The organism is Neobacillus sp. NPDC093127, assembly GCF_044754175.1.
Taxonomy (GTDB): Bacteria; Bacillota; Bacilli; order Bacillales; family Cytobacillaceae; genus Neobacillus.
Genome location: NZ_JBIVOP010000003.1, coordinates 68,439 through 126,109, shown reverse-complemented (window position 1 = coordinate 126,109; position 57,671 = coordinate 68,439). Strand labels below are relative to the sequence as shown.

General features: G+C 42.8%; 44 protein-coding genes, 1 pseudogene and 1 other annotated feature (2 of these 46 cut by a window edge). Of the genes and pseudogenes, 32 read left to right on the top strand and 13 right to left on the bottom strand.

Annotated features, from left to right (window positions below):
* The 6 genes from ACIQCO_RS05990 to ACIQCO_RS05965 form a co-directional block, all read left to right on the top strand.
* A protein-coding gene (locus tag ACIQCO_RS05990; protein WP_400426745.1) for an HMA2 domain-containing protein crosses the window boundary here: on the top strand, window positions 1-31 show its 3' end. The gene continues 284 nt to the left of window position 1, outside the view; 31 of the gene's 315 nt are visible here — the last part of the coding sequence; its start codon lies off the left edge, out of view; its stop codon occupies window positions 29-31.
* Complete coding sequence (locus ACIQCO_RS05985; RefSeq protein ID WP_400426744.1) at window positions 28-567, top strand: HMA2 domain-containing protein; 540 nt, start codon at window positions 28-30, stop codon at window positions 565-567. Before ACIQCO_RS05990 ends, ACIQCO_RS05985 begins: the two co-directional genes overlap by 4 nt.
* Window positions 557-2,671 (top strand): heavy metal translocating P-type ATPase, encoded by a 2,115-nt coding sequence (locus ACIQCO_RS05980; protein WP_400426743.1) that lies wholly within the window; start codon window positions 557-559, stop codon window positions 2,669-2,671. The genes ACIQCO_RS05985 and ACIQCO_RS05980 overlap by 11 nt, the downstream gene beginning before the upstream one ends.
* Entirely contained in the window at window positions 2,661-3,239 is a 579-nt protein-coding gene (locus ACIQCO_RS05975) for an HMA2 domain-containing protein (protein ID WP_400426742.1), read from the top strand. The genes ACIQCO_RS05980 and ACIQCO_RS05975 overlap by 11 nt, the downstream gene beginning before the upstream one ends.
* Before the next feature lie 23 nt (window positions 3,240-3,262).
* Window positions 3,263-3,496: a hypothetical protein gene (locus ACIQCO_RS05970; RefSeq protein WP_400426740.1), complete on the top strand. Its 234-nt coding sequence runs from the start codon at window positions 3,263-3,265 to the stop codon at window positions 3,494-3,496.
* A gap of 175 nt (window positions 3,497-3,671) precedes the next feature.
* Window positions 3,672-3,971, top strand: coding sequence for a hypothetical protein (locus tag ACIQCO_RS05965; protein ID WP_400426739.1), 300 nt, complete (start codon window positions 3,672-3,674; stop codon window positions 3,969-3,971).
* Between the two features lie 304 nt (window positions 3,972-4,275).
* Here the strand turns inward: ACIQCO_RS05965 and ACIQCO_RS05960 are convergent, their stop codons facing one another.
* Window positions 4,276-4,428 (bottom strand): hypothetical protein, encoded by a 153-nt coding sequence (locus ACIQCO_RS05960; RefSeq protein ID WP_400426738.1) that lies wholly within the window; start codon window positions 4,426-4,428, stop codon window positions 4,276-4,278.
* A gap of 201 nt (window positions 4,429-4,629) precedes the next feature.
* Window positions 4,630-4,906, top strand: a binding site (T-box leader).
* A 282-nt stretch (window positions 4,907-5,188) separates the two neighbouring features.
* On the opposite strand from ACIQCO_RS05960, the gene ACIQCO_RS05955 reads away from it, so the two are divergent.
* The 6 genes from ACIQCO_RS05955 (at window position 5,189) to ACIQCO_RS05930 (ending at window position 10,373) form a co-directional block, all read left to right on the top strand.
* Window positions 5,189-6,046, top strand: a complete 858-nt coding sequence (locus ACIQCO_RS05955; RefSeq protein ID WP_400426737.1) for an SAM hydrolase/SAM-dependent halogenase family protein — start codon at window positions 5,189-5,191, stop codon at window positions 6,044-6,046.
* Between the two features lie 34 nt (window positions 6,047-6,080).
* Window positions 6,081-6,638 (top strand): ECF-type riboflavin transporter substrate-binding protein, encoded by a 558-nt coding sequence (locus ACIQCO_RS05950; protein WP_400426735.1) that lies wholly within the window; start codon window positions 6,081-6,083, stop codon window positions 6,636-6,638.
* 44 nt (window positions 6,639-6,682) lie between these two features.
* Window positions 6,683-8,413: an ABC transporter ATP-binding protein gene (locus tag ACIQCO_RS05945; protein WP_400426733.1), complete on the top strand. Its 1,731-nt coding sequence runs from the start codon at window positions 6,683-6,685 to the stop codon at window positions 8,411-8,413.
* The gene (locus ACIQCO_RS05940) at window positions 8,385-9,212 is read left to right on the top strand and encodes an energy-coupling factor transporter transmembrane component T family protein (protein WP_400426731.1); all 828 of its coding nucleotides are present in this window, start codon (window positions 8,385-8,387) and stop codon (window positions 9,210-9,212) included. The genes ACIQCO_RS05945 and ACIQCO_RS05940 overlap by 29 nt, the downstream gene beginning before the upstream one ends.
* A gap of 296 nt (window positions 9,213-9,508) precedes the next feature.
* Window positions 9,509-9,793: an AbrB/MazE/SpoVT family DNA-binding domain-containing protein gene (locus tag ACIQCO_RS05935; protein ID WP_400426730.1), complete on the top strand. Its 285-nt coding sequence runs from the start codon at window positions 9,509-9,511 to the stop codon at window positions 9,791-9,793.
* A 127-nt stretch (window positions 9,794-9,920) separates the two neighbouring features.
* Window positions 9,921-10,373, top strand: coding sequence for a VanZ family protein (locus tag ACIQCO_RS05930; protein ID WP_400426729.1), 453 nt, complete (start codon window positions 9,921-9,923; stop codon window positions 10,371-10,373).
* 82 nt (window positions 10,374-10,455) lie between these two features.
* On the opposite strand, the gene ACIQCO_RS05925 is transcribed toward ACIQCO_RS05930, so the two are convergent.
* Entirely contained in the window at window positions 10,456-10,947 is a 492-nt protein-coding gene (locus ACIQCO_RS05925) for a glutathione peroxidase (RefSeq protein WP_400426727.1), read from the bottom strand.
* 549 nt (window positions 10,948-11,496) lie between these two features.
* On the opposite strand from ACIQCO_RS05925, the gene ACIQCO_RS05920 reads away from it, so the two are divergent.
* Entirely contained in the window at window positions 11,497-15,810 is a 4,314-nt protein-coding gene (locus tag ACIQCO_RS05920) for a S8 family serine peptidase (RefSeq protein ID WP_400426725.1), read from the top strand.
* 56 nt (window positions 15,811-15,866) lie between these two features.
* Here the strand turns inward: ACIQCO_RS05920 and ACIQCO_RS05915 are convergent, their stop codons facing one another.
* The 3 genes from ACIQCO_RS05915 to ACIQCO_RS05905 form a co-directional block, all read right to left on the bottom strand.
* Window positions 15,867-16,403, bottom strand: a complete 537-nt coding sequence (locus ACIQCO_RS05915; protein WP_400426723.1) for a hypothetical protein — start codon at window positions 16,401-16,403, stop codon at window positions 15,867-15,869.
* A complete protein-coding gene (locus ACIQCO_RS05910) occupies window positions 16,403-16,873 on the bottom strand; it encodes a hypothetical protein (RefSeq protein ID WP_400426721.1) in 471 nt (156 codons plus the stop codon). Before ACIQCO_RS05910 ends, ACIQCO_RS05915 begins: the two co-directional genes overlap by 1 nt.
* A 372-nt stretch (window positions 16,874-17,245) precedes the next feature.
* Window positions 17,246-18,229 (bottom strand): LCP family protein, encoded by a 984-nt coding sequence (locus ACIQCO_RS05905; protein WP_400426719.1) that lies wholly within the window; start codon window positions 18,227-18,229, stop codon window positions 17,246-17,248.
* A gap of 302 nt (window positions 18,230-18,531) precedes the next feature.
* Here ACIQCO_RS05905 and ACIQCO_RS05900 point away from each other — a divergent pair, with 302 nt between their 5' ends.
* Window positions 18,532-19,248 (top strand): polysaccharide deacetylase family protein, encoded by a 717-nt coding sequence (locus ACIQCO_RS05900; RefSeq protein WP_400426717.1) that lies wholly within the window; start codon window positions 18,532-18,534, stop codon window positions 19,246-19,248.
* A 169-nt stretch (window positions 19,249-19,417) separates the two neighbouring features.
* On the opposite strand, the gene ACIQCO_RS05895 is transcribed toward ACIQCO_RS05900, so the two are convergent.
* Both ACIQCO_RS05895 and glcD read right to left on the bottom strand, forming a co-directional pair.
* Window positions 19,418-20,746, bottom strand: coding sequence for a (Fe-S)-binding protein (locus ACIQCO_RS05895; RefSeq protein WP_400426715.1), 1,329 nt, complete (start codon window positions 20,744-20,746; stop codon window positions 19,418-19,420).
* On the bottom strand, window positions 20,743-22,155 hold the full coding sequence (glcD, locus tag ACIQCO_RS05890; RefSeq protein ID WP_400426713.1) for a glycolate oxidase subunit GlcD: 1,413 nt from the start codon (window positions 22,153-22,155) through the stop codon (window positions 20,743-20,745). The genes ACIQCO_RS05895 and glcD overlap by 4 nt, the downstream gene beginning before the upstream one ends.
* A gap of 267 nt (window positions 22,156-22,422) precedes the next feature.
* Between glcD and ACIQCO_RS05885 the strand changes: the two genes are divergently transcribed.
* From ACIQCO_RS05885 to ACIQCO_RS05855, 7 genes and pseudogenes are all read left to right on the top strand, one after another.
* Window positions 22,423-23,286 carry an HAD family hydrolase gene (locus ACIQCO_RS05885; protein ID WP_400426711.1) on the top strand — a complete coding sequence of 288 codons (864 nt, stop codon included), beginning with the start codon at window positions 22,423-22,425 and terminating at the stop codon, window positions 23,284-23,286.
* 174 nt (window positions 23,287-23,460) lie between these two features.
* Window positions 23,461-24,369: an N-acetylmuramic acid 6-phosphate etherase gene (murQ, locus tag ACIQCO_RS05880; RefSeq protein ID WP_400426709.1), complete on the top strand. Its 909-nt coding sequence runs from the start codon at window positions 23,461-23,463 to the stop codon at window positions 24,367-24,369.
* 24 nt (window positions 24,370-24,393) lie between these two features.
* Window positions 24,394-25,248, top strand: a complete 855-nt coding sequence (locus ACIQCO_RS05875) for a MurR/RpiR family transcriptional regulator (protein WP_400426707.1) — start codon at window positions 24,394-24,396, stop codon at window positions 25,246-25,248.
* 78 nt (window positions 25,249-25,326) lie between these two features.
* The gene (locus tag ACIQCO_RS05870) at window positions 25,327-26,688 is read left to right on the top strand and encodes a PTS transporter subunit EIIC (RefSeq protein ID WP_400426974.1); all 1,362 of its coding nucleotides are present in this window, start codon (window positions 25,327-25,329) and stop codon (window positions 26,686-26,688) included.
* Window positions 26,685-27,686 carry a MupG family TIM beta-alpha barrel fold protein gene (locus ACIQCO_RS05865; RefSeq protein ID WP_400426705.1) on the top strand — a complete coding sequence of 334 codons (1,002 nt, stop codon included), beginning with the start codon at window positions 26,685-26,687 and terminating at the stop codon, window positions 27,684-27,686. The genes ACIQCO_RS05870 and ACIQCO_RS05865 overlap by 4 nt, the downstream gene beginning before the upstream one ends.
* A 489-nt stretch (window positions 27,687-28,175) precedes the next feature.
* The gene (locus ACIQCO_RS05860) at window positions 28,176-32,495 is read left to right on the top strand and encodes a beta strand repeat-containing protein (RefSeq protein WP_400426703.1); all 4,320 of its coding nucleotides are present in this window, start codon (window positions 28,176-28,178) and stop codon (window positions 32,493-32,495) included.
* Window positions 32,496-32,654: 159 nt separating this feature from the next.
* Window positions 32,655-32,759, top strand: a pseudogene (locus ACIQCO_RS05855) (phosphonate ABC transporter, permease protein PhnE); the annotation flags it as partial.
* A 283-nt stretch (window positions 32,760-33,042) separates the two neighbouring features.
* On the opposite strand, the gene ACIQCO_RS05850 reads toward ACIQCO_RS05855, so the two are convergent.
* Window positions 33,043-33,546 carry a DUF4188 domain-containing protein gene (locus ACIQCO_RS05850; protein WP_400426701.1) on the bottom strand — a complete coding sequence of 168 codons (504 nt, stop codon included), beginning with the start codon at window positions 33,544-33,546 and terminating at the stop codon, window positions 33,043-33,045.
* Window positions 33,547-33,548: 2 nt separating this feature from the next.
* Window positions 33,549-34,103: a PadR family transcriptional regulator gene (locus ACIQCO_RS05845; protein WP_400426699.1), complete on the bottom strand. Its 555-nt coding sequence runs from the start codon at window positions 34,101-34,103 to the stop codon at window positions 33,549-33,551.
* A gap of 527 nt (window positions 34,104-34,630) precedes the next feature.
* On the opposite strand from ACIQCO_RS05845, the gene ACIQCO_RS05840 reads away from it, so the two are divergent.
* From ACIQCO_RS05840 to ACIQCO_RS05830, 3 genes are all read left to right on the top strand, one after another.
* The gene (locus tag ACIQCO_RS05840) at window positions 34,631-40,195 is read left to right on the top strand and encodes a metallophosphoesterase (RefSeq protein ID WP_400426698.1); all 5,565 of its coding nucleotides are present in this window, start codon (window positions 34,631-34,633) and stop codon (window positions 40,193-40,195) included.
* 203 nt (window positions 40,196-40,398) lie between these two features.
* Entirely contained in the window at window positions 40,399-42,609 is a 2,211-nt protein-coding gene (locus tag ACIQCO_RS05835) for a sulfatase-like hydrolase/transferase (RefSeq protein WP_400426696.1), read from the top strand.
* Between the two features lie 25 nt (window positions 42,610-42,634).
* On the top strand, window positions 42,635-43,876 hold the full coding sequence (locus ACIQCO_RS05830) for an anaerobic sulfatase maturase (RefSeq protein ID WP_400426695.1): 1,242 nt from the start codon (window positions 42,635-42,637) through the stop codon (window positions 43,874-43,876).
* Window positions 43,877-43,947: 71 nt separating this feature from the next.
* Here the strand turns inward: ACIQCO_RS05830 and ACIQCO_RS05825 are convergent, their stop codons facing one another.
* Window positions 43,948-44,955, bottom strand: coding sequence for a DUF3231 family protein (locus tag ACIQCO_RS05825; protein WP_400426694.1), 1,008 nt, complete (start codon window positions 44,953-44,955; stop codon window positions 43,948-43,950).
* Between the two features lie 201 nt (window positions 44,956-45,156).
* Here ACIQCO_RS05825 and ACIQCO_RS05820 point away from each other — a divergent pair, with 201 nt between their 5' ends.
* The 8 genes from ACIQCO_RS05820 to ACIQCO_RS05785 all read left to right on the top strand — a co-directional run bounded on the left by ACIQCO_RS05820 (window position 45,157) and on the right by ACIQCO_RS05785 (window position 53,517).
* On the top strand, window positions 45,157-45,825 hold the full coding sequence (locus tag ACIQCO_RS05820) for a YdeI/OmpD-associated family protein (protein WP_400426693.1): 669 nt from the start codon (window positions 45,157-45,159) through the stop codon (window positions 45,823-45,825).
* A gap of 88 nt (window positions 45,826-45,913) precedes the next feature.
* Window positions 45,914-47,050, top strand: a complete 1,137-nt coding sequence (locus ACIQCO_RS05815; RefSeq protein WP_400426692.1) for a hypothetical protein — start codon at window positions 45,914-45,916, stop codon at window positions 47,048-47,050.
* Window positions 47,051-47,141: 91 nt separating this feature from the next.
* Window positions 47,142-47,774, top strand: coding sequence for a hypothetical protein (locus ACIQCO_RS05810; protein ID WP_400426691.1), 633 nt, complete (start codon window positions 47,142-47,144; stop codon window positions 47,772-47,774).
* Window positions 47,771-48,433, top strand: coding sequence for a response regulator transcription factor (locus ACIQCO_RS05805; protein WP_400426690.1), 663 nt, complete (start codon window positions 47,771-47,773; stop codon window positions 48,431-48,433). The genes ACIQCO_RS05810 and ACIQCO_RS05805 overlap by 4 nt, the downstream gene beginning before the upstream one ends.
* Window positions 48,423-49,811 carry a sensor histidine kinase gene (locus tag ACIQCO_RS05800; protein ID WP_400426689.1) on the top strand — a complete coding sequence of 463 codons (1,389 nt, stop codon included), beginning with the start codon at window positions 48,423-48,425 and terminating at the stop codon, window positions 49,809-49,811. The genes ACIQCO_RS05805 and ACIQCO_RS05800 overlap by 11 nt, the downstream gene beginning before the upstream one ends.
* A 325-nt stretch (window positions 49,812-50,136) precedes the next feature.
* Window positions 50,137-50,748 (top strand): hypothetical protein, encoded by a 612-nt coding sequence (locus ACIQCO_RS05795; RefSeq protein ID WP_400426688.1) that lies wholly within the window; start codon window positions 50,137-50,139, stop codon window positions 50,746-50,748.
* Between the two features lies 1 nt (window position 50,749).
* Window positions 50,750-51,385, top strand: a complete 636-nt coding sequence (locus tag ACIQCO_RS05790) for a PspA/IM30 family protein (protein WP_400426687.1) — start codon at window positions 50,750-50,752, stop codon at window positions 51,383-51,385.
* A 140-nt stretch (window positions 51,386-51,525) separates the two neighbouring features.
* Window positions 51,526-53,517: a S9 family peptidase gene (locus ACIQCO_RS05785; RefSeq protein WP_400426685.1), complete on the top strand. Its 1,992-nt coding sequence runs from the start codon at window positions 51,526-51,528 to the stop codon at window positions 53,515-53,517.
* A gap of 52 nt (window positions 53,518-53,569) precedes the next feature.
* Here the strand turns inward: ACIQCO_RS05785 and ACIQCO_RS05780 are convergent, their stop codons facing one another.
* From ACIQCO_RS05780 to ACIQCO_RS05770, 3 genes are all read right to left on the bottom strand, one after another.
* Complete coding sequence (locus ACIQCO_RS05780; RefSeq protein WP_400426684.1) at window positions 53,570-54,982, bottom strand: glycoside hydrolase family 18 protein; 1,413 nt, start codon at window positions 54,980-54,982, stop codon at window positions 53,570-53,572.
* A 201-nt stretch (window positions 54,983-55,183) separates the two neighbouring features.
* On the bottom strand, window positions 55,184-56,668 hold the full coding sequence (locus tag ACIQCO_RS05775) for an N-acetylmuramoyl-L-alanine amidase (RefSeq protein WP_400426682.1): 1,485 nt from the start codon (window positions 56,666-56,668) through the stop codon (window positions 55,184-55,186).
* A gap of 466 nt (window positions 56,669-57,134) precedes the next feature.
* A protein-coding gene (locus tag ACIQCO_RS05770; protein ID WP_400426680.1) for an aminotransferase crosses the window boundary here: on the bottom strand, window positions 57,135-57,671 show its 3' end. It continues 675 nt past the right edge of the window; the window shows 537 of its 1,212 coding nt (coding positions 676-1,212); its start codon lies off the right edge, out of view — the gene reads right to left on this strand; the stop codon is at window positions 57,135-57,137.

The following is a 57,671-nucleotide window of genomic DNA, read 5'->3' as shown; positions in this document are numbered from 1 at the left end:
AAGTGTGTCTATAGAAGGAGAGAAGCAATGATAACTTCATTAGTAGGTTTAGGAGCTTCACTACTCGCTCCTAAATTATTATCCTCCGTAACTGATCAAAAAATCGAAGTCGTTCACGCAATGCCTGGAAGAATTAGATTAAAATGTGAACGCTGGAAAGATGGTATTGTGGCACACCATCTCGAGCAGACGTTTAGCCAACTGACCATTGTTAAATCAGTGAGCGGATCTCCGATTACCGGAAGTCTGTTAATTGAATTTAATGTAGCGACACTTTCCCCAGAACAATTTGACGAACTCCTTAGACTTGCTGTTGACACCTCAGTGAACGCTTACCCATACGTTGAAGCACAACTTATGAAAACAATGAAGAAAACCGTGTCCATTACGGATGGTCTCATTAAGAAGAGAACTTCTGGAAAGGCGGATGTTGATTCGTTACTTTCCTTATTTTTATTAATCTATGGGGCTACTAAAATTCCAGTGAATCCCGCTTTTTCGAGTAGTTTACTGTACTGGGCATACACGATTATCACGAAAGAGAAAGGATCGAATAATGGTACATAATCTGGCGTTAATCCATTCGATTCCCGGAAGAACAAGATTAAGCTTAGGCGTTACCTATGCAAATGGGAAGGAAATTGAAGCATTGTTTCGCTCTTTACCATATGTGTACTCGGCTTCCTATACAAATGAAACCGGATCATTGCTTCTCTATCATGATGATTGCATGACATGGCACGATCTTTTTTTATTACTAGGACAACTTTTTCCACGGCCAGAGGCAGTTGGAAAAAAGGAACCAGCAAAAGCAAAAATCCCGTTTATTGAAATTCTCGTCTGTTTTAGCGCTTTTATGTATGAAACGTGGAAAGCAGCTTCCATCCCTTCTCAAGGAATGAGAAACCTGACAAAAGCATCTTCTCTTGCCGTCCTGCTTTCTTCTTACCATATTTTTAAAAATGGATTCTTATCGGTGATGACGACAGGAAAGCCGAATGCTGACACGCTAACATCTGCTGCGTTACTTGCATCGATCGTAAAAGGGAATCCAAAATCAGCACTTATTATTTATTTAATGTCGACGATAAGTGAATGGTTAACCGATTTTACCGCCTATAAAACAAGAAATTATGTCAGAGATATGTTAAGTGTCAAGGCAGACTATGTTTGGAAAGTCAATCAAGCTGGAAAAGAAGTGAAGGTTTCGATTGATGAAATTAGCGCCGGTGATCAGATAGTTGTTTTTCAAGGGGAAAAAGTAGTCGTGGATGGAACGATTCTGGAAGGAACGGCAGTTGTGGATGAATCATCGATAACGGGTGAATATATCCCACGGGAGCTGACAATAGGGGATAAGGTCTTTGCAGGGTCTATTGTAGTGGAAGGGAGCATTAACATTCGCGTCGAAAAGGCCGGAGATGATACCGCCATATCAAGAATGATTCACCTTATTGAAGAAGCGCAAACGAAACAAGCTCCGATCCAATCTGTCGCCAACCGTTTGTCGGAAAAATTAGTTCCTGTTTCGTTTGTGCTCGCCGGATTAATCTTTGTTGTCACAAGGGATTGGAATAAAGTATTGAACATGTTAGTCATTGATTATGTATGCGGTCTAAAGCTTTCAACCGCAACCGCCATCTCATCGTCCATTGGTTTAGCGGCGAAAAATGGAATTTTAATCAAAGGCGGTCAAACCATCGAAAAGCTAGCCCAAATTGACACGGTTATTTTAGATAAGACGGGAACCATTACCGAGGGCAGGCCGATTGTAACAAAGATTATTACAGCAGAGAGCATGTCAGAAAATCAGGTGTTGAGTATAGCCGCGTCGGCTGAAGAACATTCCTCGCATCCGATTGCTGAAGCAATCTGTAATAAAGCGAAGGAACGTAATCTCGACGTACCTGAACATCAAGAAATTGACATGACTGTTGGGAAGGGAATTAAGGCAATCATCAATGAAAAATTAGTCCTCGTTGGCAGCAAATTATTTTTATCGGATTGGAATATCCCGCTTGAGCCATTAAAGAAGCTGAACAGCGAGATTAACCCGGAAGAAAATATGGTCTATGTCGCTTATGATCAGCATTTAATCGGCATTATTATTTTACAAGACAAAATCAGAGAAGGAATGAAGCGAAGCATTAATCAGATGAGGCGACATGGTGTGGATGAATTCATTATGTTAACGGGAGACCGTTATCATCCAGCGAAAAAGATCGTTGATGAGCTGGGAATGGATGCCTTTATTGCGGAGGCACTTCCTGAAGATAAAGCAAATTTTGTCATGAATTATAAACAAAAAACAGATGCGTTAATGATGGTTGGCGATGGTGTCAATGATGCTCCGGCTCTTGCCTATGCGAACGTTGGGATCACGCTCGGAACGAAACGAACAGATATCGCCGTCGAAACAGCTGATGTCATTGTGACGACTGATGATCCATTAGCATTGGCAGAAGTCATTAAAATGGCGCAAAAAACGATGAAACTCATTTATCAAAATATTGTCGTGACGATCTTAGTCAATAGCGGGGCGATTTTATTAGGAACACTTGGGATGATCTCACCTGTCCTTGGTGCAGCGATTCATAATGCGGCCACCATTGCTGTTGTCTTGAACAGTGGAAAAATAATTTTTTTAGGGGGAAAAGCGAGTGGAAATTAATTATCGGATCGCTCACAGTATTCCCGGCAGGCTGCGGGTCATTATTCCTGCCCTCAAAAACAACACTGCTTATATAACGATTGAACGGATGTTTTCTAGTTTAAAAGGAATCAACAAGGTTCGAATTGAACCGATTATTCAATCGATGGTCATTGAATATGAGCCTGATGTAGTAGGAAGAAACATGATTCTTCGCTATATATCGTTATTTTTTAGACAGTCGCGGTTTGATTCACTAGACCGTTTTACGTTCCAAGCCGGACCTGACTTAAGGAGAGACGTTTTTCGTTCCCTATGTACAGGGTTCCTTATTTTGACTGCGTATTTACGAAAAGGTTTCAGTCCTAGACCTGATATCTTGGTATATGCAGCTGTTATTTCGACAGCCTACATGGTACTCACGCATGGGGAAAATAAATTTAGACACCCTGACGTGATAACAGGCATTGCGAGCATGTTCTCGTTAGGGATAAGCAATATTTTACAAGTGGCTATGATTACTTGGGCAGTGAATGCGCTTGAAATTTTCCATGATATGAGAAGAAGTCAAAAACTTCTTTACATATAAAATAATACTTAGGGGGAAACAAAATGGCTTTAAATCGTGATTTCTTAATGGGATTTCTTTCAGGAACAGTAGTTGGCGCGGTAGGATACCGTTTGTACGAACAAAACAGCGGTCAGCTTAAAAGCTTGGTCCAAAGTAATGTGCCAACACTAAGCTTTCAATCACCTAGAAATGAACTAACAGTGGAAGAACTAGTTAGCCAAAAGGAAAGATTAGAAGATTTAATTGCAGAAAAAAAGGCAGTAGTAAGTATATAAAGCGAAGGGACGAGGGGGGGCAAGCTCCTCGTCCCATTTTTTTTAGCCCCAGGTCTCTCATCATTTTTTTTCCAGTGCCACTGCTAAAAGGGAAAATAGTCGAAGTTTGTCCTTATTGCTATGGTTAATTTTTGCGTAAACTAGTATAATTAAGTGAAGAAGGGAGGGATTAGAAGTGGAAAAGAATCAAATAGACAGAATGGAAGAAATGTTAGCTGGTTTGATTTCAATGGCGGGAAATATGAACCAAAAGCTGCAAAGCATGGATCAGGAACAGCAAACAATGCGTCAGGAAATGCAAACAATGCGTCAAGAAATGCAATCTTTTGCTCAGGAACAACATTCAATGAAAACTGATATTACCGATATTAAAAATATTCTGGCTGATATGCAGGCAGACCAGGATCATATCTGGGAAAAGGCAGCAAAAAATGAAAGAGAATTAGCCAAGTTTAAAAGGCATCTTCAGTTATAACCTCGTCCCTGCCACTTCATAGATTTCGGCGATTTTTATCAAATGGGAGTGTTTGTTTTTAGGCACCTTTCCACATAATGTAACGCATCCTTCAACGATATTTTCTCTACTTTATCAAGAATAACCAAACACTTTCAATTTAATAGTTTTATAAAAAAGACCGGTTTCTTCTTGAAATTGGCCTTTTTGTCGATAGGACGGGACAAGGAGCCTGTCCCCTAGTTCCCTTCTTCAGTGAGAGGAATGGGGGTCCTTGTCCATTCTTTGTATGTTTTTACATAATCATTAGCTGAACATATTTCATTTAGATAATAAACCTTATGATTAAGAAGATGAGATCGATCATATACTTAGGTTGTCGTACCATATGAATATAATCATAATTCGGAACTTCGCGAATCTGAGAAATATATTGGGTCGGGTCAACTCTTAAATTTAAATGCATGGCTGTACGCAAAAAAACTCCTCCTTACAACATGTTTTTAAAATTAACGTAGGCACAAAGGTAATGGAAGGCTTGGACAAATCAGCATTAAAATTATTTTTGGATCATTTGGAAGTAGATGAGAGATTATTCTGGAAAAGTTTTAATCATTCTTTCTTGACTATTTTGCTATTCCGGACTATAATTTGATTAAATTTTCAAACAAAATACTGATTTAAAGCGTTGAAGAGGGAAAGTACGATTATGTTATTTTTCACAGAGAGCTTCGTGAGCTGAAAAGAAGCAAAAATACGAATCCGAACAATGGCCTCCGAGCTTCGTGCTGAAACAATCTGTCAAGGTTGGAGTAAGTTCCGACGAGATTTGGTACTCGTTATCCATACCACAGTATAAGGAGCATTATTTGCGCTCACGTACTTGCAGAGGCTGTTTTGCGTGAGCAAACAGTAAATTAAGGTGGTACCACGTGAATCTAAACCACGTCCTTATCTATTTTCTTCAAATAGATAGGGGCGTGGTTTTTTTATTTTTAGGCTGTGTTAAAGGTGAATGTTGATTTCCGTTCCAGGCGCTTCGCTTTCCGCGGGGCGTGCGGTGAGCCTCCTCGGCGAATTCCGCGCCTGCGGGGTCTCACCTGTCCCGCTGCTCCCGCAGGAGTCTCGCGCCTTCCACTCCAATCAACATTGTGGTCAAAATCAACTATGTGCATTAACTTAGCTATTTTTTAAAAAAAATGGTGAAACAATCATTTTACAGGATGGAGGAAAATAGAATGAATAATCATCTCGTGTTACAAACTGATTTTGGGACAAGTGACGGTGCCGTAAGCGCTATGTATGGTGTGGCGATTTCTGTGAATCCAGCCATTCGCATTTTTGATTTAACTCATGACATTCCCCAGTATCATATTTGGGAAGGCTCGTACCGATTATATCAGACGGTTGCCTATTGGCCGGAAGGTACGGTGTTTGTATCGGTTGTTGACCCGGGCGTCGGCTCAGAGCGCAGAAGTATTGTGGCGAAAACGGCTTTAAATCACTATATTATTACCCCGGATAATGGAACGCTTACCCATATTAAGAACAGTATTGGGATTGAGGAAGTGAGAATCATTGATGAAAGCGTCAATCGTTTGCCGCGTTCAGGTGAATCTTATACGTTCCACGGCCGGGATGTCTATGCCTATACCGGGGCGCGACTCGCTTCTAATTTGATTACCTTTGAGGAAGTCGGTCCAGAGGTTCCGGTCGAATCCGTTATCGAACTGCCGAAAGCGGAGCCGAGTATTAGCAATCATATCCTCACAGGGAATATCGATATTCTTGATATTCGCTTCGGTAATTTATGGACCAATATTGACCGCGTCCTTTTCAAAGATTTATCGGCCGAATATGGCGATTCCTTTGAAGTGACGATTGAAAATGACACCCGCCAAGTTTATAAAAATATTATGACCTATGGCCGGACATTTGCCGACATCCATTTAGGCGAGCCCTTGCTGTATGTGAATTCGCTTGATAAAATCGGCGTGGCGATTAACCAGGGGTCGTTTGCCAAGGCGTATCATATTGAAACAGGGGCAGCCTGGAAAATAACGATTCGTAAAATACCGAAAATTATTTACAATTAATCTTAAAGAAAAATATCATTTGGGGGTTGAGGAAGTGAAAAGAAGTCAATTATCTATTAAAACCATCGTGGCAATTGGGATCGGCTCAGCTGTATTCGCAATTTTAGGCAGGTTTGCCGTCATTCCAACAGGGGTTCCAAACACAAATTTCGACACATCCTATGGCTTTTTAGCGTTAATGGCGATTGTATTCGGACCGATTGCCGGTGGGCTGATTGGGTTAATCGGCCATGCCTTAAAGGATGCAATTTTCTACGGAACGCCGTGGTGGAGCTGGGTCGTCGTATCGGGAATTGTTGGTTTCTTAATTGGGCTGGCATCCAAGAAAATCAATATCGAGGCAGGAAGGTTTTCAGTCAAAAATATCATTCTGTTTAACGTGATACAAATCGTCGTTCAAGCAATCGGCTGGTTCGTGATAGCACCATCGCTCGATATTTTCATTTATGCGGAACCAGCGAATAAAGTATACTTGCAAGGACTTGTTGCCGGAGGGTTAAACATGGCGGTAGTTGCTGTCCTGGGCACGCTGCTGCTTAGTATTTATGCAAAAAGCCGCAGCCAAAGCGGCAGCTTGACGAAGGATGTTTAAGTTGACTTTATTGACAGGAACATTGATTTATTAGGAGAAAATTCATGAAAAAACCAGTTATTCAATTTGAAAATTATAGCTTTCAATACCGCAGTCAGACGGCACCAACACTGCATGAGATAAACCTAACCATCTATGAAGGGGAAAAGGTTCTCATTGTCGGTCCCTCAGGGTCGGGAAAAAGCACACTTGGCCATTGTCTCAATGGCCTTGTTCCCTTTTCATATAAAGGGGAAGTGTCAGGTAGTTTGAAAATCAGCGGCGAGATCGCTAAGGAATTAGACATTTTTTCCTTATCGAAAAAAGTCGGTACCGTTCTCCAAGATCCGGATGGTCAATTTATTGGACTTACGGTAGCTGAGGATATCGCGTTTGCGCTCGAAAATGATGGTGCACCGCAAACCCAAATGTTCGCTAAGGTTGCAGAAGTATCGAAAATGGTCGATATGGCCGATTATTTGGACTCCTCGCTGCACCAGCTTTCCGGTGGGCAGAAGCAGAGGGTCTCACTTGCCGGAGTCATGGTCGATGATGTGGAGATTCTGTTATTTGATGAACCGCTGGCCAATTTGGATCCAGCGACAGGAAAATATGCGATTGAGCTTATTGACCGGATCCAAAAAGAAACAAACAAAACTGTCGTAATCATTGAACATCGGCTGGAGGATGTCTTGCACTGCCATGTTGACCGCATCATTGTCGTAGATGATGGCAGGATTATCGCTGACATGACTCCAGATGAACTATTAGCTTCACCCGTTTTGGAACAGTGCTCCATCCGCGAGCCTTTATATGTGAAAGCGGCGAAATACGCCGGCTGTGGGATAACGCCGGAAATGCAGCCTGCTCATATCAAATCCTTTCAAGTGGATAGCTGCAAAGACCTGCTGGCAAACTGGTTTAGTATTGCAGATGCCTCTATCCCTAAGCTGAAATCAGAATCGATTTTGGAATTAAAGGATATTACGTTTGGCTATACACCGGGACGAACAACAATTCAAGGTGTTTCTTTTTCAATCGAAAAAGGGGAAATGGTTAGTATTGTAGGAAAAAATGGTGCCGGAAAGTCGACGCTATCGAAATTAATTTGTGGCTTTGAGAAGCCGAACGCAGGGCGGATTTATTATCGCGGTAAGGATATTAGCGAGGATACGATAAAAGAACGGGCCTCAAGAATCGGCATGGTGATGCAAAACCCGAATCAAATGATTTCAAAACAGATGATTTATGATGAAGTGGCGCTCGGTCTTGTGATTCGCGGTGTACCGGAAGTGGAGATCAAGGAGCGGGTGTTTAGGACATTGAAAATTTGTGGCTTATACCCATTCCGTAACTGGCCGATATCAGCATTAAGCTTTGGCCAGAAAAAGCGGGTCACCATCGCCTCCATTTTGGTATTGGAGCCAGAGATTCTCATTCTGGATGAGCCGACCGCAGGGCAAGATTTCCGCCATTATAGCGAAATCATGGAGTTTTTGGTGGAACTCAACCTCCATGGTGTAACAATCATCATGATTACTCATGATATGCACCTCATGCTCGAATATACGCCAAGGGCGATTGTGATTGCAGGCGGGGAGAAAATTGCCGATGATACGGCTGTCAATGTCCTAGCAGACTCGCAAATTATTAAAAAGGCAAACTTAAAGGAAACATCCCTTTTTGAGTTGGCGATTCGGGCGGGAATAGCCGAACCAAAAGAGTTTGTCCGCAGGTTTATTGCTTATGATCGGGAGGTGCGGCAGTATGGCAGTAGAAATGCTTTCATACATTGAGCGAATATCACCGGTCCATCGGCTTACAGGTGTAACCAAGCTGATTTGTTTTTTGATCTGGTCATCGATCGCGATGCTCACTTATGATACGCGGATTTTGGTCTTCCTTTTCCTACTCAGTATCTGTGTGTTTATCGTTTCTAAGGTAAAACTAAGGGAAGTCGCCTTTGTCCTGCTGTTTATTTTGTTTTTTCTCCTGATTAATAATCTCGCAATCTATGTCTTTTCGCCGCAAGAAGGGGTAAAAATCTATGGGACAAGCCATGTGCTATTTGAAATCGGAGGGCGCTATACGATAACAATCGAGCAGCTTTTTTATCAATTTAATGTCACACTCAAATATTTTACTGTCATTCCTGCGGCGATTTTGTTTATCGTCACAACTAATCCAAGTGAATTTGCGGCCTCATTGAATCGAATTGGCGTCAGCTACCGAATTTCGTATGCTGTTGCGCTTGCGTTACGTTACATTCCTGATATTCAACGGGATTTCCGTACGATTGCACTTTCCCAGCAAGCCCGCGGGATTGATATGTCGCGTAAAGAAAAGCTGCCAAGACGGATTAAAAATGCGGCTTCGATTATTATTCCGCTAATTTTATCAAGTCTCGATAAGATTGAGATCATAAGCAATGCCATGGAACTCCGCGGCTTCGGAAAAAACAAACAGCGGACCTGGTACCGGGCCCGTCCTTTTCAAAAAATCGATATTGTCACCTTAATCCTATTCGTTCTCATGCTAATCGTTTCACTTTATATAACCTTTCATGATGGAAATCGGTTCTATAATCCCTTTTAGGGGCGAGGGGACCTTTCACTTCATAAAAATTGGCGATATTTTTCAAGGCATCAAATAGGAATGTTTGTTTTTGGGTTAGCTTCCACTCAGCGCATGACATCCATCAATTATATTCTCAACAAAATGAACGGGACAAGGAGTCAGGCTTCTTGTCCCATTTTCATTATCATTTGAGACAAGGAGTCTGTCCCCATGGTTTCCCATTGTTCACAAAAATGCCTTTAGTAAAAATTACAAGTAATTGAATTTTATGTTATACTAAAATTAAAATAATAGGAAAGTTGGTAGATAGATTTATGAAAAGTACTGGGATTGTCCGTAAGGTTGATGAGTTAGGCAGGATTGTGATTCCAAAGGAATTAAGAAATACGCTCGATATTCAAATTAAAGATCCATTAGAGATTTTTGTTGAAGATCAGCGCATCATTTTACAAAAATATAGCCCTTCTAATGTTTGTGCAGTTACTGGCGAAGTTACAAGCAAAAATAAACTCTATCCAGGAGATATTATTCTAAGTCCAAAAGGGGCAGAAATTCTGTTTGAGCAATTAAAAGCAAATCTCCATGTAATAGGTTCATAGAGTTAAAAAAGCTAGGTAAAGTGATAAAATAGGAAAGAGGGAAAGGGCGAACGGCTCTTTCTCTCTTTTTTTTATGGTTTGCTGTAGAATATAATCTAAGGTTGATAAATTTGAGGTGGTTTGAATGGTGAAATCAAAGAGATTCTGGGTGTTTGCGTTAATTATTTGGATGGCGGTAATCTTTTTCTTCACCCAGCTGCCATATTTCACAGGGGAGAGTACGTCCAAAGCCATCTTTAAGTTGTTTGCTATGGAACATGATATCACTCATTCAGCTAATGGAGGGTGGGGTCTTATAAAGGTTGTTAATATTATTCTCAGAAAGGCATCACATCTAACAGCATTTGGAATTATTGCCATTTTGTTGTTTCAAGTGTTCAGGAACTTTCGATATCCCTATCTCCTATCATGGTTTCTTACCTTCCTGTATGCGATAACGGATGAATGGCATCAATCGTTTGTACCGGGGAGGACTGCTTCATTTCAAGATGTATTAATTGATGGCCTCGGGGCATTCATCGCCTTGCTGCTAACGTATTTATATTCCTCGCGAAAAAGAAAAACCCGGCAGCTAAGGTAATGTTTGATTTTCCAAAAGTGCCGTTATCCGAAGAAAGAATCCCAGTCACAAAAGTGGCTGGGATTCTTTTGGTTTCTACGACCTAAACATTAGATAACGACAATAATTTTATTAAGTCATCCTCAATTCTGCTTGGTTCCGTAGTTGGTGCATAGCGTTCAACGACCTGGCCGTTCCAATCGATAAGAAATTTGGTGAAATTCCATTTGATGTTTTTACTTAGAAGGCCTCTTTTCTGTTCTTTTAAAAAGGTGAATAAGGGATCAGCGTGGTCGCCATTTACATCGACTTTTGCGAAGATTGGAAAGGTTACACCGTAGTTTCTCTGGCAAAACTGAACTGTTTCTTCTATAGCAGCAAATTCTTGATTGTTGAATTGTGCGCATGGGAAGCCTAGAACCACCAACCCCTGTCCGTTGTATTTCTCATATAACTCTTCAAGTCCCTTAAATTGTGGAGTAAAACCGCATTTGCTGGCGGTGTTTACAATTAGTAACGATTTGCCCGCGTATTCCTTTAATGATTTTTCCTCACCATTGGTCATCCTCACATGAAAATCATAGACCGTTTTCATGGTGTGCCACCTCCTCATTTTCACCTCATTAATTCGGGTTCCATTTTGTGGTAAGTTATCGCTAATCTAATCATAAGCAATTTCTTCAATCAATACAAAACTAATGCTTGATGTCTCTAATGTAGCAGAGACTTCTTTTTTTTCAAAGCCATCACCTTTAGAAAAGTAAAAGTGGGAAAATAAAACTATTTATTCACAAAGTACCAATATTTAACATCCTCAATCAATCATATAGACTAGGAGAAATGAATCTTTTTTTTTAAAAATAGCAATTTAATGCGCTAGAAAGACCAATAACATGGTGCTTTGGAATTATTTATTATAGGAAACAAGCACTGTCGACCTCAATTTGGACTAATTTACCAATTTTCCCAACAACAACTAAACTACCAATTTCTAAGAATTGGAATTTTTAAGACGTAATTCGACACAAACATAAGCTGTAAAGGTCTATTTTTAAAGTAGCACCTAGATATTGACATAGAGTAGGCGCCAGGAAGGAGGGTAGTAGATTAAGTGATGAAGGAAAATACTTAGGGGGGTAAGAGGATGAAAAGAAAGCAACGCCAGTGGTTATCGATTCTGCTGACAGCGATTCTGGTTTTACCGCTAATGATGCAGCCGCAAATGAATGTGAACGCGGCAACAAAAGGGGCCAGTGTTTCAGTGAAAGATGAGCTAACTCCAAAGCAAAAAGTAACGAATAAGTTGTACAAACAATTTGCTGATCAGGATAAAGTCACCTTTCTGATTAAAATGAAAGAGCAGGTCGATGCCGAAAAAGTGGTCAAGACAGTGGAGCAAAAAGCCGCACAGCAAAAGGCAACTCCTGCAAAAGCAAAATCATTGAAGCGAAACACGCTTGTTTCGGAATTAAAAGCAACGGCACAGGAAACTCAGACTGAGGTGTTAGCGTTTCTTCAGGAACAAGTAAAAGCTGGGAAGGCGAAGGATGTACATTCCTACTTTATCGTGAATGCGATTGCGGTAACAGCAACACAAGAGGTAATGGAAAAGGCAGCTGGTTTCGCGGAGGTAGAAAAAATCCTTCCGAACGAAACAAGACAATTATTCGTTCCGGAAAAATCTTCTGCAACAGCTGTCCAAGAACCTGCAGCTGCAACAACAGCGGTTGAATGGAATATTGACCGTGTTGGAGCTCCGGCTGTTTGGGAAATGGGGATTGATGGCAGCGGAGTTGTCATCGGATCAATTGATACCGGGGTTCAATGGAATCACCCGGCATTAAAAGAAAAATATCGCGGCTATAATCCGGCTACAGGTCAAGCGGATAATACGTATAGCTGGTTAGACGCAACTCGTGGTCAAACTACACCATATGATGATCTCGGTCATGGAACACATACAATGGGAACAATGGTTGGTTCAGAGCCGAACGGTTCCAACGCGATTGGTGTTGCGCCGGGTGCAAAGTGGATTGCGGTAAAGGCATTCACGTCTGCTGGAGGCACGGACGCAGATTTGTTAAGAGCGGGTGACTGGATGATTTCCCCAGGAGGAAACCCTGACAAGGCACCAGATGTCATCAATAATTCATGGGGCGGAGGTCCTGGAATTGATGAGTGGTATCGTCCGATGGTTCGGAACTGGAGAGCAGCAGAAATCTTCCCGGAATTCTCTGCAGGAAATACAACGTTAAGTAATCCTGGCGGCCCGGGATCTGTTGCCAATCCGGCTAACTACCCGGAATCCTTCGCAACAGGGGCAACCGATATAAACAACAAACTTGGCAGCTTTTCCTTACTAGGACCATCTCCATATGGAGAAATCAAACCTGAAATTGCGGCACCGGGTGTTAATATTCGTTCTTCCGTCCCTGGCGGCAGCTATGAAGGCGGCTGGAATGGAACATCGATGGCTGGACCGCATGTATCCGCAGCGATTGCCTTACTGAAGCAGGCAAATGCAAGTTTAACGGTGGATGATTTAGAAAGAATTTTACAAACATCAGCGATTCCTTTAACAGACAGCAAATATCCGGAATCACCGAATAACGGTTATGGCTCCGGCTTATTGAATGTCTACGATGCTGTTTCATCTGTTATGACCGGTTTAGGAAAACTGAAAGGCCAGGTAACAAAAGAAGGAGACGACAGTGAAGCACCGGTGTTAACGCATTCCCAACCTGCCACGGTTTTCGCAGGAATGCCGCTAACGTTACAAGCTTCAGCTGCCGACAATATTAGTGTAACAGAAGTATCGTTCCAATATCAAAAGCAAGATGGTTCGTGGACGACCGTTGCCACAAAGCGGGTTGGCGGCGATTATAAAAATGGAACGTACGAAGTGACGATTCCTGGTGCAGAGATTTCCGGCACGGCGTTGGTTTATAAGTGGAAAGCACGTGATTTCGGCGGGAACGAAACCGTGAGTGAGCATACGATTACCGTTCTTCCAGGAATTACTGTCGGCTATGTGCAGGATTTTGAAAGTAATCCAGACGGATGGACTTCCTACGGTACCAATGATTCATGGCAGTGGGGCAAGCCGACAAGCGGTCCTAACAAGGCATTCTCTGGTGAAAAAGTCTATGCGACCAATTTAAGCGGAGCATACGCGAACAGCACAGACGCATCACTGCGGATGCCGCCAATTGATTTACCAGCAGGAAGCAGCTACCTGCAATTCAAGCAATGGTACGAACTTGAAAGAAACTATGATTTCGGCCATGTGTATGTTTCAACAGATGCCGTGAATTGGGTACAAAAGCTGCGTGTTAATGATCTGTCAAATGGCTGGATTAATGGTCAAGTGGATTTAAGTGAATATGCGGGCCAAAGAATTTACATTGCCTTCAATTTAAAAACAGATGGCAGTGTCGCGAAGCTTGGCTGGTATTTGGACGATGTCCGCTTAACCAATTCACCGCTGCCGGCAGCTCAAAATACTGGCTTAGGTGTTGAGCAAATAAAAGAAGAGCCTTCTTCCAATGTCGGAATGAAGGAAAAGGTCAATCCGGATCAGTTCACTCTGATGATGCCTGAGGTGAAAAAGGAAGCAAGTGCTGAAAAGGCCGTCGCTCCAATGCTTTTACCGATGCAGGCACAAGTGACGGTTGTGGAATCCGGCCGTTCTGTCAATACCAATCCGGCAAACGGAAGCTATGAGCTGACACATGCGACAGGAACCTTTACGGTTATCGCTGAATCCTATGGCTATCAATCACAAACAAAAACAGTAACGATTGATCGCGACGGGGAAACGGCAGCAAACTTTACGCTCCAAGAATTGGCGAAGGGATCTGTATCGGGAACGATTAAGAACCAGGCATCAGGAACTCCGGTTGCTGGGGCCACAGTATATGTCGTCGAGGATGCGGCCGTGCAGCCTGTGCAAACAGATGCAAATGGACATTTTACGATTACGGCCTATGAAGGAGATTATACGCTAAAGGTGATAGCACCACGCTTCTATAGCCAAGAAGCAACGATTAAACTAAGAGGGAATATGGTGCAGAATTTCGATATTAAGCCTTTCATCGGTTTCCCGAGTGAAATTGGCTATGATGACGGCACAGCTGAAAACGCACGGGCATTTTACGATGCCGGAAATGGCTGGGCAGTCAAAATGTCATTAGCGAAGGGGCAAAAGAAGGCATTGGTTACCGGCGGTTTGTTCCGCTTCTGGACTTCAGAATGGCCAGTTCCAGGCGGTACGGCCTTCAAAGTAGCCGTCTATGATGCTACAGGTCCTGACGGAGCACCTGGTAAAAAACTTGCTGGTCCAATTGATGCGACCGCACTTCGAAATGGTCAGTGGACGCTGGTAGATTTAAGCAGCCAGGGAATCCTTGTTGAAGGAGATTTCTATTTGGTCTACATCCAAGCAGATATCAATACGAAGTCACCTGGTCTGGCAACAGATGAGAATGGTCCAAATGCAAAGCGGAGCTGGCAGCTTGTTAGCGGCGCTTGGTCACCATCACCAGCGGACGAGGGTAACTATATGATTCGTGCCGTCGTTGATTATGAAGTAACGGCACCATCGATCACTTCTCCGGTTGATGGAACGTTTACAAACGTTGAAATGGTAACCGTGAAGGGTGAAGCCGCACCAACGACCAAGGTTCATATTTTTAATAAAGGCGAAGAAGTGGCTTCCGTTAATACGAAGGATGATGGCAGCTATGCTGTTGATGTGAAACTTAAAAAGGGTGAGAACCAATTAACGGCCAAGGCTTCGACATCGCAAGGGATGACGGATGCATCCGCACCAGTTACAGTAACCCTTGATGCTGAAGCACCGGAGTTAACAATTGACTCACCAACAAATGGAAGTAAAATGAATACGGAAACGGTCACGGTTAAAGGAAAAGTGAAGGATGATCATTTGAATTTCGTCCTTGTTAATGGCACAACTGCTAAAGTTGAAAATGGCACCTATTCGGCTAGAATCATGCTCGATGAAGGAATCAACAACATCAACGTAGTTGCCAAAGATAAAGCAGGGAACACGACAGAAAAATCAGTGAAAGTCGACGTGAAATACACAGCACCACTAATTAAAAATGTAAAACCAGCTGTGGATATGGAATTGAAGAAAGGCGAAAGTGTCAAGATTGAGTTCACAAGTGAACCGGGCTTGAAAACATCCTTCTTCATTCATATGCCGCTAACACAAACGAGCTCAGTTCAAGCGCAAGTGGCGAATGCGACTGAACTTCCGATGATGGAGATGTCACCTGGATATTATGTCGGCTATTACACAGCTACGAAAGACATGAAAGCCGCTGGCGCCGTCATTGAAGTGAAGGCTGTAGATTCCTATGGCAATGAATCAAGACAAACAGCTGACGGAAAATTGTATATTAATGAGAAGATCAAGAAGCCGAAGAAGAATTAAGGAACGTTAGCAACATTAAAAAGGGGCACTTCCACTATTTGTGGCTGTGCTCCTTTTTATTTTGTGATGCCATCGCTAGTCAGAGGGCGCTTGCACTTTTCTTTCATTTTTTCAAATTGGCCTTTGATATAAACAAAGAAGAGCAGATAGATACTCAAGGTGATGAGGTAAACCGGGAAGGAATAGGAAAGTTTCCAGTTTTCGTAGGTGAAAATGTGAAACTTCAAGCTAAGGACTTCTTCTCCCATAGCAATAAATGCCCAAAGCAGGATGTACCAAAATACCCCAACACTGCGAACCCGCCATTTATCATAAAAGTAGACAAAAATATAACCAAAGGGCGGGTAAAGGAACCAGGTGATCAAGTCGAATAATTCATATTTTTCAACGTCATTGATATCGTATAAATCAAGGCTTTGTCCTGCTAAAATATGATCGATTATTTGAGCATACGCCATGCTAAACAGGAGCATAATTAAGGTGACGGAATAAGGAAATCTTCTTGGGAGAATAAAGATACATGTATAGGAAACAATCAAGGAAATGAGAATAAACCATTCATTGCTGTCAAACTTTTCCGGAAACACTAGCATTATTGGTTCAACTCTTTCAGGACTAATTTTCGGAACAAAAGATGAAGGATATAGCTTATCAGCCAGATTGTCAGCCATTGCGCGATATCCAACCGCCAGTTCCAGTCCACATAGTTTACGGCCTTTACATACTTAGTCAATTGCTCAGAGCCAACAATCAGCATAATAGTAAAAAGTGAGAATAAGACTTTTAATGCCTTATGAGGTAAGGAATAAAGCCGGTCGATACTCCAGGCAATCACAAGCGGATATAAAAGAATAAACGTAAGATAAAACGAAAAACGGTCAGCGGGCTTATCAGAGACAATAAACCGCTTTAGGTTCAAGATGGCAATATCCATAAAATTGCTATCCAGATAGACAACAAGAATCATAATCATCGCCAGTTCAAGTGTGTTAAGGTTTTTTGGCTTTACCGCAAAATAAATAGCAGCCAGTAAACTTATCGTAGAAAAAATGACTAAAGACATTTTTTTACTCCTTTAAAAAAACAACCTGTATTTATTTCGATTCTTGAATGATTAGTATTATGTCCAAAGGCTTGAATAAAATTCACGTTAATAGTTCAGACAGCATTACACGTATCTTTTAATAATAAGGCAGTGTCAAAGAATATTGTTGATATTGATCACAATGTTGATCTTCGTTACAGGCGCGAGACTCCTGCGGGAGCAGCGGGACAGGTGAGACCCCGCAGGCGCTTTAGCGCCGAGGAGGCTCACCGCCCGCCCCGCGGAAAGCGAAGCGCCTGGAACGGAAATCAATATTCACTTTTAACACAGCCAATAATAAAAAAACAGACCAATCGGAGGCAGGCTCCAAATGGTCTGTTTTAGTTACTACTAAAAATATTTCGAAGTTAGTTCTTCAATTTTCTCCGGGTCAATGACTAATTGATAGTTATTGGCTTTAAGGATGTCATCGTACATTCTTTTGCCTTCGCCCTCAATTTGATGATATTCCAATTGGGTGTCAGGGTTGAAATTCTTAGCCGCTAATCCCAAGCTTAACATATCTGATGTTGACATATTTGTTGCAATGACAAAATCGGGAACTGATTTCACTAATGAAGGCAGGTTACCAATGCTGCTTGGGCTTAAGGCCTTTTTGGCAAGTCCTTTTAACGCTTCCTCCTGCATTCGCTGGCGGCTATATTCTCCGTCGGCAAGGGAATAGCGCTCATGAACAACCTCGGCTACCATCTTTCCATCGAAGAAATGAGAACCAGCGGTAATCACTTTATTCTTATTTTCGCTGTACCACGGATGGGTTAAGGTTACATCATAGGGTACATTCATATCAATGCCGCCAACAGCATCAACCAAGGCTTGAAAGCCCCAATAATTGGTTTCTACATAATAGTTAATGGGAACGCCTACTAGATCGCTGACCGCACTTACGGCCGCTTCGACTCCAGCTTGTGCGCCTTTTTCGGATTGCATAATATATTGAACACTTGTTAGTTTTGTATAGCCATAGCCATCTAAATGAACACGGGTATCACGGGGGATACTGACGGCTTCGAATTTATGTTGTTTTAAATCGGCATGAATGAGGATCATCGAGTCAGAGTGCCCAATTTTGTCGCCTTTTCGTTGGTCAGAGCCAAGTAACAGCAGGTTAAAGACCGGTTCCTTTATTTCGGTCGTCGCTACTGCAGGGTTTGCCGAATTTGATGTACCTGAACTGACGACTGGCACTGTTTTAAAATGGTTCTTTGGTTGTAACTGATAATATTCATATCCGAAAACAGCCATTCCTATTATAAAAATTCCCAAAACGCTAAAACCGACAATTTTCCATTTGCGTTTACGTTTATTTTTCATTCTGTCCTCCACCCGAAACTGTTTTATTCTGAATTTCGTTGTAATGGATTAATTTTAAGGAAAATAGAGGATGGATGCAACAGATTTTTCTTGGAAAGTCTGCAAAATTTGTGACGAATTACCCATACGGCGATTAACTTGGATAGTGAATTTGTCTCTTCGGATGATCCATTTTTGCACCTAAGGTTCATCCTTGTAAATTAGAAATTGTCCAACTTCCAAACATAGTTATGGGATTTATGGTGCAAAGTAGTAAGACTTACATCTACGTAGGATAATTTGTTAAAGGGGCTTTTATTGTTATGAAATGGGTCTGTTTCGTTATTGTCATTATCTGTTTCTATTTCTATGGACAATCGATTGCGTCTGCAGAGATGATAAAGCGAAATCAGGTGGAGCCAACCGGGCAGGTCGTTTGGGATGTGGCTACCCAGAAAAAGGTGATCGCTTTAACGTTTGACGATGGACCAAGTCCCGTCTTTACCCCACAGGTGCTCGCGGTCTTGGAGAAGTATGGTGCAAACGCCACATTCTTTCAGATTGGCAGCCGCATGGAATGGTATCCGGAGGTAGTCCAGCAAGTGGTGGAGGCCGGCCATGAATTAGGCAATCATTCGATGACACATCCATATGAAAATAAGGTAGGGTTCAAGCAGATGCGTCACGAGATTATTCGCGCTGAGCAGATCATTCAAAAGTACCAGCCCAACCATCCGAAGCTGTTCCGGCCGCCAGGAGGATATTTAGACAATGACTTATTACAGGAGGCAAAAAGCCAAGGGTACAAGGTCGTGCTTTGGTCGTATCATCAGGAATTAAAGGACTGGTCCCAGCCAGGAGCACATGTTATAGCTAATCATGTGATCCGCCATGCAAGAAATGGTGACATTTTACTCCTCCATGATGGCGGCGGCGACCGAAGTCAAACCATACAGGCCTTAAAAATTTTCCTCCCTGCCCTCAAGCAAAAAGGATACCAATTCGTCAGTGTCTCGGAGTTGCTTTCCAATAAGGAATGAGAATTAGCCGGGGGTTTGATCGTGAAAGGAATTCCAAAGATTAAATATCATGAATTATATATCGGCATAATCACTCTATGGGCGAATTTCGATTTTGAAAAAAAAGAACCAAAGAAAACAGCCAATTATTTGTTTTCTTTGGTTCAAATATTTGGTGAGGATACCTCATTCAATCTTGGTTAACAGCCTCAATCAATAAATCTACAATATGCACGCCTCTCATCTTGGCGGAGAGTCCTTCTCGTTCAATCCCCAGCTGCATTTGTAATAGGCAGCCGGGATTGGCGGTGACGATGGTTGCTGCATGGGTCTCTTTCGCCTGCTTCATTTTGTAGTCGAGCATTACCATCGACATTTCCGACTCGACGATATTATATATTCCGGCAGAGCCGCAGCAGCGGTCGGCGTCGACCATTTCTTTATATTTCACACCCTCAATTGCTTGAAGCAGAACCCTTGGCGCAGCCGCCGTTTTCATCACATTGCGCAGGTGGCAGGAATCCTGATAGGTAATCACCTGTGGCGGGAGCTCCATTTTGACCTTTTTATGAAAATCAACAGCGACTAGGACTTCGGAAATATCCTTAATTTTTGCCGCGAATGCCTGTGCCCGGCCCTTCCATTCGGGATCATCCTGCAGCAAGTGATCATAATCGACTAAAAAGGCACCACAGCCGCCGGCATTGGTAATGATAAAGTCGACGTCTAATTCTTCGAAGGCGATAATATTTTTTTTCGCCAGCTCCTTGGCCGTTGGTTTTTCGCCGCTATGTCCATGTAAGGCCCCGCAGCATACCTGGTTTTCAGGAATCACAACCTCACAGCCGGCTAATTGCAGCAGCTTCATCGTGGCATCATTTGTCTTCAGGAACATCGTGTCCATTAAACAGCCGCTGAAAAAAGCAACCCGGTGAACCTGTTCGGCGATTGCCGGCAGATAGTCGGGCCGATTCTTCATCTCTTTCCTCGTCGGCACCTTGGGCAGGATTTTTTCCATGGTGGCTAAACTATCAGGAAGCAAGCCTAAAAAGCCAATTTTCCGCGCTAGCGTTTGAATTCCGGAGCGCTGATAGAAGCCCAGTAAGCCTACCGCTCCGCGCATCCGATTAGGGTGCGGAAATAATCCTTGAAAAACCGTTTTTCTAACGACCCGGGCCGGCAAGGAATGTTGCTTGTTTTGATTGATAATGTCCCTGGCATCCTCTAATAAATGACCATAATTGACGCCGGAGGGGCAGACTGGTTCACAGGCCCTGCAGCCGAGGCAGAGTTCGAGCGAACGCTCAAACTCCGCGTCTGGTTCAATCAACCCATCGACGACCGCCTTCATTAAGGCGATTCTTCCGCGTGGTGACTGCGATTCTTTAAAGCCCGATTCAATATAAGTCGGGCAGGTTGGCAGGCAAAAACCGCAGCGCATGCAGTTTAGCAATTCATCTTCGTCCATCCGCGCTTTAAATTGTTCTTGGATCTTTTCTTGCTCTTTTATTGTTGTCATCTTGTGATCACCACACGTTTCTTGCTGTCCTTGGCAAAAACTTTCCCCGGATTCATGATATTTTGCGGGTCAAATGCTAGTTTAATAGCTTTCATCGCGGCGATTCCCTCTGCTTTCAGCTTCCATTCAAGGTAGGGGGCCTTCATCGCGCCGACTCCATGCTCCCCGGTAATCGTGCCGCCTAAATCAATCGCTTTTTCAAAAATTTCCGCAAAGGCCTGTTCGACTCGTTCCATTTCCTCATGATTCCTTGCATCTGTAGCACAGGTAGGGTGGAGGTTTCCGTCCCCGGCATGGCCGAACGTACAAATCTCGAGCTGATATTTTTCGGCAATTTCATTGATGGCCTGCACCATTTTCGCAATTTCAGACCTTGGAACGGTCGCATCCTCTAAGATGGTCGTCGGTTTTAACCGGGCAATCGCGGATAGCGCGGCGCGCCGAGCGGTCCTTAACGCATCTGCTTCTGCTTCCGACGCGGAGATTTGTATCGAGACCGCCTGTTCCTGCCTGCAAATTTCAGCCATGCTTGTTAAATCACGTTCGACTACTTCTGGAGGGCCATCCTGCTCGATTAAAAGCACGGCCTGCACATTGGTAGGCAGCCCGATTTGCGAAAATTCCTCGACTACCTTTAAGGTTGGCTGGTCAAGAAACTCAAGCGTTGTCGGAATGATTTTATTAGCGATTATCTTGGAGACGGATTGTGCCGCAGCTGACAGGTCTTGATAAAGAGCGAGCATCGTTTTTTTCGTTTCCGGCATTGGGATCAGCTTCAGAGTCGCCTCGGTGATGACACCAAGTGTTCCTTCAGAGCCGACAAACAGGCGGGTTAAATCATAACCGGCAACATCCTTCGCAAGCTTTCCGCCCGTCCGGATGACGTCACCATTCGGCAAAACGACTTCGAGTGCCATCACATAATCACGTGTTACTCCATATTTAAGCCCGCGCAAACCGCCGGAATTTTCATTAATGTTCCCGCCAATCGTCGAGATTTTCATCGAGCTTGGATCGGGCGGATAGAACAGCCCGCGTTTCTCCACGGCATTTATCATATCAAGGGTAATAACCCCAGGCTGGACAGTTACAGTTAAATTCTCCTCATCGATTTCAAGGATGCGATTCATCTGTTTAAAAAGCAGGACAATCCCGCCCTCGGTTGGACAGGTCCCGGCACAAAGATTCGTCCCAGATCCTCGCGGAACAATCGGCACTTGATGTTGATTACAAACCTTTAGGATTTCCGCAACTTCGGTCGTATTCCTCGGGCTAATCACCGCATCCGGCATCGATTGGAAGTTGGGTGTAGCATCATAAGAGTAAACCAACCGTTCCGTTTTCGAATCATCAAAATTAGCCTTTGTCACAATCGCAATCAGCTGTTCTTTTACTTCATTAGCAAGCATTCTAATTCCCCCATCTCATCCTGCAAATAAGATTATTTAATTAAAGTATAGGCTATATTAACTTTTATCGGTGCAAATTGAAAGAATAATAGCAAATTTTCCGATAATAGTAAAAAGACATCGCTATTTTCCAATAATAGTAAAATGGTGCCTGACACCAATTTCCAATAATAGTAAAACGGTGTCAGGCACCGCTAAGGTTTTGAAATAAAATTTCAATAAAATTATAATAAAAATAAAAATAAATTACAAAGGGAGATATATACATTGAGATATTCTTTATTGGCGACGGACTTGGATGGGACTTTGTTGAATGATGAGAAGGAGATTGATGTTGAAACGAGGGAGGCGATTAATGAGTACCGTCAGCGAGGCGGAAAGGTTGTGATTTGCAGCGGGCGTTCCCCGCTTTCCACTCTATGGATTGCCAGTACGATTGGCTTAGCGGGTGAGCCAATCATTGCATACAATGGTGCGATTTTGCTTGATGAGAATGGAGAGGTTAAAGAGCAGGCAGCTTTCCAAGATGAATCCCTATTAAGTTTCTGGGAATTATGCGAGGCGGAAGGTGTTTACGCCCATTTTTATGAAGGCGATACACTTTTGGTCCCTAAGGTCAATAAATGGAATGAAAACTGGATTGAAAACAATATTCCTACCCTTGGGAAATCTGGCGGCGAACTCAAAAGCTGTGAAAGTTTTCGGGAGAAATGCCAGGTCAAGGTCATGGAGGATTTCTACCGATACCTGAAGGAAACGCAGCCGAAGATTACCAAAATCGCTGTATTTGACGATGGCGATAGGCTCAGTGATTTTTCCAAACGGATTGGCGAACAGATCACGGAGATGGAAATTAGCAGTAGTTTTAACTTCCTAAATTTAGAGATTTCTCCTAGCGGTGTGACGAAGGCGTCGGCACTTTTAAGGCTGGCGGAGGAGCTTTCAATCCCTATCGCGCAAACCGCTGCCATTGGCGATAACTATAATGATTCGCTGATGCTCTCCACTGCAGGACTAGGTATTGCGATGGGAAATGCGCCAGAAAAGGTAAAACAGATGGCCGACCAGGTAACTGGTAATAATAATGAGGCAGGAGTTGCGGACGCCATCCGCCGCTATTTACTTGATTAGTGTCCAGTCGATTATTCTGAATATTCACTCTATATAGTTTTGGTGAAATACTTTTCTGAAATATCATTTCATTATTTTCTAAAATATATTGAATTATAATTTCAATAATAATATAATATATATATAGGTAAACGCTTACAGCATAGTAAAGACCAACAGGAGGTCATTGATACGATGGAAGAAAATCTTGAATTATTAACAACCGAATCACGTAATCAACTATCGATAACGATTGATACAGCTTCACCACTGGATATATTGCGGATCATGAATGACCAGGATCAATTGGTGGCATTAGCAGTCAAAGAAGTCTTACCAGAAATAGAGGCAGCCGTTCAATTTGCCTTTGAATCCTTTCAAAAAGGGGGACGTCTGATCTATGTAGGTGCAGGCACAAGCGGCCGATTAGGGGTGCTTGATGCCGTCGAATGTCCGCCTACCTTCAGTACAGACCCGGAAATGGTCCAAGGGATTATCGCTGGAGGAGAAGGGGCATTCTTGAAAGCAGTCGAAGGAGCGGAAGATCAGCCGGAATTTGGTGTTGCTGACCTGAAGGAAGTAGGGCTGACAGAAAATGATACTGTTATTGGCATTGCCGCCAGTGGACGGACACCATACGTGATTGGGGCGCTTCGCTATGCCCGCAGCATTGGTGCGAAAACAGTCGCACTTTCATGCAATAAAGATGCGGCCATTAGCAAGGAAGCCGACCAAAGCATTGAAGTGATTGTCGGTCCGGAGGTTTTAACTGGTTCGACTCGCTTGAAAGCCGGGACAGCACACAAAATGATTTTGAATATGATCTCCACCTCCTCGATGATTCTTTTAGGAAAAGCCTATGAAAATTTAATGGTCGATGTTCATGTAAGCAATGAAAAACTAAAGGAACGGGCGATTGGCATTATTCGAAAAATTACCGGGGTGTCCTATGAAATCGCAGCGGAGACCTTAGAAAAGGCAGATCTGCAAGTGAAAACGGCCATCGTCATGATTAAGGCAGAGACAACGAAACAGGAAGCGGAACAATTGCTAACAAAAGCCAATGGCTATGTAAAAAAAGCTATCCAAAATGAAGAAGAATGATGGGAATGAAAGTGGGTTTATCAGATGGCAGCAGGCGGTCTAAAAATGATCCAAAACATGGTTGAACAGCTTCCGGCTTCCGAGCGGAAAATTGCTGAATTTATTCTTGAAAATCCTCAAAGTGTTTTAAACAGTACGGTCAATGATATCGGGATCCAAGCCAATACAAGCGGCGCAGCCGTGATAAGGCTTTGCAAATCACTTGGCTTAAATGGGTTTCAAGATTTAAAAGTAAGAATTGCCGGTGATTTAGTGAAGCCAGTGGAACAAGGGTATCGTGACATTGAGCCAGGTGAATCCTTTTACACCATCGTTCAGAAGACAACCAGCAATAGTATCCAAAGCATCCGTGATACCGAAGAGATGATCAACTATGATGAATTGGAACGAGCAGTTCACACCTTATTACCTGCGCAAAATGTTCATTTTTTTGGCATTGGCGCATCCAGTATTATCGCCAAGGATGCCCAGCAGAAACTCCTGCGGATTCATAAAAATGCAACCGCTTTTACCGATACGCATCTTGTCGCTACCTTAATCGCAAATGCCAGCAAGGATGATGTGTTGTTTGGGATTTCTCATTCCGGGGAAACACCGGAGGTCATTAAAGTGATGGCGCTGGCGAAAGAGCGCGGCGTTAAAACGATAAGTTTAACTAAATACGGGCAATCGGCCGTCGCTTCGCTGGCAGATATTAAGCTGTTTACCGCTTATTCCGGGGAGGCGCCGTTCCGAAGTGCGGCCACTTCATCAAGGCTGTCGCAGTTATATTTAATCGATATTTTGTTTTTGGCGATGGCGACCGTTCAGTACGAGGAAACAATTCATACGATTGACAAAACAAGAGAAGCCATCCGGTTTATTAAACAAGGGAAATAGACTTTCAGGGAGGTGATGTGAACACCATTCCGTATCTTATTTTTGAAAAAATTAACAACAGAGAGAAGGGGAAGTAACATGGCTGGAGAGAACAAACTATTAGCCGAAAAGATTCTTGAACAATTAGGCGGACCAGCGAATATTGGCAATTACACACATTGTATGACAAGACTTCGCGTGACTCCGAACGATGAGTCGAAGGTCAACAAGGCGGCAATTAAGAAAATTGACGGAGTACTTGGGGTGGTCGAAGAAGAGACACTCCAAATTATTCTCGGTCCTGGAAAAGTTAATAGAGTGACAGAAGAGTTTGGTAAGTTAGTAGATGCAGCCGGCGGGATTGATTTGAAAGCGAAGGCGGCAAGCACAAAGTCTGAAATCAATAAAAAGAATGCGACACCATTTAAGCTGTTTTTACGAAAAATCTCAAGCATTTTCATTCCATTAATTCCAGCACTAGTGGCCTCCGGATTAATTACCGGGATTACAAAAGCAATCATTCAGGCTGGATGGCTGGCAGGGGATTCACAGCTTGCGACCATCTTAACGGTCATTGGCGGCGGATTATTTGGTTACCTTGGAATTTTGGTGGGTATTAATGCGGCGAAGGAATTCGGCGGTTCACCAGCACTTGGGGCACTTGCCGGTATTTTAATTATTAACCCAGCTGTTGCGGGAATTAAATTGTTCGGAGCGGATTTGCTTCCTGGACGCGGCGGTTTGATCGGCGTTCTGTTTGCGGCGATTTTTATAGCACTTGTCGAAAAACGAGTTCGTAAGTTTGTTCCACAATCACTTGATCTATTTATCACACCAACGGTTGCTTTATTGGTTACTGGTATTGTTACTTATCTTGTATTTATGCCGCTTGGTGGATTGGTTTCGGATATTATCACAAAAGGCTTAACCTCTCTCCTTGATATGGGTGGTGTAGTAGCAGGCTTTGTCCTCGGGGCAACCTTCCTGCCGCTCGTCGTTACTGGTTTACATCAGGGCTTAACACCGATTCATCTTGAGCTAATTAATTCAACAGGCATTGACCCGCTTCTCCCTATCTTAGCAATGGGTGGTGCTGGGCAAGTCGGAGCTGCGTTTGCGATTTACTTTAAGACGAAGAAAACTCGCTTAAAAAGAGCGATTGGCGGTGGTCTGCCAGCAGGTATTCTTGGAATTGGCGAGCCGTTAATTTTCGGTGTAACTCTTCCTCTAGGCCGTCCATTCTTAACCGCTTGTCTAGGAGCCGGTGTCGGTGGAGCCTTCCAAGCAGCGTTCAAAATCGCTACGGTCGCAATCGGAGTATCTGGTTTACCGCTTGCGTTCCTAGTGGTAACAGGTCAAGTTCTCCTTTATTTATTAGGGGTATTAATTGCTTATGCAGCCGGTTTCTTGTTTACGTACCTATTCGGTTTCAAAGACGACATGGCTGGTGAATTTGAGTGATTGGCATTTCCTTTTATTTAAATGATCCTCAAGCTGCGGCTCGGATCGAACTTGCCGGGAAAAAAGGTGTGAAGCGAGCGTTTACCTCGCTTCACATTCCTGAAGAGTCCGGGGATTTAGCGGACCGCGCTAGACAGTTGCTGCAAACTGCAAAGGAATCTGGGATCGAGGTTTATGCAGATGTATCGGCGCGGACACCTGCCCATTTAGGATTGGAGAGTTTGGAGGAGTTAAAATCCTTAGGGGTAATCGGGCTGCGCTTAGATGACTTTTTTGAGCATGAAACGATTTTGAGCCTGGCGAAGGATTTCAAGCTTGCGCTCAATGCTAGTATTTTGTTTGAAGAAGATTTACAGGCTCTGATTGCAGGCGGGTTAACGGCAAGTCAGCTGCTCGCCTGGCATAATTTCTATCCGAGGCGTGAAACAGGATTATCTGAATCTTTTTTCCACGCGCAAAATGAGCTTTTTATACGGTATGGGATTCCGGTCAGTGCTTATATTCCAGGTGACGGTGAGAAACGCGGTCCGCTGTTTGAAGGGCTGCCCACTCTCGAGGACCATCGTGAAGTAGATCCATTTATTGCGGCGCTGGAATTGTTCCGGGCCGGTGTCGAAGATGTTTATATCGGCGATCCCGAGGTTAGTGCAGACCTTTTGGAAAAATTAATCGAGTTTGATCGTCATACTCGTATTGCAATCCGCATCGAAGGCTTTCAAACGGGAGAGTTCCAGCTTCGCCCGGATTTTTCCCGTGATGTTCTTCGGCTGATGGATACGAGAAGTACAGATGCGGTCGTCCCTGAGCATACGGGGGCGCGGCCTGTAGGCACGATCACGAAAGACAATGACCGCTACGGGCGCTATCGCGGCGAAGTCCAAATCACCCTTCACGACTTGCCAGCCGATGAGCGTGTCAACGTAATTGGAAGAGTAATAGAAGAAGACCTGCCACTTCTCACCTTCCTCAAACCAGGTCAAAACATTAATCTAATTTAGGGACATGGAGACAGACTCTCCTTGTCTCATTTTTTTCAATTGGGACGCGGTACCAGTCCCCAAAATATGAGTTCCTGTCACCATCCGTAAGCACAGCCACTAAAGTATTTCCTTGCTCGTTGAGATCAGTAAATAATTTCTTAACAACAAAGGCTTGCACAGATTCCGTGCTAGCCTTTGTTGTTGTAATTATCGCGACTCTATATACGATAGGTCAACATCGGTTCATTAACGCATAATATGAAAATATTTGCTCCTTTCTCTCTATAAAAAACTAAGATAACCAATGATATTCACAAGGTATTTTTTTTATTTTCTGAAAATTAACACTGGAATAATCCTTACAAATTAGGTATGATTTTACTAGGCTTTTAGGTGGAAAAGTCGAATTTTGGTTAATGTCAAAAGTACGAAAGGGGTTGTGGAAAATACAGAAAATAATAGTTTGATAGCAAAGAAAGGGGTAATGATTTGGTAAAAAGGTCTTTCATGAAATTCAAACGAAAAATTAGGACCTTACTACTATGTTTTTCACTTATTTTTCCTAGTTTTGTTTCTACCTTTACTCCTGTTGCACATGCCGCTGGAGATTGGACGCCACACTATACAGAAGACCAGCGGTCATTAAGAAATGTTGCCTACGGAGGCGGAAAATGGTTAGCTACTTCACATTACGGTGTTTATACATCATCGGATGGAGATAACTGGAATCAATCCAACTCCCCAATAGCAGGTTATCAAGCTATTTATAGTGAGAATCAATGGATTGGTGTGGGCGATGCTGTAAGCAATATTGCTACCTCCGCAGATGGTATTACTTGGACTACAAGACTTTCCGGAGCCTGTACTTCCTTATTGTCCATTGCTTCCAATGGACAACGGTTGATTGCTGTTGGGACCGATGGGTGTATTGTCACTTCAACTGATAATGGGGTCAACTGGTTACCTATAAAGTCGGGGACAACCGAACACCTTACAAGAGTAGTGTATGGAAATAATAAATTTGTCGCAATGGGAGATAATGGTTTTTATGTTTCCTCGGATGGAATATCTTGGATGAAAACTTCCTACTATACTACAGATATGCTCCTCAGACTTACATACGGAAATGGTTTGTTTGTCGCAGTAGGTTATCCTGGAAAGATTCTAACATCACCTGATGGAGTTACATGGACCCAACGATCCACACCTATTGCTGAAGTTCTATATGGCGTCACATATGGTGCTGGAAAGTTTGTTGCTGTTGGGGACGCCGGTGTGATTAAATCTAGTCCTGATGGCAAGACATGGAGTTATGAGAGAAACCCTGTTTATCCAGGAGAAACCTTTAATAACGTTAATTTTGGAGATGGGAAATTTGTTACGGTTGGATATCGAGGACAAATCCTTACCCAGCAATTTACTCTTAGTACAAATGCTAATCTAAGTAATTTAACGACGAATCAAGGGGTTATGTCACCATCGTTTGCTGCGTCGACTACTAGTTACACGGTAAATGTTCCATACAATACAAACAATATTGGTGTGACTCCTACCACTGCCAATAGCAAAGCTACGGTCACGGTAAACGGGAAAAGCGCTACAAGCGGATTGACTACTACTTTTCCACTTAATGTTGGTCCAAATGTGATTACCATCATAGTAAAAGCACAGGATGGAACCACTCAAAAAACTTATACGATTACAGTTACCCGTAATCTATCCAACAATGCTAATTTAAATAGTTTATTTATTAATAATGGAACACTATCTCCGGCCTTTAACTCGGAGACTACCAGCTACACGGTTAGTGTTCCTTATGACGTGAAAAATATGGCCTTCACTCCTACCGTCGCCGGCGATTTCGCCACTGTGAAAGTGAATGGAATCAGTGTCCTTAGTGGAACAGCCTCTACCCCGATTAACCTGGGCACAGGCGATAACACTATTACCATTGTCGTCACGGCTCAAGATGGTTCGACGAAGACCTACACCGTTGTGGTGAAGAGAGCGAAGTCTAGTAATGCAGATCTTAGTAATTTAACAATTAGTAACGGAACATTATCTCCGGCCTTTAACTCGGGAACGACCAGCTACACGGTTAGTGTTCCTAATGACGTGAAAGATTTGGCCTTCACTCCTACCGTCGCCGGCGATTTCGCCACTGTGACAGTGAACGGAAAGAGTGTCGAAAGTGGATCGTCTTCTACCCCGATTAACCTGGGCACGGGCGATAACACTATCACCATTGTCGTCACGGCTCAAGATGGTTCGACGAAGACCTACACCGTTGTGGTGAAGAGAGCGAAGTCTAGTAATGCGGATCTTAGTAATTTAACAATTAGTAACGGAACGTTATCTCCGGCCTTTAACTCGGGAACGACCAGGTACACGGTTAGTGTTCCTAATGACGTGAAAAATATGGCCTTCACTCCTACCGCCGCCGACGATTTCGCCACTGTGACAGTGAACGGAAAGAGTGTCGAAAGTGGATCGGCTTCTACCCCGATTAACCTGGGCACGGGCGATAACACTATTACCATTGTCGTCACGGCTCAAGATGGTTCGACGAAGACCTACACCGTTGTGGTGAAGAGGGCGAAGTCCAGTAATGCGGATCTTAGTAATTTATTGATTAGTGACGGAACATTATCTCCGACATTTAGTTCGGGAACGACCGGCTACACGGTTAGTGTTAATTATGATGTTAAAGATATGGCCATCACTCCTACCGTCGCCGGCGATTTCGCCACGGTGACCGTGAATGGACTGGGTGTCGAAAGTGGATCGGCCTCTAACCCGATTAACCTGGGCACGGGCGATAACACCATCACCATTGTTGTCACGGCTCAAGATGGTACAACGAAAACTTATACCGTTGTGGTGAAGAGAGCGAAGTCCAGTAATGCGGATCTTAGTAATTTAACGATTAGTAACGGAACATTATCTCCGGCCTTTAACTCGGGAACGACCAGCTACACGGTTAGTGTTCTTAATGACGTGAAAAATATGGCCTTCACTCCTACCGTCGCCGGCGATTTTGCCACTGTGAAAGTGAACGGAATGAGTGTCGAAAGTGGATCGGCTTCTACCCCGATTAACCTGGGCACGGGCGATAACACTATTACCATTGTCGTCACGGCTCAAGATGGTTCGACAAAGACCTACACCGTTGTGGTGAAAAGAGCGAAGTCCAGTAATGCGAATCTTAGTAATTTAACGATTAGTAACGGAACATTATCTCCGGCCTTTAACTCGGGGACTACCAGCTACTCGGTTAGTGTTAATTATGATGTTAAAGATATGGCCATCACTCCTACCGTCGCCGGCGATTTCGCCACTGTGACCGTGAATGGGCGGGGTGTCGAAAGTGAATCGGTTTCTAGCCCGATTAACCTCGACACAGGCGATAACACCATCACCATTGTCGTCACGGCTCAAGATGGTACGACGAAAACTTATACCGTTGTGGTGAAGAGAGCGAAGTCCAGTAATGCGGATCTTAGTAATTTAACGATTAGTAACGGTACATTATCTCCGGCCTTTAACTCGGGAACAGCCAGCTACACGGTTAGTGTTCCTAATGATGTTAAAGATATGGCCTTCACTCCTACCGCCGCTGGCGATTTCGCCACTGTGAAAGTGAATGGAATCAGTGTTCTTAGTGGAACAGCTTCTACCCCAATTAACCTGGGCACAGGCGATAACACTATTACCATTGTCGTCACGGCTCAAGATGGTACGACGAAAACTTATACCGTTGTGGTGAAGAGGGCGAAGTCTAGTAATGCGGATCTTAGTAAGTTAACGATTAGTAACGGAACATTATCTCCGGCCTTTAACTCGGGAACGACCAGCTACACGGTTAATGTTCCTAATGACGTGAAAAATATGGCCTTCACTCCTACCGTCGCCGGCGATTTCGCCACTGTGACAGTGAATGGACGGGGTGTCGAAAGTGGATCGGCTTCTAGCCCGATTAACCTCGACACGGGCGATAACACTATCACGATTGTCATCACGGCTCAAGATGGTACGACGAAAACTTATACCGTCGTGGTGAAGAGAGCGAAGTCTAGTAATGCGGATCTTAGTAATTTAACGATTAGTAACGGAACGTTATCTCCGGACTTTAACTCGGGAACGACCAGCTACACGGTTAGTGTTCCTAATGACGTGAAAAATATGGCATTCATTCCTACCGTCTCTGGCGATTTCGCCAAGGTGACAGTGAATGGACGGGGTGTCGAAAGTGGATCAGCTTCCAACCCGATTAACCTGGGCACAGGCGATAACACTATTACCATTGTCGTCACGGCTCAAGATGGGACAACTAAAACTTACAATATTACAGTGAATCGAGCTAAATCTAGCAACGCTGATTTAAGTAAACTAACTATTGGTAATGTTTCTATTCCGTTTGAACCTGCAAAAACAGACTACAACTTGAATGTTGGAAATGAGACTACTAATTTTGATCTCTCAGTAACACTTGCGGATGATACCGCTACAGTCGAAATCAATGGTGAGCCAGTATTGAACGGAAAAGCTGTAATTCCATTAAAAGTCGGAAAGAATACCATCACGATTCTAGTAACAGCACAAGACGGTACGACAAAAATTTATTCCATCCATGTAACCAGAGCTGCCAACCCTGAAGATAGCCAATCTCATAATGGTTCGAATGGAAAAAAAACAGTAGATAAAGGCAAACAACATAGTCTGCCGAACACGGCATCCTCACAATACGATTTACTTCTTTTAGGTTTTCTTTTAACACTAAGTGGATATACACTGTATTTTGTATCAAGAAAAAGGATAATGAAGTAAATTGCAAAAAAAATGCCGTAACCGACAAATTTAACGGCTTAGTACTCGAAGTTAAAGCGAAGATGAGCGGGGTCCCGATTCCTTCTGCTCTGATTTCACCCAGGATAGCGGCGGAGCGTACATAGTTGTTGACCTTGTATTGTTCCCTAAGCAAACAAGTCTTCTACGGACTGGAATCGTGTAGGGATTATTCTTTTGGGCATTAATGTCATGGTTACGGTGATTGACCTTATCTCTAGTTATTTAAGAAATAAAATCGTATAAAAGTTGCTATAGGGCCGGCTCTGCCGGCCCTATTAATGAGAATTGAATCGAGTCGAAACCATCGACATGATTCTAAAGCAGCTGCTTCGTCAGCCTTCACACAATCAATTGCGACAACGAGCGCAATCATGATGGTTTCCATCTCTTCCAATTGTTTTAGGCGGCAATTGTCGGCGGAAAATTGTGGATTTCGTGACCCGCATCAGCTGAAGAGATTTAGAAGGCGTTACTGATAAATCGCGGTGAACCGTACCACAAGTACAGGCGTTTTTAGGTCCTACAACTACACCCAAGTTTTATTCTTGTTTGCATCGTTACTATTAAGCCGATTACGAGCGGAATTTTGACTTTTAGTAATCGGGATATGTTTTAACGCTTTTCCAAGCCCGTAAAGTGGCATATTTCCATAAATTGATTCATAATTACCGCTATTAATTTTATAAGTTTCATGATAAATTCCCACAGCGTCGTTGTTGCCTACTTTTTTATTGAAGTTTTCCCATGCTTTCAAGTGTTTCTCATTTCTTGCATAAGAAAGAAGGTCTTCAGTTGAACGCCAATATTGAATCATGACCGTCGTTCTAAAGCCAAAATAGCTTTCCATCGATAAAAAGCCTAATGCATCTTTGTTCGTATATAGCTCTTTAATCATCCCCGGCATGGCATTAAATACTGGAAGCCACTTATGCAGTGCTAAGCGCTTGTTCACCCTCATACCAATAATGAAGACGACAATGTCCTCTTGATTTTCAGTTGTATAACGCCCAGAATAGATTTTCTTAGCCATTATTATTCCTCCTGATCTGAAATTTTTTCAAGAGTAAAGGTACACCAGTCAATTGCAGCCTTTGTTACTCTTTTTCCATAATCTAATGTAAACAACCAATACAACGAATCCTCCCCATTATCTTGGTATTTGGAAATGGCCTGTTCAATACTTTCATATGTTTGGTAACGAGCATCTAATTTTTGCTTATAATCTTCGAGGAGGAATACTGTGCTTTCCTTGGATTGATAGCGCCCAAAAAATAATTTAAGCAAAATTTCATTTCGTTCAATGGGAATTTGATCAATTGGTCCTTCCAACCAGTTTTTTAACGTTTCGATTCCTTTTGAAGTGAGGAAATACTCATTTCGATCAGGCTTTCCTTTTTGTGAAGAAATATGGACTTCTGCTAATCCATCTTTGACAATTATTTTTAATGTCGGATATATTTGGCCGTAACTAATTTTCCAAAAGTGATTTAAGCTTCGATCGATTAGCTGCTTAATAGCATAGCCAGACTTGCATTCCGTAGTTAAAATACCAAGAATGGCATATGTTGTATGAGTGTAATGTTCCAAAGTAATCCATCCTAACTAAAAGATATATATCATTTAGATATATTATATGAAATTTATTTGGAAAAAGATACTAAATTAATATTTACCAAGAATATATTTTTATCAAAAAATGTTTATTTTATGGGGAAAAATGTATTTTTAAAGGGTCTGGAAATTTAAAATTTATAACCATTTGTATCTAGGGGAATTGAATTAGAGAAAAATAGATATTTAAAGGGACAATTGGATATGCCTTCTTGTCCTATTTTTATTTTCACTTGTGATTTACCGGAAGTATGCTTTTTGGCTACATTGTTTTAGAAGGAGGTCTCTCAAATTTCAGAGAGACCTCCTTTTTTTGAACGCTCAGCATCGGAATCATACTTTCCAGAAAATACTCAAAGTTAACAATATTTACCTCCAATTAATATAAATACCCATCAAAATTAACATTCTGTTGAGATAATAAAATTTGTATCTTTTATGAGAGGAGTTTAGGAGGAGTACCAGAAAAAATCAATGGCCAAAATGAGAGGAGTTTAATAAGAGTGACCAGAAAAAAAGAATCACTATCAAAACTAATTTCAGTACTTTTAGCAGTGCTTTTAGCTTTCGCTGGACTTGTAACGCCTAAGCCAGCATCAGCAGCAGCACCTGCGGGAATTCCGTCACAAATTGCCATAAGTATAGGCGGAGGGGCGGATTCAGGTAAATCGGCGATGAGTTTTAATTGGGTAACTGATCCAGCGGTGACCAATTCAGAAATTATTTATGGAACGTCACCGAACTTGGATGATGGTGTGAAAAAAAGCGCCACAAAGACTACTCCAGTTGCCTCAGATATTTTTCCAGAGAATAGGCGGACTGACTTTAAAGCGATCAATTCCTTTAATGTTGTGATTCAGAATCTTACTCCTGATTCAAAATATTATTACAAAGTTGGCAACTCAAGCGGCGGATATAGCGCTATTGCTAGTTTTACCGCACCTGCGGATCCTGCTGCAAACAAGCCGTTTTCTTTTGTCATCACTCCGGATACACAGGGAACATCTGTTAGTTCGTTTGATAACACTGCCAAGTTATACGACTATATTAAGGAGAATGAACAGGATGCTGCATTTCTTCTTCATATGGGTGATGTGGTAGAGGATGGGCATGTTTCAGATCAATGGCAGTTATTCTTTGATGCAGCTCAAAACCTTTTAGATACGCTGCCAATCATGGCAACTCCAGGTAATCATGACGGTGCATCCTATGACAGAGATTTTGTGCAGTATAAAGCAAGATTTAACCATACGTCTTTACATAAACCAGATGGGTTGTCTTCAGTTGCTGATGGGACGGTCTATTCCTTTGAATATGGAGATGCCTTGTTTATTTCACTTAATTCATATGCTTCGTCCACTGATAAAGATATCCAATGGAAGTTTTTGGAGGAAGAAAGTGCAAATACCTCGAAGGCATGGAAAATAGTATACTTTCATGTTCCACCCTACGATCCAGGTGCAAGTCACTATAATATCGACAATGTAACTGGTAAAAAGCTGACCGATGCAGGCATCGATTTGGTATTCCATGGACATGAACATGCCTATGCCAGAACCACTTTAAAGACAACCTCTACTGCAGCAGGCACAGGAAGCATTGAAAATGCAAAATTCGGCGAAGCACCTACCTATGTAATAGGGGGAACGGTATATAACTACGGTTACAGCCTCGACAACCGTGACACGTCTTGGAATGATTATTTTTATGACCTTCGCATTGATAAAACAGGTACGGGCGGCGGTAAAATTTATGCACCAGGTGTGTACAGCAAGGTAGAGGTTACGAGCAATGCTATAACCTATAATGCGTACTATAAAGCTACAGGCTCTGAGAATCCATTTCGTGTCATCGATAACTTCACGATTACAAAATCAGAGGATAAGATTACCCAGCCGAAAGGCGGCGGTACGGAACCAACCTCTGTAACCTTCTTGTATGATTCGTTTAATCAAGAGTCAGGCAAGTATCTCGCACGCTTTAATTGGGTAACTCCTGTAACAACAAAAACAACGCAGCTCTATTATGCTAAAAAATCAGACTTTGAAAGCAATGGCGGAAAGTTTACAAATGTTGTTGTAGGAACAAATAACACAGTAGATCTTTCAAGCGCGCTTGCCAATGCGAACTATAAGGGAGCAGGGACCGAGTACTCTGTTGCGCCAATCCAAAGCCATAAGGCGGAAACGGCCACACTTGAGCCCAGTACGGAATATGTATATTCCGTTGGTGACGGTTCCATGAATGTCACCAGCGTAGAATCACCGGCTAGTTTTAAAACACCTGCAAGTAATCTTGATACATTTAACTTTAACTGGGTTACTGACGTACATGCTGCACCTGACTCTAGTCACAATGACAAAGCTCTCAACCAAGCATTTACTGATTTCCCGGATGCTTCATTTATACTGAGCTCAGGCGACCAGGTCTCCTATGCTTTCGATACCTCGCAATGGGATACTTTTTTTGAGGCAAATGCCGATAAGTTCGCCCGTGTGCCGCTGTATCCAGGGACAGGAAATCATGAGTACGACGGTGCAGGCAATAGCTGGGCCCCGAATAACAGCTGGGACTCGGTAGACCCAACGCTGCAAAACCTTTTGGGACGCTACAATCCGCCTAAAAACGGCGCGTCATTTTACGGCGGCGGTGACGGTACTCAAAGAATGGTATCGGGGTTAGACAAAAGTCAGTTTGCGTCAAGCAACTACTATTTTGTTTATGGCGATACACTTTTCATGATGATGGATTATCAGGATCAAAGCAGCAAAGAGCAAATAAAGGCTCAGCAGGACTGGATGAAGTCCGTGGTTAAACAAAACCCTACTAAGTGGCGTGTTGCTGTTATCCACAAAACTCTTTTCGGATATCGTATGGCAAACCCTGTGGCATCCTGGACAAACGCTTTTGATGAAGCTGGAGTTGATGTGGTGCTTGCCGGACACGATCATCTCTATGTCCGTACAAAGCTTTATGCAAATGGTGCAAACATTGAACCGCAGACTTACGGTGACGGAACAACCTATATCACAAGCTATTCTGGAAATAACGACAGACGCGGACCTTATTTCGAAAGTAACAAAAGGGACCCCGAAAAGGTAGCTTATGTAGATGTTCGGCCAATTGGTCTAGGATTTTCGAATATTTCTATTTCACCAAATGAAATCAGAGTAACAAGCAGAGGATACGATAAAGAAGGGAACTTGGTTACAGGGGATGACAACGCACTGGTTACAAACAAACCACGTACCCATAATTTAGCATCATGGAATTATCCGTCAGTCCCAAAAGATGCTAATGAATTGACCATTACAGATGTAGCCATCACAGGTATTGCGAAAGAAGGACAAACACTGAATGCCTCCATTACTCCATCAAGTGCTGCCGCATCTTTCAGATGGGAGAGCTCAAACGATGGCACGAAGTGGACAACCATTGCAGGAGAAACATCATCGAAATATACCATTAAAGCAGAAGATGTAGGTTTGTATTTGCGCAGTGTTGCCACCGGAACAGGTTTTTATAACGGAGAAGCAACAAGTGCTGCCACTGCTAAAGTCACACCACTTGCTGGCAGCAGCACAGTTACGGTAAAAATCGGAACAGCAAATGAACTAGATGCATTGTCAAAAGGGTTTGGCACATCCGCCTATCCGATTGACGGTAAATACGTGTTAACTGCAGATATTGATTTGAGTAATGTGCCATTTTCTGCAATCGGAGGGGGCACCACTCCAACGCCGTTTTTAGGCACATTTAACGGTAATGGTTATACCATAAGCAATATGAGAATCGAGAGTAACAACAATAGCACAGGCTTCTTTGCTTATATAGGCACAGGTGGCAGAGTAGCAAATCTTAAATTGGTGAATGTTGATATTACCGGAAACAATAGCACAGGCGCCATTGCAGGGACTTCCACAGGCACGATTGAAAACGTCTATGTGGATGGAAAAGTAACTGGCGGCAGCAATATAGGGGGAATTGCAGGTACACTCCATGCTGGTACTTTGCAAAATTCTAAGGTTCATGCAGATATTCATGGCAATACAGTTGGAGGCTTGATTGGAAGTACAAACTTTAATGCTTCAGGTTCGCCGCTGACCGTCAAAGACGAAAAAACTGGAAATGTTATCCTTAATAACGTTGTAATGGGTTCGGTCACAGGCGGAAATGATTATTCCGGTGCCGTTGTTGGTGATATGGGGGGATCTTCAGGCGCTCTACTCCAAACTTTAAATGGCAATATGGTGGCCAATGAAGTAAATGGGGTTACTCCTGGAAAAATAGCAGGCTACTGGTCTGGCAGCAGACCGATTATCGAAAAAGACCAAATGAACTACTATAACAGTGACAAGTTAAGCACAAGTGGACTGCCATCAGGAATTGTCCCTGCATTTGCCGGAAAGACGGCATCTGATTTTACAAAGAAAGCAACATTCGAGGCCTTGGGATGGGACTTTAAGGACGTTTGGGATTGGGATGCAACGAATAACGTTCCTGTACCTAGGGTGATTGATGTTGGTGGAGAGGGAGCTGAAGATAACTTAGTCACGATTATCACATCGGCAGGTTCGGGAGGGACGATTTCTCCAGAAGGAAATGTGTTAGTCGAGCGTGGAAAGAGTCAAAAGTTTATATTCACACCAAATAAATATTATGAAATTGACACCGTGAAAATAGACGGAGAAAAAAATCCTGAAGCGGCTGCGGCAGGCGAGTATACCTTTGAAAATGTTAGTGAAGTACACAAGATTGACGTCACATTCAAGCTTTCGGATTCCGTTTCTGGTGTTGCTCCAAGCCTTGTTTCAACAAGTGCCTATTACAACAGGGCAGTTGAAAAACATATTGGGGTAACGGTAGACTTTGGAGAAGGCGCTCTCGGAATTCAACCAGAGAACTATCGAAAAGCGGTCAAAAGCGTCAAGATTATGAAGGATAATAAACTAGTTCTTGATGCCCAAGGCGGATATTGGTTCCCAAGCACAGGAAATGGTCAACCCGAGGAGCTGCTTGAGATTTGTTGGGATGACATCATCAAGTTACCTGGATACGACGATTTAGTTCCAGGGACATTTGATTTAGTTATTACCTTTAACGACTTGAATTCCTCTGAACACACCATACCTTTGATTGTAGAAGACGGGATTGCCTCTTCTTTGACTGTAGATGGAGGAATCATTACGGTAGACGGAAATGAGGTAAACAGTCCTGCTGAGATTAAGAAGGACTCGAAAGTTACTGTGAAGGCTGTTGGTCCGAGCGGACAAAGGTTTGTAAAGTGGACGGCGACAGGTCTTGAAAATGTTGAGTTTTCTGCAGATCCATTTACATTTACGATGCCAGCAAATAAGGTTACATTAAAAGCCGAGTATGAAAACATACCAAGCAGTGAAGACAGCGGAAAAGGCTGGGTTTCTAAAGCTGGCAAGTGGTATTATTACGATCCACAAACAGGTATGATGAAAACTGGCTGGCTAAAAGATAAGAACGAATGGTATTACTTGCAACAGAATGGCGAAATGAAAACCGGCTGGTTATTCGATGCTGGTAAATGGTATTACCTTGATTCAAGTGGTGCGATGAAAATAGGCTGGGTAAAACTTGGATCCACTTGGTATTACTTAGAAAGAAATGGTGTAATGAAAACCGGCTGGTTATTAGACGTTGGCAAATGGTATTACCTTGATTCAAGTGGTGCAATGAAAATAGGTTGGGTAAAACTTGGCTCCACTTGGTATTACTTAGAAAAAAATGGTGCGATGAAAACCGGCTGGTTAATAGACGCTGGCAAATGGTATTACCTTGATTCAAGTGGTGCGATGAAAACGGGCTGGGTTAAATCTGGATCCACTTGGTATTATTTGGGGAATAGTGGTGCCATGGAGACCGGCTGGTTGTTAAATAGCGGGAAATGGTATTACTTGGATAACCAAGGTGCAATGCAAACCGGCTGGGTATTGACAGGCAAAAAATGGTACTACATGTATGTTAGCGGACAAATGGCCGCAAACACAACTATTCAAGGATATAAGCTTGGTTCAGATGGTGCGTGGATAAAATAACATAGTGATTGAATTCTAGTGCCTGACCCTGATGTGCTAACGCTTTAACACATTGGAGGTCAGGCGCTTTTTTTTCTGTTGCTGTAAAGGTAGCTTGCACTATTCTTATTCATAATAAGACCGTCTCTTTAATAAATTAGGTATTATATTAGCCATTGTCTCTGCAACTTGTACGATTATTCCGTTTGAAAGGACAGATGGAAATGGGGAATAGAACAGGGGATGAGAGTCTGAATGTCATCTATATCGTTCTAGATGACGTGGGTTACTCGGCTTTAGGCTGCTATGGTTCGGAGATTGAAACACCTAATATCGATTCATTAGCTGAAAACGGCCTGCGGTACAATAATTTTACTGTAACTCCTTTGTGTTCTCCTACTCGAGCTTGTCTGCTAACAGGTCGTAATTGCCACTCGGTCGGGGTGGGACTTGTAACGGAGATAGATTGGGGACCTCAATACCCGAATAAACGAGGGAGAATTTCCAATACGGCTGCAACAATGGCGGAAATTTTAAAGTTGAATGGGATGGCTACATATATGGTTGGAAAGTGGCATCTGGTTCCTGGTCATGAAGCAGCATCAAGCGGCCCTTTTGAAAACTGGCCACTTTCAAAAGGCTTCGGGCGCTATTATGGCTTTTTATTAGGGATGACGGATCAATATGCGCCAGATTTAGTATACGATAATCATCGTGTAAACAAACCTAATACAACAAAATATCATTTATCAGAGGACCTAGTTAATAAAACGCTGGAATTTCTGACGGATCATATCTCTGTTACTCCTGATCGGCCCTTCTTCCTGTATTTAGCCTTTGGGGCGCAGCATGAGCCACACCAAGTACCAAAAGAATTTATCGATCAATATGAGGGCGTTTACGATAAGGGCTGGGATCTGATTAGGGAAGAACGGTTCGAGCGGCAAAAGAAAATGGGCATCATTCCGCCATTTACAGAACTCGTGGAACTCAACCCTGGGATTAAGCCATGGGACGAACTGACAGCGAAAGAAAAAGAATTGTTTATCAAATTCCAACAGACGTACGCAGGATTTCTGACCCATACGGATCAGCAAATTGGCCGACTGCTGCAATTTCTAAAAGCAAAAAACAAGCTAGACAATACCATTCTTGTGTTACTTTCCGATAACGGGGGAAGTCAGGAAGGCGGCTTGAATGGCTCCATAAATGATACCGCCTATTTTAATGGAATTGAAGAAAACGTAGAGGTCATGTTTGATCATCTAGATGAAATCGGCGGACCTTTGACAAGCCCTAATTATCCGAAAGGGTGGGCGCAAGTATGTAATACACCGTTTAAATATTATAAGAAAGATACGTTTTATGGTGGGACGCATGTCCCCCTCATCATCCAATGTCCACAACGTATTCCAGACCCTGGCTCGATTCGCTCGCAATTTTATCATGCCATTGATATCACTCCTACGATATTAGACCTCCTAAACATGGATGCTCCTCTAGCATATGAAGGCGTTCCACAGATGCCGATGCATGGTGTGAGTATGAAGGATACCTTTACAGAGCCGCATGCTCCATCAAAGCACAAGACGCAGTATTTTGAAATGGTTGGACACCGGGCTATTTGGCATGATGGGTGGGTTGCTGTTACTTATCATGAAACAGGTATACCCTTTAATGAAGATGAGTGGGAATTATACAATGTAACGGAAGATTTTTCGCAAAAGTATAATCTAGCAGCAAAGTATCCACGAAAATTAACAGAGCTTCAAGCAATATGGTGGCAGGAGGCTACGAAGTACGGAGTCCTCCCCTTAGATGATAATCCGTTTAGAAAAGGGTATGAGGGCTTGCAAGAAGGAAGAACAATATTTATTTTCTATCCGGGAATGGCTCATTTGCCATCAACTGCTGCTCCAAAAGTAACCCTTTCTTCTTACTCGATCACGGTTCCAATCTTTCGATCGAATCGTAAAGAAGAAGGTGTATTAATAGCCCATGGCAATCATTCAAGTGGCTATACATTCTATATAAAAGATAATTATTTATTTTATGAATATAACTATGTAGGTACTGTCTATAAAATACAATCGAATGTTGAAGTACCCGTTGGTTATTCTACGATCCGATTTGAATTTATTAGAAAAATATTTAGTGAAGGAACGGGCAAGCTCTACATCGATGGTCAACAGGTGGGCACATTGTATATGCCTCGTACCTTACCATTTGTGATTTCTGTTGAAGGGATGGATATCGGCCGGGATCAATTAACATCAGTGAGTCCTAACTACCCCGTCCCGGAATATCCGTTTAGTGGGCATATTGAGAGAGTAATTATTGAACTTGATGATGATCAAGAATATAGCAAGTTTTTGAAGAAGGAAAAAAGAGAGCCCATATACATTAATATAAATGGCACAATTATTTTTCTTTGATCCTTTAGAGAAAGGGAGTAATAAATTGGGTAAGGACAACAGTTTCCACATTCTTGCTAAGCCAACGGGTCCGATTTGTAATCTCGATTGTCAGTACTGCTATTACACCGAAAAGGAAGCTTATTTTCCGAAAGGCCACTCCTTCAGAATGTCTGATGCGGTGTTAGAGTCGTATATTAAACAGTATATCGACTCCCAAGATACAGCGGAAATTGTCTTTGCATGGCAGGGAGGCGAACCAACCTTAATAGGCATAGATTTCTTTCGTAAGGCTGTTTCTCTGCAAAAAAAGTATGCGGACGGGAAGCACATCACCAATACGATTCAAACGAATGGCACATTATTAACGGAACAATGGTGTGAATTCTTTTCGGACCAGAATTTTTTGGTAGGTCTAAGTTTAGATGGACCTGAGCCTATTCATGATCAGTACCGGATTGATCGTGGGGGAAAACCGACATTTGAACGGGTGATGATGGCACTGTCGCTGTTAAAGAAACATCACGTCGACTTTAACATACTTACCTGTGTCACAAGGTATTCCGCTTATAAAGCGCTGGAAATCTATCGGTTTTTTAAGCAACAAGACATTCAATTTATACAGTTTATCCCGATTGTAGAAAGAGAGGTGAATGAAGGAGCCTTAGTGCTTTCCTTAAACCATGCCACACCACCTTCTCTAATAATGGAAGAAAATCAACAAACGGTCACTCCTTGGACAGTAGAACAAGAAATGTATGGGGAGTTCCTCATTGAAATTTTTAACGAGTGGGTTCAGTACGATGTAGGATCAGTTTATGTCATGAATTTTGAATGGGCATTAGCCTCCTGGATAGGAATCCCGTCCCCTATCTGTATTTTTTCGGAAGAGTGTGGGCGTGCTGTCGCGATGGAACATACTGGTGATCTGTTTTCTTGTGATCATTACGTTTATCCTGACTATCAATTGGGAAATATTACTGAGGGCTTAATGAATCTAATGAATCTGCCATCACAACATGCCTTTGGAAAGCAGAAACGAGAGACACTGCCCTCCGTGTGCAGAAATTGCGAGGTTCGATTCGCTTGCCATGGAGAATGTCCCAAACATCGATTTCTAGTTTCAGAGCAAAATGAGCCCGGGCTAAATTATTTGTGTAAATCCTATAAAAAGTATTTTAATCATATTCATCCTTATATGATGAGGATGAAGCAGCTGTTACAAGCGGGCCAGCCAGCTTCGAATATTAATAAAATGATGGTGGACCAAGGTGGTCTTTCTTATTAATAGGAGTTAACCGAACTAAAGTTGATGCCGGTTTTGAGTTTTTGTTTATTTACATAAGCTATTATCTCTAACTAAACTTTTCTATCTACTGCTTGAGGAGGTTGTTCAAACCATTTTTCTTTTATTGCTAAAAGTAAACCTAATCCATAATACTTCTTCATATTGTCTGATATTTTCTCCAATTTAGAAACGATATCCGTTCTTAAGCTGGAAGTCATGGATTGACTTATCATGGCGAAACAGAATATTCCGAGACAAGTATTCACAAAGAACAACATTAACTTATCGGAGAATGGAGACATCTCTACTTCGGAAAATTTATAGTCCCCTGAAGCTGACATCGGAATATTTTCTTTTTCAAGAACTTCTTGAAGTGATTCTAATACTTTTTCGATTCCATCTCTACCTTTACTAAAATGTTGTTTTACCTCTTTTGCTTTGGCTAATTTACTAAAAGTGACAAAAATCATTTTTGAAAACTGTGCTCTATGGATAATCCTAGATAAATTGGCGATTTCAGGGGCGTTTAAAGGTCTTGAACCACCAAAAAAACCATTGAGAAAGATCATGGTATCAGCAAATTCTACATCACTATCCATCTCTACTTGTGGAGGCTTCAAATATACTCCAAGGGATCCCATTAAGTCTACGATTTCATTCTGGATTTTTACGGAAAATGCAATGTTTACTTGAAAATGCTCTCGAACATCGTTTCTGGTGCAATCAGATATTGCAACTGGATATGTACTCATCGAAAGGTGTGTAAGATCAAAGCAAAAATACAAAATAAAGGTATCGGAAAATACTTTGAGTCCGTCAATCCTTACGTCTTCTTCGGTAAAACCATGAGGAATAGAAAGATTCTCTTGGATAAAAATCTCCTTGAGTTCATGAATGTTCTTTTTAGCTTGATGTAGCATTTTTTCTATCACTTGTTTTATTGCGCTATCTTCTGTGCTTGCAAAAAAATATTCGAATAGTCTTTGTTCCATACTGCTCTTTAAATAGGAAGACCAAAGGTTAGATACTTCGTTTGCCGTTAATTCTATTAAGGGCTTATTGTTTTTGGTCTGACTCATATTAATCACTCCTTACTCATTATTATCACTCTTAAGTCGAAATTTATTTACAATTGCTAGAAGTAATTTAGAATAGTTATAAAGGGCGAACGTTACTCCCCTTATAACCAGTATTATGTGGGAAAATAATGATCGCTAAAACAGTAGTGAAAAAACTAAACTTTCAAAAGTATTAGAAATAAATAGGCGGGGTGGATAAAGATGGCTAAAACAGTTGTGGAAAAACTAAACTTACAAAAGTATAAAAAAATAGCGGTGCTGAATGTGCCAGACGGTGCGGATTATTTAGCGGAGTTAGCAGATTATGATACAGAGCTTGCAGATAGTAAATATGATCTTATTTTTGCTTTTGTGCTTGATATGGAGTCATTAAAAGAACTCGTAAATAAGGTAATCCAAAAGGAGTATCTAAATAAAAACGGCTATCTTTATTTAGCTTATCCCAAAAAGGGGAATAAAGTTTACTCAACGTTTATCCATCGCGATGATTTATTAGATGGGTTGGGTGCAGATGGAGGAGGTTATCTTGGGTCAAGTACAATCAAATTTTCGCGGATGGTTGGATTAGATACGGTCTTTACGATTGTCGGTCTAAAAGAGGATTCTCGAGGCAAAAATCAAGTATCTACAGAAGCAAGTCAATGTGTAGACGACTATATAGCAATGATTCCAGAGGTAGAAAAAGATTTGCAAGATACTCCGGATTTACTTGCTTTCTATCAGTCACTCACTCCAGGGTACCAGAAAGATTGGGCTCGATATGTGTACAGTGCTAAACAGGAAGCGACCAAAGAAAAACGACGAGAAGAAATGAAACTAATCTTGGGTCAGGGATACAAGAGCCGGGAATTATATCGTGGGGCAAAATAATAAGGGATAAGGTGGCGGGCTCCTCGTACCAGTTTCAGTTATCAATTGGGACGCGGTCCCCATGTCCCATAATGAGGTGAACGCGTGAATGAAAAGAAGGCTGTTTTTGCTTTTTTTAAGTGTGTTTTTGGTGGGGCTATTTGCTCTATTATTTGTTTTTACTATTTTTATCGAGCCTCCTATTAAACTCAGCGGTATTGAAAATGGGAAAGTTTATGCTGCCCATCCGGTCATTCATTGGGAGAAAAGTTTTGCGACCACCCGTGTTACTCTAAATGGAAATGAAATAAATCCAAATTATGCGGTAAAAGAGAATGGAAGCTACATACTTAAAGGGGAGTCAGCGTTTCTTTGGAAAAAGAAGAAGGTTTCCTATTCATTTGAAGTGGATGATAAGCCCCCGGCTGAACCGCTCATAAAGGAACGGATTAAACCGGTGTATTTCAAACAGGCCATGTTTACACTTGATAAGGTGGCAGATGTCACATACAAAGCTGCATTAAATGGGAAAGAGATCTCCATGGATCAGCCAATTCAGCAGCCTGGTGAAAATACGTTAATGATTACAGCCACAAAGCCCAACGGATTAACAGCAACGAGAAAAATCTCATTTTCTATTGATGAGCGGATATTTTCAGAAAAAGCTATTAATGATTTTGTGGACTATTATTTTCAAAATGATGTACCCAGCATAATAAAATTTACCGGGAATGTGGCAATCCACTTGGATGGGGACTACAACAAAGACGATGTTAAAATGGTTGAAAAGGCAATTAAAGAACTGAAAACCTTTTTCCCGTATAAAATGGAAATTCAAGAAAATAAACCTAATCCGGAATTCAAACGAGCCATTAAAATGGTTTTTACACCAATTGAAAACTTTAGCATTTATTCTGTAGAGTGGGATGATGCGTGGGGCGTTGAAATGGAGGCAATACACAATGCTGTCTATGGAACGATGGAATCCTTCATCCTAATTGGAACAGATAAGGAAATCACAAGAGAGTATCGAAATTCGCTCATCCTTCATGAGCTGCTTCATGCAGTAGGACTGTCCAATCATATTGAATCCCCAGAAAGCAGCCCGCTTTTTCAATACGCAAACAAGACCGTTACTTTGGGCGATAAAGAGAAAATGTTTGGTACACTTCTTTACTTAGGTGACATGGAGCCTAATATTAATAAAGAAGAGGCAATGAAGCAATTAGAACCAAGAAGTCAGTAAGGGACATGGACAGGCTCCTTGTCCTATTTTCACTTTCTTTTCACTTTTTTTATTTATGATGGTTTTATTAAAGGTAATGGAGTTGACTATGATGAGAAAGTGGAAGGTTTATATTCCGGCAATAATCGTTTTGTTTTTTTGTGCGGCATTAATAGCGTATGAATTTTTTCTAACACCAACTGGCGGTCCCGGCGGCCATGGACACCATCCAGAAGGCGGGTTCCACCCAAAGGGTCAGAGTTCGTTTCGGGGAATTTTCAACAAGCTCGGTACGATTGCGATTATCGGTGGAGCTATTACGTATTCCTGGGTGCGATTTAAGAAAAAATTAAAATCTTCCTACCCGTTTATTAAAAAGTTTTCCAAGCTTTTATTCCGTGTGCATAATGTAATTGGCTATGGTATTTTAATTCTAGGTACCGCGCATGGCGCCTATTATCTGATTACGGAAAAGCTAACAGGTAAGGGCGTTCTGAACGGTATTGCCGCATTTCTCCTTCTATTAACCGTTGGAGTATATGGATTTTTAATCAGACGAATAAAGAACAAATACACGAGGAAAGTCCACTTTTGGGTAAGTAACGCTTCCCTGATTGCCCTTCTTATTCACGCAGGGAGCTCCTTTATTTTACCGGCTTTATTGACACTGGCGGCATGGGGCATTTTTGAAATAGCAGAGAGGCAGCATTCACAAAAGCAAATTGCGGAGGGTGAGGGTATTTGAATATATTACTGGCCGAAGATGATACACGGCTTGGACAGCTAATCTCACACATGCTTATAAAAAAGGGCGGTTACCGTGTCGATTGGGTTGAGCAAGGAGAGGATGCGTATGATTACGCGCTTGCTTCCCATTACGATGTGGTTATTCTAGATTGGATGATGCCAGTAAAGGATGGTATTTCCGTTTGCCGCGAGCTTCGTTCAGAAGGATATGGCGGCCCGATTTTAATGCTAACCGCGAAGGATGCCGTCCAGGACAGGGTCGAAGGTCTTGATGCAGGAGCGGATGATTATCTGGTGAAGCCGTTTGAAATCGATGAACTATTAGCCCGTCTTCGTTCACTGTCACGTCGTAATTTTGCTCCTATTCAGGAGGAATCCGTTTCATTTGGCCAGTTTACATTGAACAGGACAAGCCGGAACTTAGCGGTCGCTGGAAATGAGATTCAGCTGTCCCCAAAGGAGTTTCAATTGCTTGATTTGCTGCTGCAAAACAAAGGACAAGTGCTGACGAGGGAAATTATCCTTGATCGCATCTGGGGCTATGATGCCGATGTTTCGTATAAAATTGTCGATGCAACCGTGAAGCTTTTACGAAAAAAATTGGACGTGGATATCATTCATAGTATCCGCGGGGTAGGGTATAAACTTGAAGGATAAATTACGCAAAATCGTTCAAAGCATTGTTGGCGGGGATGTATTAAACCGGACGCAAAAGCGTTTAACACTTTATAATAGTGGATTGCTGATGATCTTCCTTTGTCTGTTTGCTGGGATTGTCTATTTGCTTTTATATACCGCAATGGCCTATCAGGAACAGCAGACATTACAGAATTTGATTCACCAAACGGTCTACTATCAAGAAGAATTGCAAACTAAATCGGATAATCCGCGCGAAGATCTATTAATGTCAGGCAATGAAGAACTCTTTTATTATTCAATTGTCAATACCTCTGGGGAAGTGCTGGTAGGGAATAGCCGGATTTCTCCAAGTCAATCGATTACCGATAGCATCCGCGGCTGGGTCCCGAGGGAGGGAGAAACACGATCGAAGGAATTTACCGTCTCACCCCCTCCTAATCGAGGTGAAAGACATGCCCATGATGAGCATTTTAAAAGGCACACGATTCATATCCTGCTTGCCGGACAGCCTATTTATATAGGAAACAAAATAACGGCGATTGTATACGTTGGGATTGACCAAACTTCCCACCATAGGCTGTTACAAATTTTGTTATGGATTCTAGTAGGACTGATTTTATCCTTCTTTCTAGTTGCTTTAGGGATCAGCCACAAAATGGCAAAAAAGGCCATGGTTCCGGTCCACCAATCGTTCAAACGTCAACGGGAATTTGTCGCTGATGCCTCACATGAGCTGCGAACGCCATTAAGCGTGCTTTATACCTCTCTTGAAGTGTTAGATTTAGAGGAAGAAAATCATTTTTCAGATTATTCCCGGCAAGTAGTGGACGATATGAAAGATGAAGTGAAACGGATGACAAAGCTAGTGGGAGATCTGTTAACGCTTGCACGCGTTGATTCCGGTGTGGCAAATATGAATATGACGCCATTTGATATTGCGCCAATAGCTATGCAGCTCATCCGTTCAATACAGCCTGTCGCTAAACAGAAGGACATTCAAGTAACTGCGAATATTCCGCATGTCTTGCAGGTTGTTGGCGATATTGAAAAGCTAAGGCAGTTGTTTTACATTTTATTGGATAACGCGATTAAATATACACCTGCGAATGGTCAGGTATCGGTTACAGTATCAGTGCAAGACAAACATTGGCTCCTTCAGGTTAAAGATACCGGTTTAGGCATTCAGCCGGAAGACCAGCAAAAGATTTTTGACCGGTTTTTTCGAGCTGATAAGCATCGTTCCCGTCAATTAGGCGGTGTCGGTCTGGGCCTTTCCATTGCCCATTGGATTGTCACCTCACATGAAGGTTCAATAACAGTAGAAAGTGAAATAGGAAAGGGAAGTGAATTCATCGTCCGAATTCCCCTTTCACTAAAGCAAGCTGCCACTGGATAAGTGGCAGTTTTTTTTATATGAAGGCTATGTTAAAAGTGAATGTTGATTTCCGTTCCAGGCGCTTCGCTTTCCGCGGGGCGGGCGGTGAGCCTCCTCGGCGCTAAAGCGCCTGCGGGGTCTCACCTGTCCCGCTGCTCCCGCAGGAGTCTCGCGCCCTCCACTCCAATCAACATTTGTGCTCAAAATCAACAAAGTGCTTTAACACAGCATATATGAAAAAACTCTTAAAAACTTTTAAAGATAATGATAGTGTTGGTTCTATTTTTCACTTTCTTTTCTCTTTTCTTTTTTATAATCCAACTATCAACAGGAAAGGGATGATGAAGTGAAAGAGAAAAAGAAGAAAAAAGGCAGGAAGTGGTTTTTGCTAGGGATTGGACTGGTAGCTCTGATCTCACTTGCAATCCTTTTTACCGGCATGGATGGAAGGCGGCATTTTGATAATCTCTCAATGCCAAAACAGGCGGAAGGAGTCATGCGGGATACGGTTCAAAAAGGGCGGGATATTGCTGGCAATTTCAATATGAAGTCCTTTCATGAGCGAGGAGAAGCAGGACGGTCAGGTATGCAGCATGGTCCGAAATTCGAGGGACATGGTGAAGAAATGATGGGACACCGCCATGGCTTACATGACCATCACGGTCCCGAAGCTGGTAAATACTTAGTAGGATTAGGTGCATTGTTTGCGTTACTGCTTGGTTGGTACTTGCGAAGCGTGAAAGGGAAGAAATTCCTAGGAAATCTATTCATTCTAGTAGGAATCCTACCAATTCTTCCGTTTGTGCTCATAGGTATACTCATTTACTGGTTCGCGAAAAAAGTTCGTTCAGGCAAACAAAACGTAGTATCAGAACCGCTTCCTTATTTTCCAGATAGCTCGCTAAACGCTCAGCTTTTGGATGAATGGGAACGCAAAATGAAAATGGAGGAGAAATAAGATGAACTTATTTACAAGAATTAAAAATTTAATCACTGCAGATCTTCACGAGGTTTTGGATAAGTGTGAAAACCCAATGACCATGCTTCACCACCATTTACGGGAAATGGACGGGCAGGTTGCCGAGGCAAAGAAAGCTTTAGCCCATCAATTTTATTTAGAAAAAAAGTATGAAATATTAATCGCAGCGGGAGAAGAAACTGTTGCCAAGCGCGCCCGTCAGGCGGAGCTAGCTGTTTCAAAAGGCGATGATTCGATGGCCAAAATCGCCTTGCAAGAAAAAATCACTGAGGAAGCTAAAGTTCAAATGCTTCAAGACCAAGCGGTGATTACGAAAGCTAACACAGCGAAACTTATTGAACAAATTGAAAAACTAAAAGCGCATTATCAGGAATTTCAATTCAAGAAATTAGAGTTAGAGTCAAAAGTTCATGCAGCCATGGCAATCAAGCAAGGACAGGAAATGATGGCAGCCTTTCAATTCAAAGGTGCTTCAAAGGGAATAGCAAAAGCACAGGAATATGTGTACAAGCTTGAAGCAGAAGCACAGGCAAGCCAGCATTTTTACACATCATCACCAGTCCTATCCGTTGAACTTCAAGAAGAAATAGAAAAACAGCTTGCTAGCTTAAAATAAAGGGACAAGGGGACAGCTCCTTGTCCCTTTGTGCGTTTTGGACGCGGTGCCTGTCCCTGTCCTTGTGTCCCAAGCAGGAAAAATTATTTCTATTGTCGAAATAAATACTGTGCGAGATTTATGAATGGGAGGCTGCGGCTATGGAAGGAAAAAGAGGAATTCAGTCGGAGGATTTATTTCAGTTAAAATCGGTGGCGAACCCACAGTTGGCCCCTGACGGGAAGTCCTGCGTTTATGTGCAAACGACGATTGACGAGGAGTCGGATGAATATCAGGCGCATTTATTTTTTCGAACACTTGTGAATGGCTCAGACGCGGTCCAATGGACGTTTGGTAAAGGGAGGAATCACTCGCCGTGCTGGTCGCCGGATGGAACGCATATTGCGTTTGTATCCAATCGCAGCGGGAAAAATCAACTCTATTTATTAAGTGTAAATGGCGGGGAAGCGCGGCAATTAACGTTTCTTCCAAGCGGAGCAAGCAACCCAGTTTGGTCACCGGATGGAACAAAGCTAGCATTCAACACTTCGCTCAAAACGGAGAAAACGATTTTTGACGAAGAAGAAAAAGAAGTGAAAAAGACCGTGCCGCTTGAAGTGACGAAGATGAAATATAAATCGGATGACGGGGGATTTTGGCAGGGTGATTACAAACAGATCGCGCTGATAGATGTGAAAAGCGGCGACTTAACGCAGCTTACTGATGGCGCTTATAATGTAAGTCTTAATTGCTGGTCGCCGGACGGAAAATACCTCGCGGTTGGCGCTGATTTTTCGGAAGAAACGGATTTATCATTTATTCATGATGTGTATCTGTTGGATATCGATCAGCAGGAATTCATTCCCGTGACAAATGGGACCGGCTATTTTGGAAGTGTGTCCTGGTCGCCGGACGGGAACTACCTTGGAATGCTAGGACACGAGCGGGAGTTTGAAAATGCGACCCATCCCAATGTCTGGCTTTACGAAATCCATTCGAAAAAATTAGCTTGTTTGACAAGTACTTGGGATGTGCCAGTGGGTGATTTTGTGGTCGGCGATTTCCAGCAGGGTGCGGTGTCTCCGGGGTTATTGTGGACGAACGACAGCAAGGGATTCTATTTTATTGGCTCGGAACATGGGAATACAAATATTTATTTCGGTGATGTGAAAAGCGGCGGCGAGATTCAGCCGGTTTATACGGACGGCGGCCATGTTTATGGCTTGTCGATACATCCAGAATCGCGAAAAGCGGTTGTCGCCTTAAGCAAGCCGACAGCCATCAGCGATCTGTATCTGCTATCCTTAAGCGGCGAACCGTCTTCCCTTGAAAAATTGACCGATGTAAATAGAGCGTTTTTACAAGAAGTGGTGCTGTCAAAACCGGAGCCGTTGGAGTTTTCAGGGGCAGATGGCCGGAAAGTTCAGGGCTGGATGATGAAGCCGCTTGGCTTTGAAGAAGGGAAAAGGTACCCGTTACTCCTTGAAATTCACGGTGGTCCGCATGCGATGTATGGAAATACATATATGAATGAGTTTCAACTATTGGCGGCCAAAGGCTACGCGGTATTGTATGTGAATCCGCGAGGCAGCCACGGTTATGGGCAGGAATTTGTCAATGCGGTGCGCGGTGATTATGGCAGCGGCGACTATCAGGACCTGATGCTCGCTGTTGATTATGCGTTGGAGCACTTTGATTTCATTGATGAAAATCGCCTCGGTGTAACGGGAGGCAGCTACGGCGGTTTTATGACGAACTGGATCGTCGGACATACGAACCGCTTTAAGGCGGCAGTGACACAGCGTTCCATTTCAAACTGGATCAGCTTTTACGGTGTCAGTGATATCGGCTATTATTTCACAGAGTGGCAAATTAAAGCCGACTTCCGTGATATTCAAACGCTTTGGAAGCATTCGCCGCTTGCTTATGTGGAAAACGTGGAGACGCCCTTACTAATTCTTCATAGTGAGAAGGATTACCGTTGTCCAATCGAGCAGGCGGAGCAATTGTTTATTGCCTTAAAACGCTTAGGCCAGAAAACCAAATTGGTTCGCTTCCCTGAAGAAAACCACGAGCTTTCCAGAAGCGGGAAGCCAAGCCTGCGCAAAAGCCGGCTGGATTTCATTGTGAGCTGGTTTGAGGAGAATTTATAATTTTTCATGGAGTAAAAATGGCCGGATTCGAGATGAATCCGGCCTAATTTTTTCAACTTAATTTTTTGATCGTAAAATTATCCGTCAATAATGCCCAATTCTGCGGGTAAGGATAGCCTAACGCCCAGTAGCTCACACCGCGAAGATTATATTGTTTGACCAGGTCGAACTTCGCTTGGGCGCTTCGGGCATCTTCAAACCACACTTCGTGACCCCGGCCTTGTTCATCTGTGTAGCGGAAAAATGGTGATTGCGTTGTTGGATCATACTGGATGGCAGCACCGTATTTTACCGCCCGTCTTACCGCTTCCTGTGGGCTAAACGTCTCGGCTTCCTGCCCTTTAACGTGGGGGAGAAGCCAATCCCTGGCATAAATTTGGAAGCCTAAAAATAGTTTCTGAGCAGGCATAACGGTAAGGGCATACTCGACCACTTTTCTCATCTCGGTAATCGGTGAGATGGCCTGCGGAGGTCCAAGCCTGTATCCCCATTCATAGGTCATTAACACGATAAAATCGGCAATTCGTCCATGTGCCGCGTAATCGTGGGCTTCATATAACAGACCGGATTGAGTCGCACTTGTTTTTGGGGCAAGGGCTGTTGAGACAAAATATCCTTTCGGGTGTAAGGCATTGACCACTTGTTGGAGGAATTGATTATATAATTCACGGTCACCAGGCAGTACATTTTCGAAATCAATATTTATCCCTTTATACCCTTTGCTATCCATCACTTGAATAATATTTGTGATGATTTTTTCTCTGATGTCCGGACTTGATAAAATGACATGAGCCTCATTTGATCCGGCATGAGTAGCTGTGAAGTTAGTCAGAGACATCATCGGTACAGCTTTTTTAGCCCGGGCGGCCTCAATCATTAAAGTATCTTTAATCGGACTTAATGACCCATCTTCCAAAATCTTATAGGCAAATGGACTGAAATATGTTAATAACTGGCCCAGTTCATTAACGGTTTGGGCTCCTGCTTCATCTGATTGATACGTATAGGCATTGACTTCAATGATTGGCTTTTTCCTTGGTATAACCAACTGCATGCCGATGGAGATTAGATTGGGGTTCGCAATTTGATTTTCACTGCTGATGGCTTGAACCGTTGTGCCGTACCGGCTGGCAATTTGCGCTAAGGTTTCTCCGGACTGAACCACATGTGTAATAGCAGGAATAAAAAGGGAAGTACCGGGATATAAAAGGTTCGGGTTTGTTAATTGGTTTGCCTGGATAATCGCATTGATGGTCACCCCATATTGCTGCGCGATTGACCAAAGTGTTTCCCCATATTTGATGACGTGGGATGTGCCGGGCTTAGGAATGACTAACGATTGACCAACAACCAGCTGATTAGCGTTTGGTAATTCATTGAGTTGAACAATGGAATTTATATTCACATTATAACGACTTGCAAGCTGCCACAATGTTTCGCCTTTGCTCACGACATGAATGATCACAAGATTCACCTCCTGGGCGTTTTCACTAATGTACTATATGTACTCGTTACTAAAAGGTGCCAATAAAGTTAATCACTGGCCATCGGTGATCCACATTAACAATAACAAAAGCCGAATCACGAACGATTACGGCTTTTATTCTTGTATTTTTATTCAGAAAGTGCATAAATGGTGCCTGACACCATTTGGTAAATATTGGTTTCAATTAGCAGGATTGATCATTTTTTCGAATAGATTCAAAATTGATTGCCCGTAGTTGTTACCGGGGACGGCCCAATGACCGTTTAAGGAGGTCCAGGTTGGTGCAGAACCTCTGTCAACTAGATGAAAACGCGGGTCAACCAATGGATATTGGCCAGGCAGTGCTTTCGTCGATGCGTAGGCATACAAATGCTGTAAGTGGGCGAGTACTCCTGTTTCTTGTGTTTCAAAGCTGGCTCCTCGTTGCCCTGAACCTGTTGCCCCGATTCCGGCAAAGTTGTTTTGCCCAGGGCCGACATCCCCGGTAAAGCGAAAATAGTTTGTCTCCAGGATTGCTTGAGCGAAGGCAACGTCTCCTCTAATGCCGTAAGCTGTTCCGAATTTTTGATAAAAGCTTCCTAATTCGGGGGCACTCGGATTAAACTTTCTAACAAATTGGTTCATTTGTTCAGGAGATAGGTAGGTTGAACCAAAAATAGTAAGATCCGGTGTGATTTTTGGGGGAGGTGTGCTATTGTTTCCGTCGTTCCCGCTAGGTGCTGGTACCTCATTTCCGTCATTCCCACTTTTTGCTGGCTCGTCATTTCCAGAGTCGTTCCCGCTTTTGGGAGGGGGGGTATTTCCGCCTGCGGCGTTCCCTGCACTTGCGAGATCGTTTTCTGCAACAATAAAGGCATCTTTTATTCCTGCCTTTTTGACTTCAGCTAAGCGTATTTCGGCATTTTCCCGGGTCGAAAACGCCCCAGCTTGTACGCGGTACCAGGTTTCACCTGAGATGATGGTGGTTTTAACGAATGATTCTATACCCTTTCCGTGCAGGAATGCGACGCGCTCGTCTGCATTTTTCTTTAATTTGAAAGAACTGGCAATTACTTTAAAAAGGGTTCCTGGAACAGGATTACTAGGTTTAGATGGTACTGGGGCCGGGGGCGATTTTAGTTTTAGATTGAAGGCTTTGGCAAGCCCATTTACATGGCCCTGTGCGACTGTTTCCAGCCATGAAGCCTGTTTCATGAGGGCTGCGTCGTGTGTATTGGTGATAAACCCATTCTCCGATAGGAACGCATTCATCGATGATTCACGCAATACATGAAAATTGGCATTTTTTTGTCCCCGGTCGGTTAAACCATTAACTTTCATTACTTCCTGATGAATGATATTTTGATAGGTTGCAGATCTCGAAGTGCTTGAGAGACCACTATAGATATAGTCCTCGTAGCCTTGTGCAGCAGCACTGTCAGCCGCATTAATGTGGATGGACAGGTAAAAATCGGCCCCCCACGCATTTGCTTCATTTGTCCGCTGACTTAAAGATTTGGAAATATCGCTAGTCCGGCTCAGCTTCACTGCGATATTTTCATATTTATTTGTTAAAATTCCCTGGATTTTCTGTGCGATTTTTAAAGTAATATCTTTTTCGTTTAGTCCATTTCCCTGTGCGCCAGAGTCAGTGCCGCCGTGGCCTGGATCTAAATAAAGCTTCATCACATCTCCTCCATTTCCACTTTTTCTTATTATTGTATGTTTAGAATTGGAGGGAGTCACAAAATACGCAGAACATGTTGAAAAAGCCCAGCTTCTTCTTCAGACGCTGGGCTTTTTGAAAAAAGTAAGTTTAACAATGGCAAAAAAACTTACAGTCCCTTTAAGGAAAATAGACGTTTTCGGGGCTGGTTCCAGACCTTAATATAGGTATTTCCCTCTGTACAGCGAAACACTTTAATTCCGATTAGTTTTAGAGGAGTGAAAATTTCCTTCATATGCAGAAGCGGCATACCAATAACCTCCAAAAAATAGTAGTAGTTAAAATGATAGCGCACACATGAGGAAGGGGAAATCAATTTTTCTCGATAAAAACCGACTCCATTCGGAAAAAGCAAACGGTATTTGCCGGTATTTCCCGAGAAATGACGATTCTTAGGGGACAAGGGGGCTCCTTGTCCCATTTTCATTACACTTGGGACGTGATGCCTGTCACCGCTCGCGGCATAATGCCTTTTGTTTCAAGAAACCGCTGCATCCGTTTCAGTGCTTCTTGGAGCTGAGACATCGAGGTGGCGTAAGAACAGCGAATATAGCCTTCGCCGCATTCACCAAACACGTTGCCGGGAACGACGGCGACTTTTTCCTGCATGAGCAGTTCTTCAGCAAATTGTTCGGAAGTGAGCCCGGTTGCGCGAATTGAAGGGAACACATAGAAGGCACCGCCGGGGGTATGGCAGTCTAAGCCGATATTGTTCAGCGTTTGGACAACATAATTTCGCCGTCTTCGGTAGCTTCGTTGCATCGATTCCACTTCATGATAGGTGTTGCGAAGCGCTTCAATTGCCCCGTATTGCAGCATCGTCGGAGCACACAATGTCGTATATTGAAAAATTTTCAACATCGCCTCGACGAATTCCTTAGGAGCAGCCAGCATTCCCAGGCGCCAGCCTGTCATCGCAAAGCCTTTGGAAAAACCGTTGATTAAAATCGTTCTTTCATACAT

What these genes read in the sequence shown, in the direction of transcription:
- ACIQCO_RS05985 (WP_400426744.1), top strand. Translation starts at nt 28, where the DNA reads ATGATAACTTCATTAGTAGGTTTAGGAGCTTCACTACTCGCTCCTAAA.
- ACIQCO_RS05980 (WP_400426743.1), top strand. Translation starts at nt 557, where the DNA reads ATGGTACATAATCTGGCGTTAATCCATTCGATTCCCGGAAGAACAAGA.
- ACIQCO_RS05970 (WP_400426740.1), top strand. Translation starts at nt 3,263, where the DNA reads ATGGCTTTAAATCGTGATTTCTTAATGGGATTTCTTTCAGGAACAGTA.
- ACIQCO_RS05955 (WP_400426737.1), top strand. Translation starts at nt 5,189, where the DNA reads ATGAATAATCATCTCGTGTTACAAACTGATTTTGGGACAAGTGACGGT.
- ACIQCO_RS05945 (WP_400426733.1), top strand. Translation starts at nt 6,683, where the DNA reads ATGAAAAAACCAGTTATTCAATTTGAAAATTATAGCTTTCAATACCGC.
- ACIQCO_RS05940 (WP_400426731.1), top strand. Translation starts at nt 8,385, where the DNA reads ATGGCAGTAGAAATGCTTTCATACATTGAGCGAATATCACCGGTCCAT.
- ACIQCO_RS05935 (WP_400426730.1), top strand. Translation starts at nt 9,509, where the DNA reads ATGAAAAGTACTGGGATTGTCCGTAAGGTTGATGAGTTAGGCAGGATT.
- ACIQCO_RS05925 (WP_400426727.1), bottom strand. Translation starts at nt 10,947, where the DNA reads ATGAAAACGGTCTATGATTTTCATGTGAGGATGACCAATGGTGAGGAA.
- ACIQCO_RS05920 (WP_400426725.1), top strand. Translation starts at nt 11,497, where the DNA reads ATGAAAAGAAAGCAACGCCAGTGGTTATCGATTCTGCTGACAGCGATT.
- ACIQCO_RS05915 (WP_400426723.1), bottom strand. Translation starts at nt 16,403, where the DNA reads ATGCTAGTGTTTCCGGAAAAGTTTGACAGCAATGAATGGTTTATTCTC.
- ACIQCO_RS05910 (WP_400426721.1), bottom strand. Translation starts at nt 16,873, where the DNA reads ATGTCTTTAGTCATTTTTTCTACGATAAGTTTACTGGCTGCTATTTAT.
- ACIQCO_RS05905 (WP_400426719.1), bottom strand. Translation starts at nt 18,229, where the DNA reads ATGAAAAATAAACGTAAACGCAAATGGAAAATTGTCGGTTTTAGCGTT.
- ACIQCO_RS05900 (WP_400426717.1), top strand. Translation starts at nt 18,532, where the DNA reads ATGAAATGGGTCTGTTTCGTTATTGTCATTATCTGTTTCTATTTCTAT.
- ACIQCO_RS05895 (WP_400426715.1), bottom strand. Translation starts at nt 20,746, where the DNA reads ATGACAACAATAAAAGAGCAAGAAAAGATCCAAGAACAATTTAAAGCG.
- glcD (WP_400426713.1), bottom strand. Translation starts at nt 22,155, where the DNA reads ATGCTTGCTAATGAAGTAAAAGAACAGCTGATTGCGATTGTGACAAAG.
- murQ (WP_400426709.1), top strand. Translation starts at nt 23,461, where the DNA reads ATGGAAGAAAATCTTGAATTATTAACAACCGAATCACGTAATCAACTA.
- ACIQCO_RS05875 (WP_400426707.1), top strand. Translation starts at nt 24,394, where the DNA reads ATGGCAGCAGGCGGTCTAAAAATGATCCAAAACATGGTTGAACAGCTT.
- ACIQCO_RS05870 (WP_400426974.1), top strand. Translation starts at nt 25,327, where the DNA reads ATGGCTGGAGAGAACAAACTATTAGCCGAAAAGATTCTTGAACAATTA.
- ACIQCO_RS05860 (WP_400426703.1), top strand. Translation starts at nt 28,176, where the DNA reads ATGAAATTCAAACGAAAAATTAGGACCTTACTACTATGTTTTTCACTT.
- ACIQCO_RS05850 (WP_400426701.1), bottom strand. Translation starts at nt 33,546, where the DNA reads ATGGCTAAGAAAATCTATTCTGGGCGTTATACAACTGAAAATCAAGAG.
- ACIQCO_RS05835 (WP_400426696.1), top strand. Translation starts at nt 40,399, where the DNA reads ATGGGGAATAGAACAGGGGATGAGAGTCTGAATGTCATCTATATCGTT.
- ACIQCO_RS05825 (WP_400426694.1), bottom strand. Translation starts at nt 44,955, where the DNA reads ATGAGTCAGACCAAAAACAATAAGCCCTTAATAGAATTAACGGCAAAC.
- ACIQCO_RS05820 (WP_400426693.1), top strand. Translation starts at nt 45,157, where the DNA reads ATGGCTAAAACAGTTGTGGAAAAACTAAACTTACAAAAGTATAAAAAA.
- ACIQCO_RS05815 (WP_400426692.1), top strand. Translation starts at nt 45,914, where the DNA reads ATGAAAAGAAGGCTGTTTTTGCTTTTTTTAAGTGTGTTTTTGGTGGGG.
- ACIQCO_RS05810 (WP_400426691.1), top strand. Translation starts at nt 47,142, where the DNA reads ATGAGAAAGTGGAAGGTTTATATTCCGGCAATAATCGTTTTGTTTTTT.
- ACIQCO_RS05790 (WP_400426687.1), top strand. Translation starts at nt 50,750, where the DNA reads ATGAACTTATTTACAAGAATTAAAAATTTAATCACTGCAGATCTTCAC.
- ACIQCO_RS05785 (WP_400426685.1), top strand. Translation starts at nt 51,526, where the DNA reads ATGGAAGGAAAAAGAGGAATTCAGTCGGAGGATTTATTTCAGTTAAAA.
- ACIQCO_RS05775 (WP_400426682.1), bottom strand. Translation starts at nt 56,668, where the DNA reads ATGAAGCTTTATTTAGATCCAGGCCACGGCGGCACTGACTCTGGCGCA.